Origin of the sequence: Nonlabens sp., assembly GCF_047636915.1 — a bacterium.
Lineage (GTDB): Bacteria > Bacteroidota > Bacteroidia > Flavobacteriales > Flavobacteriaceae > Nonlabens.
Window position 1 is genome coordinate 1 of sequence record NZ_JBLIGN010000001.1, and the last position, 57,671, is coordinate 57,671.

Below are 57,671 nucleotides of genomic sequence, written 5' to 3' on the forward strand. Positions count from 1 at the left end.
TCGAGTGCTCCATCCATTTCATTTTCCATAAACCAAAGACCTGTTATAGCTTTTTTTTGTAAATTTAAATTCCCATTATAGGTAACGTCAAATTCGTGTTCTAAGTTCTCTGTAGTGAATCCGTCTTTTAATATCACGTCGTTATTTGTATAATGAACAGTTAAGGAGACCATATTATGCTCCCAAAATCCACTGAACCTTACTGTTTTTCCAGTAGAGAAAGGCCCTTTTTCTTCCCTATGATGACCGGTTATTTCTCCATCCTTAAACTCTAACTCAGCAAATAATTTCACTTTCTCTCCAAAGAACGGAAGTTCATAGCCTAGTCCATATATAAAATAACCTTCCCAATAACCGCTCAGTTCTTCCATAGTTTATTGTTTCTTAAGAAGCCAAATACCCTCTAGTGGATCTGGCTCATAAAACTCGTTTTTTCTATCGTATGTTGCTCAATTGTACATAAGCCTTACATAGTCATATGTTCTCTATCTAGGCAGCCTGTATGATTAACTAGTTGCTAACCTTTAGGAATTTCAATAACATCATCATTACGAATAGTGTATTTAATAGGGTAAGTTTTCATAAATGTTATAAGATCATTTTCTATATAGCCATTTATTTTTCCTGTTGAACCAACTGAAGACTTGGATTTTTCTTCTTTAGACCTGCCTAAAAAGTCTTCATCTTTAAAACTGATTTCAATTTGATAGAGGATACGTTCTCCAAAAAAAACGCTAATCCATAACCCAATCCATATTCATAATAGCCTATCCATTTACCTAGTAAGTTTTTTATTATTTTTTCACCTTCTCAATCATTAAATAATCCAATTCTAACGTATTAAACTCTTCATTAAACTTCTTACTATCGGAATTCATTACTTCATCAAAAATAGAAAGTTGCTTTTCAATCTCCACAGTGAGTTCCTTTTTTACTTGGATGCTTTGAGATGTAGGAGCAAAATCTCCTACTTGTGCGAGGCTATTTAAATGAGCTAGTTTGTTTGTCAATCGTATCGGGAAGTTTAAGGGGTCTTGACCACTTTTGTTTTGCGTTTGGTATAATGCTTTTTCTACTTCATCAAATTTCTTTTTCATTTCCTTAGACATCGCAACCATATCCTTGATTCCTTGTTCTTCTCTGTCAGCGTATAAAGTTTCAAAAGCACGGAGCTTTTTATTAAAAGAGCGTATGTTTTTGATAGACTTGTGCGCTTTATCTACCGTAGCATTGATCTCAGTCACAAAGTCAAATTGTGCTTGCATATCAGCCTCGCTAGCTTCACTATTAGGAGTAGAGATAATGCTGATAGGTTGGGATTGCTTTTCGCCATTTACGATGAGTTCTACGCTATAAGTTCCGGGCACGGCTTGCGCACCAGAAAGATTGGCCCACCACAATATCATACCGGGTAGTTTTTCAGCACCATCATAAACCGTATCCCAATTGAAGGAATTGGCTCCCTTTTTAGGTTCTAGCTTATTCTTCTTATCATAAGTAGCGTAGGTTTTAATAAGCTTCTCTTTTGAATCGTAGAATGAAAGTGAGATACTGTCTTTATCGGTTACTTCAGGCAAGTAGTAATGTACTTGTACGCCAGCAGGATGATTTGCTCCAGCGGTAAGTGAGCCAGCTCTTCCGGTTCCTTCCATGCGATACGCTGTTTTAGGTTGAAAGAGTTGGTTGGTGTTTTGCTTTCGCGAAAGCGAGCTACTAAAAGCAGCTCTAACCAATCCTAAATCATCATGAATCCATAAACTTCTTCCTTGTGTGGCCACAATCAGGTTATTATCTTTTACAGCTAGATCGGTCACAGGAACAATCGGTAAATTCATTTGAAAGGATTTCCATGATTTTCCATCATTGGTAGAAATATACAATCCCGTTTCTGTTCCTGCATAAAGCATTCCTTGTACCTGGTCATCTTCACGTACGACTCTGGTAAAATGCTCTGATGGAATGCCATCGGTTATTTTTTTCCACGACTTTCCATAATCCGTCGTCTTGTATAAATAAGGAGTAAAATCACCTAATTTATATCGGGTTACAGCTACATAACAAGTTGCTGCATCATAACGGCTGGGTTCTATACTGTTGATCTGAGCCCATTCTGGCATTCCCTTAGGAGTGATGTTTACCCAGTTTTTTCCAGCATCTTTAGAAAGGTGTATCAGCCCATCATCACTTCCTACCCAAAGTTCGCCAGTGTTCAGCCTACTTTCTGCCGCAGCAAAAATGGTACAGTAGTACTCCACTCCTGTGTTGTCTTGGGTAATCGGTCCACCGCTAGAAACTAACTTTGTTGGGTCATTTCTAGTCAAGTCTGGTGAGATCGTTTCCCAGCTTTGACCTTCATTTGTGGTGACATGTACATTATTTGAAAAGGCGTATAACTTGTTTGGTTCGTGCTTAGAAAATAGAATAGGGAAGTTCCACTGGAAACGATATTTCATTCCTTCAGCACCGTGACCCATTGGGTTGTCTGGCCATACATTGATGGCACGCTGAGACTTGGTTTTGTGATTGTATCTGGACAAGTAACCGCCATAGCTACCACCATAAACGATGTCGTTATTTTTAGGATCTACCGCTATATGTGCGCTTTCACCTCCAGCTGTTTCTTCCCAGTCTGTCTCGCTTATACTATTTCCTGTGGTGCGGTGCGGGATTCTTATGGTTCCATTATCTTGTTGCGCCACGTATATTCTATAAGGGAAAGAATCATCTGTAGTGACACGATAATATTGTGCGGTAGGCTGGTTGTGATAGGTGCTCCAGGTCTCGCCACCATCATAAGTGATTTGTGCGCCACCATCATCTCCCATAATCATGCGATTGGGGTTTTCTGGTGCTATCCATAAATCGTGGTGATCGCCATGTGGAGCACGTGCACTTGTAAAGTTTTTGCCGCCATCGGTACTTTTATGGTATGAAACGTTCACTACATAAAGTTGATCTACATCTTCCGTGTCGGCATAAATACGTGTGTAATACCAAGCGCGTTGTCTTAAGCTTCTATCATCATTTGTTTTTTTCCAAGTGAATCCAGCATCGTCACTGCGGTACAACCCGCCTTCCTTTTTATTTTCTACGATCGCATAAAGTCGGTCAGAATCTACAGGAGAAACGGTAATCCCCATAATTCCTAGAGTCCCTTTTGCAAAGCCTTCATTATTTGAAATTTCTTTCCAAGTCTCCCCATAGTCCGTACTTTTCCATAGCGCACTACCGTCACCACCACTAGATAGGCTATAAGGAGTACGTTGCACACGCCAGGTAGTGGCATATAAATTACGTGCATTGCTAGGATCGATAATTAAATCTACCGCACCAGCCATATCATTTACAAATAATTTTTTACTCCAGGTGTTTCCACCATCGACGCTTTTATAAACACCACGTTCTGCTGTAGGGGTATAGATATTTCCTAAAACTGCTGCATAAACGATATGGTGGTCATTTGGGTCTATGGCGATACGCGGTACGTGACGGCTTTTAGGCAATCCGGCAAAGGTCCATGTTTTACCGGCATTTTCTGTTTTCCAGACTCCGTAGCCACTGGATACGTTACCACGCAAAGTTTTCTCTCCACCACCTACATAGATGACATTATGATCGCTAGGCGCAACGCTTACGGCACCTATAGAACCGCCAAAAAAACCATCTGATATATTGCTCCATGTTCGTCCTCCATCCATCGTTTTCCATACGCCACCGCCGGTACCGCCGAAGTAGAATAAGTTAGGTTTTCCAGGAACTCCAGTCACCGCAGCACTTCGTCCACCACGGAAGGGTCCTAGTAATCTAAATTCTTGTGATTCATAATATTTCTGCTCTTCTGGTGGTTCTGGAAGTGGTTGTGATTCCGCTTTCGCGAAAGCGAGTACAGTAAAAATAAACAGGAAGTAATAAAGCTTATTCATAGTTAGAAAATTTTTCTTAAAGATACTGGTTGAATTTGAATTAAAGAGAGAGTGAAAAGGAATTGCTCAAGTCCATTCTATTAAAAGCATTATTTGTTGGCAGGCACGATAGTTGATAACGAGACTATCTACCAACAAGATCTCATGAAAAAGCTATTGTTTACCTGTTTACTGATTCCAATAATTAGTTTTTCTCAAACAAAATTAAGTACTGCAAAGCAAAAATTATCTTCTAACTCTAGTTCTGCGTCAACAAGCAGTAGTTCAAGTTCTAGCAGCTCTAGTTCTAGTAGCGATCGTACTTTCGGAAATCTATTTGCAGATATTTTTGTTGAAGTTTTTTTAATCGCAGGCTATGAAGGGCTTTTTGGCCATCTAGAATATCGTCATTTTGCTCCTTATCCCTATTATTATGATAACGTAAATGGCGAATATGATTTTGGTGCCGTCGATGGCGATAAAAGAAGTTTGTTAAAGGCTAGAGTTAATTATTTTTCGGCCAATTCTATACAAGGTGTTCAGGCAAATGTGACGTACCGTTTTCTTCCTGTTTTAGGCTTGGAATTATCTCATAATAACTTTTTTGAAAACAATCTGGCCGGTAATAGTGATAACTGGAATACCACCTCATTCCTGCTCAATTACTATTGCATCAGAGAACGTTCTGTTACCGGATGGTGGGGAATCGGTGCCACTTATGTCGGCAATGAAGTAAATACTGCGGGATTTGCTTATGCGATAGGATTAGAAGTTTATCCTTGTAAACCTATCAGTTTACACGCCTCTTTCCAACAGTCTTTTATAAATGAAAGCAATATAAATGAACTTCGATTTCAACTAAAATACCACAGAAAGAAGGTGGCTTATTATACAGGATATCACGATTATTCCATAGCTGGAATAGGTATTTCCGGTTTTGTTTTGGGTGTTGAGGTTGGATTTTAGCATAATTTCTGATCAGTTAACTAGTCTTAAGTCTGCTTCCTAAAAGCAAGAGGAGAGATCCCTACTTGAGTCTTAAAAAACTTAGAAAAATGACTAGGTTCCTTATAGCCTAATTCGTAGGCGATTTCTTCAGCACTTTTATCGGAGTAGAGCAGCAATCTTCGAGCTTCGGCAGTAATGCGACCGTTGATGATTTTTAAAGGCGAGTTCACATTGTTTTTCTTAAAGAAATTAGAAAGTGTCTTAGGAGATTTAAAAAGCAAGGCGGCATAGTCTGCGACTTGATGTTTTTCTTTAAAATGCTGTTCTACGAGAATATTAAATTTTCTGATTAATTCCACCTGTTTCACAGATAGATCGGTCTGGTTGCTTTCTTGTTTTATCAATCTTGTTGAGGTGATGAGCATTCTTTTTAAAAGGGTGCGTAACATCTCTCCTTGGATATGGTCTTTGGTGTCAAATTCTTCTTGGAATAAAACCAGCATGGCATTAAAACTGCGCTGGTCTTTTTCATTTAATTCAAGTACAGGAGCACTGGAAGAACCATAGAAAAGCAGTCCCATACAGGATACTTCAGAGTCATTGTGCTGGATGCAATAGAACTCACGATTGAATACAAAAGCGATGAGTCCACGAGTATCTTTAGGAATCTCAACCACATTAGTAGGAGTGCAAAAAAGTATTTGATTTTTTTTAATAACCACTTCATAACCGTCTACTATCAGGCATTCTTCACCATCAGTGCACCACATGATCTTGTAAAGTCCTTTTTCCTTTAGGAGTTGCAACGATGAGCCACATTGAAAACGGGTAAGGGTAAATTTACTTTCGTCTTTTATATCGTGATAAGCTAACTTCATATTTCTGTAATTCAATTTATTTATACGCCACGTATACACTGAACTAGTAGTAAAAGTAGGAAGAATGTATAACTTATATCAATTTACAGACCATCTTTTGAAAGGAAGTTAATTTTCTGCTTCAAGGCTTAAGGTATTTTCTCATGGAGCCTATTCCAACAGCGTTGACTACTTTAAAACCTTTAGACTTCAATTTACTAGCGGCTATATTGCTTCTTCCTCCCATAGCACAATAAACAATTACGGGTTTGTTTTTATCGAGGCCATCTATTTTTTGATCGATTGCGTTAAAGGGTATATTTTTAGAACCTTCTATATGGCCGTTATTAAATTCAGATGCGGTACGTACGTCTAGCAATTGAGCATCTTCTTTGAGGTACTTTTGAATGATCTCTTTTTTGTTGTTTTTAAATATCCCGAACACAGTTTTTCTTTTTAAGACGGTTGTTTCTCTAATACTTACCTTTAAATTAGGATAAAGTGTGTGGTAAGTTTGCTTTCGCGAAAGCGGAATAAAATAAAGACTCGAATTTAAAATATTCATAAATAATACCCGAGTAGATCAAGTAATTTATCTTAGTGTAACATTACCCGTTGTATATTATAAAAGCAACTTTTAATGAATCAGTATTTTAGAATCATGGAAGAACTATTAGGTCATATATGCATAGGTATTCTAGTAGGGCTGGTAGTGATCTATTTTATGGCAGCATCAGATAGGAGAGAGCAACATCAGCGCAACAGAAGATCGCAAACTAAGACGGTACTTGAGCAACAAAAAAAGCAATATCAAAGAGACGAAATCTTAATCGAACTAGGCCAAAAGCAGCCAGAAAGTACAACGGTTAAAACAGAAGCTGTTTTCATAGTATATCAATTTGCAGCCAGTAGAAGTAGTTTTACTTTAAAAGATGTAGCAACAGCCACAAGAAACCTTCAAAATCATTATCAAAAAGCGATAAAAAATAAGGCGGTTTATAAAATGAATTTCCCCGATAAAGAGCTACTCAGTTTTGAGCCTTTAGAAATTTTGTACCTATTAACCATCATTAACGAAGGCTTACACAACGCGATTATTCATTCTGAAGCTAACTATATTTTTAGTATCGCGTCTGTAGAGGAGGGAAGACTTAATATCATAACACACGATAATGGAAAAGGGTATTCCCGTAAACTAATCGCAGATGGCAATGGAATAAAAACAATTGAGAATGCAGTTCAAAAACTCCATGCCGATTTAAAATTCACGAGCACTGCGGGGAATGGAACTGTGGTTAATGTGGAGATAGACATTGATTAAATAAGAGAACGCATAGTGGCGCTTCGGGTCTTTATTTTTCTTATACTATGTTGTGAGTGCGCCCCTTTAATTTCCTCTTATTAAAATTAGAAAGACGTTTTTGGTCCTGTTGATGAAGGATAAAATAAACTACAAACGGAAGGCTAAAAGCAATGATGACGTACTCGCTATTACTAAAATAGACAAAGTATAAGGGGATTATTTGTGTGGTTACAACAACTAAAGCTACCATCAAGTATTGCAGGTTGGAGCTTTGGGCACACAATTGATCTACGTGACATTCTGTGTTAGTTCCATACCTTTTACAGTTTATATTTTTTGTTTCCCGTCTTGTATTTCAAATTCTAAGCGTGTGTTTGTATCAGTTCAATAGGCTATTTCACTTCTACATTTTCCGTAAACTTTTATATAATTATTTTATATTTTGTGTTGCTCCATGTACCTATTTTATTCTATCAATTCGTCAATTTCCTCCATCAGTAGCCACTGCTCAGGATAATTATTTTCAACTTGAGCTTTTAATTTCTTGAGTAAGGGCTTGTTAATTTTATCTTCCTCCCGATAATGACGCACTTTTTCATATAAATCTTGTAGTGTTCTTTCTCTTTTAGAAAATACTGGTTTTACCGTTTTGGTATCACTTTCATGAAAGACGAGATCAAAGCTATAATGATCTGCTGGACCGGCATAAGCACTTGTAATTCCTTTTCCTACGGCTAGATTAAGCATACCATCTTCTGGGGAGAATAATATTTCATCTTTATAAGTCACGGTACAATCTATAAACTGAATCAACATCAATTTACCATTTACATTACGCTGTCCGGTAACATTCAATCCTTCTACTCTTATACCGCTCTCATAAGTGAATTCGATACGTTCGTTATCGTAAAAATTATAAGCTTGTAAATCTCGAGGTCCCATATCCTCAATAGCAAGATTAATCCCTTTTAATTTACCTAAGGGCGAGAGAAAACCTTCTTTATGAGTGGCTATTCCGTGACCTATCAGCTCTTTTTCTCTGTAAGCAAGAGCGCTATTTCCTGTGGTTTCAAAATAAACGACTTCATTATCGTCATTTTTAATCATGCGAGTAAAAACGCCACTCACTTGCAATCCGGTACTTATCTCTATAGTGCCTAATGATTTTGAATCAATTAATTTTTGTAGACCTCGATGCCCACCTTTACGGACGGCCATTGAGTTTGCAAACTCTTCTAAGACTTCACTAAGGTGCGCAAAATTAGGGGTCACATAAAGATGCGGTTGCTTGCGTGTTATGTCAAATTCCTGATAAGCTGCATCCATAGAATACGTCCTTTTTTCAACATCAGGTTGTAGACAACTTTTGCTTTCGCCCAGACTGGATAATAATCCAGCACCATATAATTTAGGGTTTTCAAGTGTCCCTACAAGACCATACTCTACAGTCCACCAGTGCAGGTTTCTTATCAGGGACATCTCGCTAGGGGTTACTTTTTTGTTTTGCAGGCGTTCAATCTCTGCTTCAGCAGCGGTAATTTCCTTATTTAGAGCGGTGTTTTCTTTTTCGCTGCGTGTTTCTTTAAGAATAGAAATTTTACGCACTGCTTCATAGACTTCTTGGTCGTGAGCACTAGAAATAGCTTTGCTACCTATTTCGCCAAAACGTCTTAAATATTCTGCATAATCAGGGCTTGCGATAATAGGAGCATGTCCAGCTGCTTCGTGAATAATATCTGGTGCAGGTGTGTATTCTATGTTATCCATTTGCCTAATATCGGCCGCAATGACGAGTATTTTGTAAGCTTGAAACTCCATAAATGCCGCGGGCGGTATAAACCCATCTACAGCAACAGCAGCCCAACCTATTTCTTTTAAAATGCGATTCATTCCGTACATAGATGGAATATTATCTATAGAAATCCCTGTTTTTTTCAGTCCGTCTAGGTAAGAGTCATGAGCCACTTGACTCAGAAAATCCACATTTTTTCGCATCACATGACGCCATACAGCTTGATCCTGATAAGTGTAAAGCTCATAATTTTGGGGCTTTATAAACTGTTTCAAATGTGGTGGCAATCGCTCTATAAGTGGATTAGTCTGTATACTCTCTAGCATTTTTGTAAGATAAAGTTCAAAGCTAGTGTAAAATGAATAAAATTAATTATTCCCTACCCAACTTTAACCATTTTTAAGATACTATACATGGATTATATTTGCAATTCATGACTCGTAAAAAGCAAATACTCAAAACCGCTGCACAACTTTTTAAAGAACGTGGATACAGCGCTGTCACCATGCGTGATCTAGCAGCTGCTATGGATATGAAAGCGGCCAGTTTGTACAACCATATTTCTGGAAAACAAGAAATTTTAGCCACACTCATACTGGAGGTAGCTCATGAATTTACTGCTGGAATGAATGCCGTGGAAAGGAATGATAAGTCCGCTTTTGAGAAAGCGGAACAACTTATTCTATTACACATAAAAATAGCTCTTGAATACACCAACGCATTGGCTGTATTGAATACCGACTGGATGCATCTAGAAGGACTAGAGTATCAGGAATATATAAGGCTGCGAAAGAATTATGAACTTGACTTTAAAAAAATTCTAGAAAGCGGTATCGCTACTGGTGATTTTAAATCTATGAATGTGGAAACCCTGCTTTTTAACCTGTTAAGCACATTGAGGTCTATATATTTATGGATACCAAAAAAGTCGGCTAGCGAAGTAGCCGACCTTAAAAAAGAGTTGCCTCAAATATTACTTACTGGAGTTCGCACTTAGCACATCTTCTAGGATAGGGTAGTCCGTATAACCTTCGCGTCCCTGAGAATAGAACGTATCTTGATTCCATGCGGAAGTTTTGGCTTTTAATTGAAAACGAATTGGCAAATCAGGATTAGATATAAACAGCTTTCCAAATGCTACTAAATCTGCATGTCCTTCTTCAATGATTTGATTGCCAGATTCCCGATCAAACGCGTTATTGATCATTAAATTCCCTTTATAAATAGGCCGGTAATGTTTTGCAATATTACTTTCTAGAAATTTGACATCACTTACATCTGTAAAAGGTTCTGATAAATGCATATAAGCTAAATCATGATCGTTTAAACGATGGATCAGGTAATCAAAAAACGGAATCGTATCTGGAGTTCCATGAATTCCAAAAACGCCATGTAAAGAAGGATTTAAACGACATCCTATTCTATTCACTGGAAAGGATTCTTTTACGGCCTCGAGGATTTCAAAAAAGAACCGCGCCTTGTTTTCATTACTTCCACCATATTGGTCGGTTCTTAGGTTGGATTCATTATTGAAAAATTGATGGATCAAGTAGCCGTTTGAACTGTGTATTTCTACACCGTCAAATCCTGCTGTTTTTGCATTTGCTGCTGCTTGACCAAATTCTTTAACCGTTTGCTGTATCTCTTCAATAGTCATAGCATGAGGTGTAACGGTTTGTTTCTTTTCACCATGAGCATTTCTCAATTCGATATTAGGATTCACCGCACTTGGTGCCCATGGCAGTTCTCCATCATGAAAGTCAGGTAAAGAAGTACGGCCCACGTGCCATAGTTGCATAAATATTTTACCACCTTTATGGTGCACACTATCCACTACTTTTTTCCAACCTTCTATCTGTGCGTCGTTAAATATTCCCGCTACAAAAGCATAGCCTCTTGCTTTTTTTGAAACCTCACTACCTTCTGAAATTATAAGTCCCGCGCCAGCTCGTTGTGTGTAGTAATCGATGTGTTTTTGATCTGGTGCTTGATGCTCGTTAGTAGCTCTACACCTTGTAAGTGGAGCCATAATAACTCTGTTCTTAAGTTGTACTGCTCCTAAAGTTATGGGTTGTAGAAGTGGTTGTATCTCGCTCATATTTTATTTTAAAGGTAATGCGGTAAGAACGGAATTGGGTTAAGGTCTCGTTAATTGGATTTTATTTATAGTAAAAGCGATCCTATTACATTTTAAAATAAGCTTTTCTTATAAAAAAAGCTATACCTCAATCCTATGGATAGAGTAAGGAAATGATCTTTATCATAAAACTCTTGTAATTGCGGACTGCTGTCAATATCATAATAGAGTTGACGGAATTCTACATCTATAAAACTGGAAATATGGTTGTTGAACTGATAGTTGATGCTAGCTCCAATAATAATCATAGCTGCATTTTCTTCAAACTCCTTATTTTGAAAAGCTGTTTTCTGATTTAACTTAATATCAGCATATTTTATATTTGGTGATACGGACCAGATCTTACCTAATGGAATTAAATAACCTATACCTATAAAACTTCCTTTCAAATTTGTTTGCTCCACTAGGCCGGAAACACTATTATCTAAGTTTTTATGATAGGTATTAAACATACCATAACCCAATTGAAAAGATTTATAAAATTGCCAATCGACCTGAATATTAAAACCCAATGCAGGCGAGTCTGCACTAGAAATATAACTTCCACCTAAACTAAAGTCGGTTTGAAAACCTGCTTTAAAATGAAACTGTTGTTTTATTTCTGATTCCTTCAACTTCGTATGAAGAGAGTCTACAACTTCTTGAGCTATAGCGTGGTAGCTGATTATAAAAAGACTAATAGTTAATAGTAAATACCGCATTTTCTTGATTGATTAAAAATAATTGCTCTTGTTCTATACTATCTATAGTATAGGAGACTCGTATTTGAGTATTTAGCAGCACCTCATTATTTGTGGTTATGCTGTTGATTCCATCCTCTTTAATTTGACCAAATTCTTGATGACATTCATTGGATCGTGTTCTGTTTTCATAATCCCGATAATACTCCAAACACTTAGAATTTGTGTAAAATAAGCTTACGTTTTCCAGAAGGTTGGTCGAGTTTTGATCTATGAAATTTACTGTAACAGCCACACCTCGCGTGATGACAACTTCAGGAAAGCTGTGGTCTTGGTTGTACTGATAGTCTACAAATGCAAATACGAAAGAGTGTCTGTAGCTAACGTCTTTAAGACGTACAAGAAATCCATTATCTCCACTTCTAGAATTTGCTGGAAATGGATCAAAACTTCTAAGTCCTGTTTCTAAGACTATAGCATCAAACTCACCATTGCTATCTGTGATTGAAGTGCCTAGTAAAAGGTTGTTTTGAACGGCTAGAATTTCTAGTTCTTCGTTCATAATCGGTTGGCCTGAGGTATTGATTATTTTACCCTGAACATAGGCTCGATTTTGAGCGCTGTAGGCTGCAGCAGGAGAAGAGCTTCCTGAACTACAGGAGGTTATAATGAATACAATCAGAACGAGTGTGTAACAAAAAGCATCTTTTTTCACAAGTCATTTATTTATAATAACGGAGCTCTCCTTCTGATATTGTTCTTATAAATGTCTGTTAGCCAATTCTTTCTCGATATCAGTTAGTGAGAATCCTTTTGCTTTTAATAAAACTAGGTAATGGTACATCAAGTCGCCAGCCTCATAGATAAAGTCCTCTTCTTTGCCGTTAATGGCGTCTATGACTGTTTCAACTGCTTCTTCGCCTACTTTTTGAGCGACTTTATTAATGCCTTTTTGAATCAAAGAATAGGTGTAAGAACCTGCTACTTTGTCGTCAATACGCTGGTGAATAATTTTTTCTAAATCATTAATAGTGAAAGCTTTTTCTGTTGCGCTTTCGTCAAAGCGAGTTTCATTAACACCATCAAAACAACTCAGCTCACCTGTATGGCAAGTAGGCCCATGAGCGTTTGCATGAATCAAAATCGCATCCTGATCACAATCAATTTTAATATCGACAACATCTAGAAAGTTGTTAGAGGATTCTCCTTTAGTCCAAAGTCGCTTTTTACTGCGTGAATAAAAAGTCACTCTCTTTTCAGCTTGGGTTTTTGCAAAAGCTTCTTTATTCATATAACCCAGCATCAAGACTTTTTTGTTCGTTGCATCTTGTACAATCGCTGGTAGTAATCCGTTCTCTGCTTTACTCCAATCTAATTTCATAGCTACAATTTTATCGCAGGTAGAAGTTTTAAATTCCACCTCAGTATTTTAATTTCGTTTTTCAGGCCGTCGCTGGACGGCTTCTAATAATGACATTCTGCTGGATAGCAGAATCGTTTTATACTCCTTTGAAAGCAAGTTGCCAACCTATTAGATTCCTACTTGCGCTGGAATTCTGATAGAGACACCAGCCTTCACCAACTGCTTTTTCAACTCAGGAACTGGCAATTCTCCAAAATGGAAAATACTTGCAGCAAGTCCGGCACTAGCTTGGGTATTCTTAAATAACTCTTCAAAATGAGCTGCTGTGCCACCACCTCCAGAGGCTATTACAGGGATGTTTAATTTCTTAGAAATCAATTCAGTCAATTCTAATGCAAATCCGTTTTTAGTGCCGTCATGGTCCATACTGGTTAATAAAATTTCACCAGCGCCTAGGCGTTCTATTTCTTCACACCAGGCCATGGTTTCTAGGTCTGTTTCCACACGCCCTCCAGCTACAAAAACTTTATTTATCCAGCTTTTGAGTGATGAATCATTTTGATTATTTGTCGGGATTCGTTTGGTATCAACCGCAACTACAACGCATTGACTACCTAACTCTGCCGCTAGTTCACTAATTAATTTAGGTCGCTTTACTGCGGCACTATTGATGGCGACTTTATCGGCTCCAGCTTTAATGATTTCCTTAGCTAGCCCCACATCATTAATGCCTCCTCCTACGGTAAAAGGAATGTTTAAAACAACGGCTATTTCTTTTACTAATGGTACGAGTGTATCTCGTTTTTCAATAGTTGCTGTAATGTCCAGGAAGCACAATTCATCAGCTCCTTGATCTGCATATTGCTTTGCCAGTTGCACGGGATCACCAGCATCTCGCAAACCAATAAAGTTAATTCCTTTTACAGTACGTCCATCCTTGATGTCAAGGCATGGTATGATTCTTTTTTTTAGCCCCATTGTCTCGCAAACATTTCCCCTAAAGGGAAACTTTTTTTAGTCATTCCGCTGAAGTGCGGAATTGGTTCATAGTATATTTAAAACCAGTTAGATTCCTGTTTTTAAGGTAATTGTTTATTCCATTCTTCCTCTAAAATTCCAAACTCATAATTATTACTCCATCCACTTTTTAAAGGCAAATTTTTCCTTTGGATTCCTTCTATTATAAAACCACATTTTTCTAGCACTCGTTTTGATGCGTGGTTTTCAACAGCACATCCCGCTTCAACTCTATGAAGTTGGTATTCTTTAAAACAGGCTTTTAAAAGTGTCTGAATAGTCTCTGTAGCATAACCATTATTCCAGAACTTAGGGTGAAATTTCATCCATAATTCTGCTTTAGCATATTTTTCAGAGCTCTTTATGATACCGCAAATACCAATAAAATCCTCCGTGTCTTTCAATTTGACGGAGTAGGTGAGTTTGTTGGCCTTTTTTTTATTTTGCTCTTTGATGGCCTCATCTAGTAATTGTCGAGTGACTTCTATACTTTCAGGTATGCCCATGGTATTGAACTTATCTACTTCAGGTATTATAATTAATTCATGAAATTCTTGTAGATCATTCACTTTTATAAGTTGATATGTCAAGCGGTCGCTATACAAACTCTCTTAATTCTTTAAAGGATATTCTACCTTCATAAAATGCTTTACCAACTATAGCTCCTTCACATCCCATATCTTGCAACCGATGTAAATCATCTGCGACAGCAACTCCACCAGAAGCTATTAACTTGATGTCATTCTGCACTTGATGGAGAACCTTCTTATCTTTATCTGAAGGCTTGTGAAGACTTAGTATTTCTTTATACAACTCATAACTAGGTCCTGAAAGCATTCCATCTTTAGCAATATCCGTACAAATGACGTATTCAATTCTTTTTTTGTTCCATTCTTTGATAAATGAAACCACTTCTAACTCGCTGCTTTCTAACCATCCGTGTGTTGCAATCCTGCCATCTTTTGCGTCTGCCCCTAGAATAATTTTATGACTTCCATAGTTTGAAATCCAGCCCTCAAAAGTTTCTGCGTCTTTTACAGCTATACTGCCGCCAGTAACCTGTTTTGCGCCACTTTCAAATACTATTTTAATATCTTCATCCGTCTTCACGCCTCCACCAAAATCTACTTGCAATCCTGTCTGCCCTGCAATACGCTCTAATACTTTCCAGTTCACTACATGAGCACTTTTTGCACCATCTAGATCTACAAGGTGCAAATGCCGTATGCCATTTGCTTCAAATTCTTTGGCTACTTCTAGAGGATCTTCATTATAAACCGTTTTCTGATTGTAATCTCCTTGTGACAGTCGCACACATTTCCCGTCTATAATATCTATGGCTGGTATAATGCGCATACTGCGCGATGGTAGACTGCTCGCTTCCCTTGTGGCTATCGACGATTGACTTTTACTCATGCTCCATATTTAAAAAATTATTCAATATCTGTTCTCCAATCCCAGCACTTTTCTCTGGATGAAACTGTGTTGCATAAAAGTTATCCTTTTGCAATACGCTGCTAAAAGGTAAGATGTAGTCACAAGCCGCGATGGTATTCTCACAAATCTCAGCATAATAAGAATGTACATAATAAACATCGGTATTGGGTTGAAGACGAGTTAAGAGTTCAGATTTTAGAGTTATGAGTTTTTCTGAATCCTTCGACAAGTTAAGGGTATCGCTCTGAAAACTGAATTCTGAACTTAAAATATTCCATCCTATATGCGGTACCTTTAGTTCAGAAGCTTTCCCTTCGTATATTTCTGGCCTCGGAAACCTCTTTACGTTCGTATCAAATATACCTAGACAATCTGTATCGCCTTCTTCACTGTGACGGCACATCAATTGCATGCCTAGGCATATGCCTAGAACGGGTTGAGTCAATTCTTTTAAAACTTGGTCCAGTCCGCGTTCCCGCAAGTAGTTCATAGCTGTTCCAGCTTCACCAACACCTGGAAAAATCACTTTACTTGCCGCCTTAAGTTCTTCAGGATGATCAGTTACTTTGTTTTGTATTCCCAGTCTGTTAAGTGCATTAGTGACACTACCTATATTTCCAGCATTATATTTTACAATCGCTATCATAAGGTTCCTTTTGTGCTGGGCAACTTCCCGTCGCCAGTTTGTTTTACTGCCATTTTTATAGCCTTTGCAAATGCTTTGAAAAGTGACTCGATTTTGTGGTGTTCATTATCGCCTTCTACTTTCATATTTAGGTTGCATCGTGCGGCATCGCTGAATGATTTAAAGAAGTGAAAGAATAATTCTGTAGGCATGTCCCCCACATATTCCCGCTTAAATTCTGCGTTCCAAACGATCCATGGTCGTCCACCAAAGTCTATTCCCACTTGTGCTAGCGAGTCGTCCATAGGCAGTAAAAAGCCATATCTATTGATTCCTTTTTTTGAGGATAAGGCTTTCGCGAAAGCGGTACCTAAAGCAATCGCCGTATCTTCAATAGTGTGATGTTCATCAATTTCAAGATCGCCATTCACCTTAATATCCAGATCTAAAGAACCATGACGTTGCAATTGTTCTAGCATGTGATCATAGAACTTCAATCCCGTATCAATAGTTCCATTTCCAGAGCCATCGAGATTTAAAACAATGTTGATATCGGTTTCATTGGTTTTGCGGCTTATTGTTACTTTACGAGGTTGCCCACGTAGAAAAAGAAAAATTTCTTTCCAACTAGAGGTAGATAATGCGATAGTTTCAGAGAGTTCTCCTTCGGCAAGTGGAATATCCGTAATAGAAGGAAGCTGAATACCTTTACAACCTAGATTTTTTGCCAGTTGCATATCACTGTTGCGGTCGCCGATGACATAACTATTTTGTAGGTCATAATTGCCTTTGATATAATGGGTCATTAAACCAGTTTGCGGCTTGCGCGTAGGTGCATTTTGTTCAGGAAAAGAACGGTCTATCAATACCTCGCTGAAGTGGACACCTTCATTTTCCAACACCTTCATCATTAAATTATGAACTGGCCAGAACGTGTTTTCGGGAAAACTATTTGTTCCCAAACCATCTTGATTAGTTACCATTACGAGTTCATAATCCAGCTCTCTAGCGATGCGGTGCAATTGTGTAATCGCCATAGGTAAAAACTCCAGCTTCTCATAACTATCCAGTTGATAATCTACTGGTGGTTCTTTTACAATCGTACCGTCTCGGTCTATAAATAATACTTTTTTCATAGTTCAGGCCGTTGTGGAACGGCTTCGGTTTTAATTATTCTAATTCGTTTTAAACGCGCTCAACGCCTGTATCACTTCTTTACATTCTTTTCTAGTCCCAACAGTAAATCGCAAGGTATCCTTAATCTGACTGCTGCGATTACGTATAATCACTCCATTATCACGTAAGTAATTATACACCTCATTAGCATTTTCTACTTGAGCTAATAAGAAATTTGCTTCACTAGGATATACTTCATTGATGAAGTCAAAACTTTTTAAATGTTCAGCAAGAAAATCTCTGTTAGTGATTATCTCTTTTATTTCTCGCTCTTTTTTTTCTGTTTGTAATAAGGCTGTGAGAACTGCTTTTTGAGACAGTTCATTCACATTATAAGGTGGTTTTGTCCTATTGAATAATTCAATAATTTCTGGAGAGGCAAATGCAAAACCAACTCTTGCACCAGCAAGTCCATGTGCTTTAGACATGGTTTGCAAAACTACCAGATTGGGATAATCCTCTAGCCGGTTGATAAAACTGGTGTTCTCTGTAAAGTCTTGATAGGCTTCATCAACGACTATGATGCCATTAAAAGCACCAAATAATTTGTCTAAATTACGCTGATTGTCTAGCATTTCAGCTTCAAATGCTGGTGCAAACGGCATGTCCATCATACCACCATGAGTGTAGTTTTGAGCTTGCCAGTCGTGTTTTAAATCGGCTTTCAGAGGTGCGTTGCCAGTTGGGTTATTAGGAGAACAAATCCATAATAATTTAGGTTGTTCATTTTCTGCGCAGTTCGAAATCTTTTCAAGTATGGCATCTATATTCAATTCAAAACGCTCTGTCAAATCAATTTTTAACACTTCCACATCGTTGATGGCTGCACTTACTGCATACATACCGTAAGTAGGTGGACACAGAATAACTTTATCCTTACCTGGTTCACAAAAAATGCGGTAGAGTAAATCTATCGCTTCATCACTTCCATTACCCACAAAAATCTGATCTTTAGAGATCTCTTTTTGCTTTGCAAGTTCTTGCTTAATCGGAGACTGCATTGGGTCTGGATACCTATTCAAATCTCCTTTAGGATTCTCATTTGCATCTAATAAAGTCAACTCCTTTTTTCCACTACCATAGAGGTCAAATTCGCTACGTGCACTAGAATACGGCTGCAGATTCCATATGTTTTTACGGACTATGTGTTCTAAGTTAAATTCCATTTTATTGTGTCATTTCGCATTTGATGCAGTATCTGTTAATTGTTATTTTCAATGCTCTTTAATCGTATAGACACCGCATTTTTATGTGCCTCAAGACCTTCTGCAGCAGCCATTTGCTCAACAGCCGGGCCTAAGTTTTTAATACCTTGAGCGGTCGCTTTTTGATAGGTTACCTTATTTACAAAGCTATCAACCGACACACCACTGTAATTACGGGCATATCCATAAGTAGGCAGGGTATGGTTGGTTCCGCTGGCATAATCTCCTAAACTTTCACAGGTATAGGAGCCTATAAAAATCGAGCCAGCTACTTGAATTTGTTCGGCTATTTCGTCAGCATTTATAGTGTTTATAATCAAGTGCTCTGGGGCATAGGCATCGGACCAATTGATGCATTCTTTCATGTTTTTTAAAACTATAGTTTTGCTGTTCTCTATAGCTTTTTCTGCAGTTTGCTTTCGCGAAAGCGTGCTTAATTGTATTTCTATTGCGTTATTCACAGCCTCGCTTAAGCTCAAAGAGTCCGTTAATAGGATGACCTGAGAATCTGGTCCATGTTCTGCCTGAGAAAGAAGGTCTGAAGCTACAAATTCTGGATTTGCATCCTTGTCAGCGATGATCAACACTTCTGACGGTCCTGCGGGCATATCTATCGCAACCCCTTGTTGTTGAGCGAGTTCTTTTGCTTTAGTGACGAAGGCATTTCCAGGTCCGAAAATTTTATCTACTGCGGGAATACTCTCTGTTCCATGGGTCATTGCAGCTACGGCTTGTGCGCCACCAGCTTTGTATATTTCGGTAACACCACATAAGTTTGCCGTGTACAAAACTGCTGGATGAATGTTTCCGTCAGCATCTGTGGGACTGCAAAGAACTACTTTTTTGTTGCCGGCTATTTTTGCGGGAATAGCGAGCATTAATACCGTTGAAAAAAGAGGAGCAGAGCCGCCAGGAATGTACAATCCTACCTTTTGAATAGGGAGAGATTTTCTCCAGCAAGTCACTCCGGGCATGGTTTCTATAACCGGATACTCCTTGGTGTAGTTAGCTTCGTGAAATTTGTAAATATTTTGATAAGCCGTTTGAATCGCGGCTTTTAGTTCTGGAGCAATTTGGTTGCCTGCTTGTTCAATTTCTTCTTCAGTTACCTGGAGGACAGTAAGTGTTGCCTTGTCAAATTTTTCTGCAAAAGCAACTAAGGCTTGGTCGCCGTTATCTCTAACTAATTGAATGATGTCTTTTACAGCAGTTTCCACCTGAGCGCGTTTTTGTTGCGGACGTTCTAATAATAGCTGTTGTTGCGATTGGTTTGGGTTAGAAATAATTTTCATTAGGCTATTAATTTTTCAATTGGGTTTACTAATATTCCTTGGGCACCAGCAGCTTTAAGCTGATCGATCACATTCCAAAAGTCATTTTCTTCAATTACGGAGTGTAAACTTGACCAGCCTTCTTCGGCTAGTGGTAAAACTGTTGGACTTTTCATTCCAGGAAGTAATGCAGAGATTTCTTCAATCTTATTGTTTGGCGCGTTGAGTAGAATGTACTTGTTTCTTTGCGCATTTTGTACGGCATCCATTCTAAAGGTTAACTTGTCAAGTAATCCTTTCTTCTCAACGTTTAAATTGGGATTAGAGATTAATACAGCTTCACTATTCATGACTGTCTCTACCTCTTTTAGACCATTCATGATAAGAGTTGAGCCTGTTGAAACGATATCGCATATTCCTTCTGCAAGACCTATTCCGGGCGCTATTTCTACAGACCCGCCTATTTCTTCGGTGGTGGCATTGATGCCTTTCTCAGCAAAAAACTTTTTAACGATAGTGGTGTAGCTGCTGGCTACTTTCTTACCATTAAACCATTCTAGCCCTGTATAATCCACATCTTTTTGAACAGCAAGACTTAGTCTACACCCAGCAAATCCTAGTTGCTTGATCACATCTACTTTTTGGTCTTTTTCTTCTACCTCGTTCAATCCTAATATTCCAAGATCGGCAACTCCATTTGCCACATATTGTGGAATATCGTCGTCTCGCAGGAAAAGGATTTCCAGAGGAAAGTTTTTTGCTTGAGTGGCTAACTTGCGACCACCGTTGTCAAATTTGATTCCGCAATCCTTTAAGAGCTGCAAAGATTTATCGGATAGTCTTCCTGATTTTTGTACTGCTATTCTGATCATAATTTTTATTGTCATTCTTTTGATAAGAATGTTGTTTAAGCTGCTCACAGACATTTTATAGTTTTCAAAAGATAGAAAACGAAAAAAACCGCCTGGAACAGACGGTTTTTAAAATATGTTTGAGTTATATCAATACACTTTTATCTCGCCTGATGGGAAGTTAAAAAATGATGATGATGTAAATTTTGTATTTTCATTTCGTTGTAAAGGTAAGGGGTGAATTGCTTTTACGAAAGCTAATCCTCAAAAATCACATTTAATTAACTTTTAATAGACTGTATATATTTTTTTGCGGCTTTGGAGATATCTTCTACGTCAGTAATTTGTCTTATAAATTCACTTCCTATAATAGCCCCATGCACATAGCTACAAGCGTCTTGAAAATTTTGTTTGTTTTTTATGTTGAACCCAGTAAGAATAGGCGTGTGGAGGTTCATTTCCCGAAGCTTACCTAGATAGTCTGTTGCAGCCGAAAATTCAGTTTTAGAACCAGTTGTACTAGCAGAACTTACAGCATAAATAAATCCAGTAGAATTGGTATCTATCTCCCTAATACGTCTTTCAGAGGTATGAGGAGTGACTAAGAAAATGTTGCTAATGTTATATTTTTCAAATACTTCTTTGAATTCTGCTTGGTATATGTGCATTGGTAAGTCTGGAATAATGATGCCGTCCACACCAACTTCTTTACATTTCTTACAAAAAGCTTCAAATCCATATTGCATCACTGGATTTAAATAGCCCATTAATAAGAGGGGTGTTTTAGGAGTGTGATTTTCCAATTGAAGGAACAACTTTTCAATAGACATGCCGTTTTCAAGTGCTATTTTACTGCTATCTTGAATGGTGGGACCGTCTGCTAACGGATCACTAAAGGGAATGCCAATTTCTATTAAATCTACCTTAGAGTTTTCTAATGCATCAAGAAGCGTATGGGTATCCTCTAATTGTGGATATCCAGCCGTAAAGAATATGTTTAATAGATTTTTAGGCTTGTTTTTAAAAAGTTCCGTAAGCTTGTTGGTCATAATAATTGTTTATTAAGTGGGGTACTCTATTTATTTGTTGCTGCGAGCTAGGTTTTCCTCGGGATATTATTTCTACTTCTCGTTCCATTTTTGAACTGCAAGTAGAGAAAATTATAGTGTCCCGTTCCACTGGTTGTTTTAATGCCTTCTCTTATGAGTTCAACTGAGATGTTTTTTTATAAGAAAAGGTATCTCTTATTCAGCGTAAGCTCAACTTCATTTATAAATCCAACTCTTCGATATAGGTGTTCATGTCCTTGTCACCGCGTCCAGACAAATTGATGACTACACGATCGGTAGGTTTTAAATTCAAGTCTTTTAGAACAGAAAAGGCATGCGCTGTTTCTAAAGCTGGAATAATCCCTTCTAATCTACTGACTTCAACCGCAGCTATTAATGCGTCTGCATCAGTAACTGCCATGTATTGTGCACGATCAGATACTTTTAACCAGGCATGTGCAGGTCCGATACCTGGATAGTCCAATCCTGCCGATATACTGTGCGGTTCCACAACTTGACCATCTTTATCTTGCATCATGATGGAGCGACTGGCATGTAAAACTCCTGGAGTACCAAGAGTTAATGTTGCGGCCGTTTTATTCGTGTGGATTCCTAATCCAGCAGCTTCCACTCCTATGAGCTTAACGCTTGGGTCATCTAGAAAATGGTAAAAAGCACCCATAGCATTAGAGCCGCCACCTACACACGCGATTACGTAATCTGGTAAGCCATCCATTTGTTTCTTTATCTCTTCAGAAATCACGGATTGGTAACGAGCTACCATATCTGGATACGGATGCGGCCCCACTACAGAGCCGATGATGTAATGCGTATCTTCTGGATTATTGATCCAGTCGCGCATAGCTTCGTTAGTAGCATCCTTAAGAGTTTTAGAACCACTAGTTGCAGGTATTATTGTGGCACCCAGCATTTTCATGCGAGCTACGTTAGGAGCCTGGCGTTTAATGTCCTTTTCACCCATATAAACGATGCATTCCAGACCTTTTAAAGCACAAACTGTAGCTGTTGCTACACCGTGCTGACCGGCGCCAGTCTCTGCAATGATCCTTTTTTTACCTAGTTTCCCAGCAAGTATAATTTGACCTATGGTATTATTGATTTTATGGGCTCCTGTATGGCATAAGTCCTCTCTTTTGAGCCATATTTCACCACCGTACTTTGCTGACAACCGTTTGGCTAAAAATAAAGGAGTAGGTCTTCCCACGTAATCTCTAAGTAACTGATGAAACTCTGCTTGAAACTCAGGAGATTTTTCAATCTTTAGGTAGTTTTCTTGAAGTTCTTCAATATTAGGATAGAGTAATTCTGGAATGAATGCACCACCAAATTCTCCATAAAATCCTTTTTCATCTACTAGATAGCTCATTTTCTTAATTTTTCTATTAAACTTTTTATTTCTGTTATGTTTTTAAGTCCTGGTTCTGATTCAAATTTTGAATTTAAATCTATGCCCAAAAACATCTTGTGTTTTATCTCTTTAATCGCGTTTGCATCTTCCTTTGAAATACCACCGCTCAATAGAAAAGGAACATCTCCTTTATATGAGTCGAGAATAGACCATTTAAATTTCTTGCCACTACCACCATAATCTGGTGTTGCTGTATCAAATAGGAAGAACAATTTTCCAACGTATTGTTGTGCAAGTTCTTCCCATTCTTTCAATTTATTAAAATCAAAGTCGGCCGTGATTTGAAAAGCTTTAAACACTTTAATATCTATTTCTAGTATTGCTTTTGCGAAAGCGGAATTTTCATCTCCATGTAATTGAATAACGTCTAGTTGTAATGGAATGACGTCTTGTAATATATTTTCAAAAGTTTCATTCACATAAACACCAACGGTTCCTTTATTCATGATTTGTTGAGCTATTTTCTCCTTTAGCAGGTTAGAAACAAATCGCTTGGACTTGGGGTAACGTATAATCCCCATGAAATCGATGTCCAGTTTTTGTAACTGGTTGATATTTTCTATGTCGCGCATACCACACACTTTGATCATCATGATTGTATTGATTTTATGAATTGCTTACAACTTGTCCCTGGATTCTCGGTTTTCATAAAATTTTCACCAATTAAAAACCCTTGAAAACCTAAATTATTAAGCTCTTTTACAACTTCAGGATTTGAAATACCGCTTTCTGATATGGCAAGAACACCTTGTGGAAAGTGAGGCAATAGATCCTTACTGTTTTGGATATCTGTTTGGAACCTTTTTAGATCACGGTTGTTTACTCCAATAATATACTTTGAAGTATCGAATGAAGCAGTGATTTCTTTAATTCGATTGAGTTCTTCTAGATCGTGCACTTCAAAAAGAATTTCTAAGCCAATGTCCCATGCCTCCAAAGACATGGATTTTAACTCTTCATTATTGAGACATGCCGCAATGAGTAGAATAGCGTCTGCACCATATGCTTTGGATTCATGAATTTGATAGGAGTCTATCATAAAATCTTTGCGTAAAACAGGAATATTTATTTGCTTCCTAGTGGCTATTAAGTCTTCAAGAGAACCACCAAAAAAAGGATGGTCTGTAAGACAGCTTATCGCACTTGCACCAGCTTTTTCATATCCTTGCATTACTTCCTGCACGGTCATTAGACATCCAAAAGACCCTTTACTTGGGCTTTGTCTTTTGTGCTCTGCAATGATACCGCTGCCGTTTTTTATACCTTCATACAAGGATATAGTTTGTCTACTATAATGCGTCATCGCCATCAAATTAGAAAGAGGTGTATTTTTCTTTCTAGTGTTTAGATCTTTAGCCGTCTGAATTGTTATTTTATTGAGTATATTTTCCATTTTTCTAGTTGAAACGCCTTGTATGCGCTCTGTGTTGCGGCGCATTGTATGCGCCCTGTGTTGTGGCGCATTGTGCGCCCTGTGTTGCGTAGCGTTTTATACGTCCTTTTACGCTCTTTGCGTACTCTGTGGGCGGGTTCGATTTGCCCTTGAGCAATTGAGCTCTATTAGTTTACGGAAGCTCTCTAGGGCTTTTCCAGTTTCAAGAGATATTCTTGCTAGATCTATAGCCTCCAATATATTTATGTCTTTTGCTACTGATATGGCAGTTGCCGCATTTGCAAGCACCACATTTTTCTGAGCTTTTGTTGCTTTATTCTCCAATACTTTTATGAAAATTTGTGCGGCATCTTTAACGGTTTCTCCACCATATAGATCTGCTTGCTTCAAAGTCTCCATCCCAAAGTCACTAGCAGACAAGTCACTGACTCCATTGTTTTTAGCCAACCGTACCTTACCGGTAAGACTAACTTCATCATAGCCGTCATGGGCATGTAGAATAGCATATTTCTTGTCTGTTTCAGATTGAAAAAGATATTCATAATTACGTGCAAGTTGTAAATTGAAAACGCCCACGCTTTGTAATTTCGGCTTTGCTGGATTTACTAAGGGTCCTAACATGTTGAAAAAAGTCTTTATCCCTAATTGCTTTCTAATAGGAGCGACGGCTTTCATGGCTGGGTGAAACAGTGGTGCGTGTAAAAAGGTGATGTTTGTTTTTGTAATTTGTTCTCTGATAACCTCAGGATCATTGGTAAATACAAAACCTAGATGTTCCATAACATTACTAGAACCACTGACAGAACTCACTCCATAATTACCGTGTTTTGCAACTGGGATGCCGGCACCGGCGGTCACAAAACTGGCTAGTGTGCTGATATTAAAAGTGTCTTTTCCATCACCACCCGTTCCACATAAATCTATAGGATTAAAATCTGATAAATCGATAATAGTTGCTTGTTCTAGCATGGCGTCTCTAAAACCAGCAAGTTCTTCAACAGTAATACTTCGCATTCCATAAACAGTTAGAAATGCAGCAGTTTGGGCATCATTAATGGTACCGCTAGTTATTGCTGTCAGAATATCGCAAGCTGCTTTGCGCGAAAGGGTCCCGTGATTAAATAATTCGTTTAATATATCCTTCATTATAAAGTGTCTATAAAGTTTTTGAGCATGATTTTTCCATCTGGTGTCATGATGCTTTCTGGATGAAACTGAACGCCGTAAATAGGTAGTGTTCTATGTTTTAATGCCATAATCTGACCATTTTCATCAGTAGCAGTAATTTCCAATATTTCTGGAAAGCTGAGGTTCTCTGCCACCCAAGAGTGGTATCGGCCAGCATCAAATTTTGAAGAGACACCCTTGAATAGTTCATTTTCAGTGTGTGTCATCTGAGTAGAAAGTCCGTGATACACTTTCTCGAGATTGATTATTTTACCACCAAACACTTCCGTAATAGCCTGGTGACCCAAACAAATTCCCAACAGCGGTTTCTTATCTTTCATATAATGAATGATAGGAATAAGATTTCCAGCTTCACTAGGAATACCAGGACCAGGAGAAAGCACCACAGCATCATACGGTTCACATTCTTGAGGTGTTATTTTATCGTTGCGTATGACGGTCACATTTGCCCCTAAATCTTCTAAATAATGGACGAGATTGAAGGTGAAAGAGTCATAGTTATCTATTAATAAAAGGTTCTTACTCATTTTTTAAAGTATTTATCGATCCATCTTTTTCGATTTGTGCTATTGTCTGCCCTCCATCGGGACAGCTTGTAATAATTCTAAGATCAGAGGTCACCCTTCCTTCACAGCTCAAATCGCCAAAAGTAGAAGCTAGAACCTTTTCATCTTTAATCTTCCCGTCTTTGCTATACGTTCTAATGAGAAAGCCATGCTCGTATTTAGTTTTAACAAATATGCTTCTGGTAAAAACCCGAACCTTAATGATATCATTTTGAAAAATAGGTGGTGCGACTTTTATTTCACTTATTAAAATCCTTTGATAATCTTTCTCATTGAACAAGTAACGGGCACTATCTATGACTTCTTCAAAGTCAAGATTAGGAAGGTAGGTCATGTTTTCAAGTCCGTCTTTCTTTACAATTTTTACGTCAATAAGGTCTTTTTTATCTGGTTGACATGAAAAAAGTAATGTGGAGATGAATAAAATTGCCCCTGTAATTTTAATTGTTTTCATAATATTAATTTGCTTGTTTTATAGCACTTCTCAGCGCGTTTGTTTTATGATAGACTTCTTGAGTTTCATTTTCTAAATTACTTTCTACTACTACACCAGCACCAGCTCTAAACAACAGCTTGTTCTCTCGTGAAAGAATACTTCTAATGATAATGGCATGATTAAAATTACCGTCAAAGCCTAGGTAGCCTATAGCACCACCATAAAACTCTCTTGAAGATTTTTCATATTCATCAATTAATTGCATGGCTCTGTATTTAGGAGCGCCACTCAAAGTCCCAGCAGGGAAAGTATCGCCTATGAGTTGGATTTTATCTTTTTCATTTATGGTGCCAGTTACTTTGCTCACCATGTGAATAACGTGGGAGTAAAAGTGAATATTTTGATAATCTTCTACCGTTACATTGCGCGCATGACGGCTCAAATCATTTCTAGCTAAATCTACCAGCATCATATGCTCTGCAGTTTCTTTAGGGTCCTTTTTCAATTCTTCTGCAGCCTTCAAGTCTGCAATGTCATTGCCAGTTCTTTTATAAGTTCCAGCAATAGGTTGAATACTTGCTTTTTTTCCAGAAATGAGTAGTTGGGCTTCTGGAGAGGATCCAAAAATTCTAAAGCTGCCATAATCGAAGTAGAACAAATAAGGACTGGGGTTTATTGCTCTCAATTGTCGGTACACATTAAAATCGTCTCCTTGGAAAGGCTGTTCAAATTTTCTTGATAGGACAATTTGAAATACATCACCTCTACGACAGTGTTCTTTACCTTTTTCTACAAGCTCTTTGAAGTCGCCATCTGTCATTTCTGAAGTTTCTTCTTCGGTGCATTGAAAACTATAATTTGCTACATCTCGATGATTAATGATAGTAATTATCTCCTCTAGTTTACTGTCATTATTGGCATATTGATTATCGAAAACGTACAGTTGGTTGTGATAATGATCAAATACCAATACGTTTTGAAAGACTTGATAATGCGCAAGAGGTATGTTGTTGGTTTCGCTTTCGCGAAAGCGGAATTCTAAATCTTCAAATAATTGCACGGCATCATAACTGAGGTAGCCAAAAAGTCCGTTAGTTGGAAAAGGGAAACCATTTTCTGCCTGTGCAAATTCGTTTTTGAAATTATTCAACGCAGAGGTAAGATCAAAGGCAGAAGAGAATTCTTGAGATGTTGATCGGTGATCCGGAAAGTTTGTTGTAATTTCTCTATTATTGACTTCAAAAGTGGCTACCGGATTACAACAAATAAAGGAATAACTATTACCGCGCTGCCCGTATTCATTACTTTCTAAAAGAATGCTATTAGGGTAGCGATCTCTTAATCTCATGTAGATGGCTACAGGTGTGAGCGTATCTGCAAGGATAATTTTATGGGTGGTATTAGATGTATATTGATCTTGAATTTGATTCATTCCTTTAGGGATTTCAAAAATAATTAAATGAAAAAAGGCCTACCGTTAAGTAGACCTTTTTCGTTTATTTAAAACATGCGGGTAACTTTACGGCTGTTGAGCTATATTATTCCACCACCATGTATGATTTGTTCTTTGCATGTTGCAAATGTAATTACGCTTTGTCAAAGGCGCAACTATTTTTAGATTATTTTAATAACCTTCTTCATGAACACCGCTTACCGCTCTACCAGATGGATCATTCAAGTTCTTAAATGCCTCATCCCATTCTAGAGCTATAGGTGTTGAGCAAGCCACTGATTTTAAAGAAGGAACACAACTTGCGGCTGTATCGCTAGGATAATGTTCGGAGAAAATACTGCGGTAGTAGTATTCTTCTTTATTTTGCGGCGGATTGATTTTGAATTTAAAAGCAGCTGCTGCCATCATTTCATCTGTAATAACACCTTCAACAACTTCTTTCAGGGTGTCGATCCAACTGTATCCAACACCATCGCTAAACTGTTCTTTTTGCCTCCATGCTACACTTTTAGGAAGGTAATCCTCAAAGGCTTCTCTTAAGATGTGTTTTTCCATTTTACCGTTTCCACACATTTTATCTTTAGGATTCAATCGCATCGCGATATCCATAAATTCTTTATCTAAGAAAGGTACACGACCTTCAATTCCCCATGCAGCTAAAGATTTATTTGCTCTTAGGTTATCATATAGATGTAACGTATCTAGTTTACGCACTGTTTCCTTATGGAATTCTTCGGCATTAGGCGCTTTGTGAAAGTACAAATAACCACCGAAAATCTCATCAGCTCCTTCTCCAGAAAGCACCATTTTAATACCCATTGATTTAATCACACGAGCTAGTAAATACATAGGTGTCGATGCTCTAATAGTAGTAACATCGTAAGTTTCTAAGAAGTAGATAACGTCTTTAAGCGCGTCAAGTCCTTCTTGAATGGTAAAGTTAACACTGTGGTGCACGGTTCCTATATGGTCTGCAACGACTTTTGCAGCGGCTAGGTCTGGACTGCCCTCTAGGCCTATGGCAAAGGAATGTAGCTGTGGCCACCAGGCTTCTGCATGATCTCCAGATTCCACTCTTCTAGAAGCATATTTTTTTGCAACAGCACTTACTATAGAACTATCCAACCCACCAGATAGGAGCACACCATAGGGGACATCACTCATCAAGTGTCTGTGAACAGAATCTTCCATTGCTTTTTTTAAAGCTGCTACAGAGCTGGTGTTGTCTTTAACGGCATGGTAATCTTTCCATTCTCGGTCGTACCATTTAGTAAATTTACCAGTTTTACTATAATAGTAATGTCCTGGAGGAAATGGAGCGATATCATTACAGGTTCCTTCTAGTGCTTTAAGTTCGCTTGCGACGTAAAACTGTCCCAATTCATCATAACCGTAATATAGAGGTATCATTCCTTGATGATCTCTTGCGCACAAGAATACATCTTTTTCACTATCATAAAGAGCAAAACCGTACATGCCGGTAAGCTCGTCCATGAAATCAACACCTTTATCTTGGTATAGGGCTAGTATTACTTCGCAGTCACTTTTAGTTTTAAACTCGTAATTATTATAGTTTTCACGGATTTCTTGGTGGTTATAAATCTCCCCATTTACAGCTAAAATTACTTTGCCATCTGGGCTATAAAGTGGTTGTCCCCCGGATTGCGGATCTACAATTGTTAATCTCTCATGAGCTAAAATGGCATTGTCACCACAATAGATTCCAGACCAGTCTGGCCCTCTATGCCTTAATTTCTTAGAAAGTTCTAAGATTCTTTCACGTTGTTCTTGACTGTTTTTTTTGAGCTGGAACACTCCTACGATACCACACATGTTTTTGAATTTTAAATGAAAAAAGGCCTACTTAAGAAGTAGACCTTTTGAATATTTTAAATATCAGAGGCTACCCTACGTTTGCGAAGGATTATTATTAGTTCTGAAATCATTATTTTTTAACATAACAGAGCAAACATAATTAAAAATCATTTACAATCAAATGAATTGTTAATTAAAAACTCTTGTAAATAACTACTACAACCCTTTTGCACTCATACGAATTTAGCAGAGACTTCGTTTTGCATTGAAAGAGTTTAATAAAACCTTTGTTTGCCCACTAGAACGAGTTCCGTATAAACTTCGCTTTTGCGAAAGAGGAGTTTTAAAGTACGGTTCAGATTATTTTACAATACCTATGTGAATAATGCTTTCAGGTATTAGGGTCAAGTTCGATGTTGCCATTGCTGTAATTGGAGTAAGTCAACTAGTTCAAAGCATGCGATGAAGCATGGTCTGCAGATTTAGATTTTCAACAGCGATAATAAGTGTTAGTATTAGAAAGGATCTATCTTTTAGATATGGCACATGATATGGAGCTTGAATTTAAAAATGCCTTATGGGGTGTTTACATAAAATGATGGAACGAGCTACATTATTTTGTTTTTGTCCTGCTTATCGATTTCTTTTTTGTGAGTGCAGCTGTTCTCAAATAACGGTTGTCTCTATGGTAGCGCTATTCCTGTTACAGCCATCAGTCCCTACCTTCTTAGCCTTATTTATGGTGGTGGGATTTTATTTTTAATTCGTGACATTGCCAAGTATAATTCTCTCGATGATTGTCTTAAAGTAGATGGAATGATCATGATTCTCTTTGGGTTGATTTCTTTTTTTGTAGTAATTTATAAAGGAGGTAACATTCGATCAGATCTATTTAATGCTCTATGTTTCTTATAGTTGATCACGATTCCTATTGCAATAGCATTAATGTGACGGATGCCTTGAGCTGTAGACCTTAGTGCATGGAATAGTCGGTGGATTCTTGAGGGACAGAAAACATCTATTTACCCGTCAACCGGTAAGGAAGCTGCAAAAGAATTTGCATTAGGCTATTGGAACAGTGCTGTCTTTGCTGTATTATTTTTGACTCTTGGGTCTTGTTTAGGATAAGGAGCAGCTATATAAAGTATTATTGAAAGTGATGGTTTTACAAATCATTTGATTTGGTTATTTACTAGTGCGAAGGTCCATGGGTCTTATTATATCATTGACTTCACCGCAGTTTTGCACCGTGTATGAGACAAGTTAAGTACTTTTTGACGGGTATTTAAAAGCGCTGAAAAGGACTAGTGAAGTTTTGTTTAATTAAGGATTATTAACTAATCAGAAGTGTCATATAGAAGTGTTAAGTGATACTTCATCAGGAGGATTTGCTCCTTGGTATGCCCCTAGTGCTGCTCCTAGAGGGTTTCTATTATTGATAAATAGTACTGTTATTTGATCATTTTTATTTGTGTCCGTTGTTGCCATTCCAAATTAGAGACAAGTCATAAGAATAAAATTCCAGAAGAGCACAGGCCTAAAGTTACATAAAGGCTATTTTTATTTGGAGTGCTTTATTACTCCTCTATAGCTTTTATTATTTTGGTTCTTTTAACTAATGCGGAGCACTTTCCTTGATGATATTGGGCATTTTTGAAGCGAAATTTTTAAATCGGGGTATGGAAACTCCTCTTATATATCCTTGTGTAGGATGTAATTTTGCATAATCTTGATGATAGTCTTCAGCAATCCAAAATTTTTGAAAAGGTTTCACTTCAGCGGCTACTTTATATCCTTCTTTTGTTAAATCAGCTATTTTATCCTCGATAATCTTTTTTTCTATATCATTTTGATAAAATAGAATGCTCCTGTATTGAGACCCATTATCAGGACCCTGACCATTTACTTGACCAATATTTTGCGACGCAAAATAAACGTTTACTAATGTCTTAAAAGAAACTATTTTTGGGTTATAAATTATCTCATTAGCCTCAGCATGTCCAGTTCTTCCTGTATTGCTGTCCTCATAAGTAGGGTTTTCTGTGTGACCACCAGAATAGCCTGAGATAGACTCTTTTACTCCTTTTACACCTTCATATATTTCTTCTACACACCAAAAACAACCACTGGCAAAATAAGCTCTCTTCATTCCGTTTTCAGAAGCAACTTGGATAGCGTCTGTATCAATGGCCTGCTTAGACTTTGTTTCAGTAGTGTTGCATGTTGAGGCAAGAAGCATCATCACGGAGTAAATAAGTAGTTTCATATCACATAATTTATTAAACATAAATGTATGCTTAGTGACTTGACAAGAGTATTAAAAAAGGGTTAAATAAAAAATCCCTTTACCGATGTTGATAAAGAGATTTTAAAAGAAAAGTTAAAGAGTATCTCTATAACTTAGTAAAAACTTTTTTCATTTTTTCTACTTGTTCAAAAGCTAATGCTGCATCTACTAGAATTCTTCCTGAATGTTCATCCGTGATGATTTTCTTGCGACTTGCAATTTCTACTTGAACTTGTGGTGGGATAGTAAAATAAGAACCACCGGAGGCACCTCTTTCAATAGGTACTACGGCCAGTCCGTTCTTTACATTAGTTCGTATACGAATATATGCTTTGATCAATCTTTCTTCGATAGACTTTGCATAATCATCGCTCATTTTCATAAGTGTTTCTTCTTCTTTTTGAGTTTCTTTTAGAATCTCTGCAAGTTCAGATTTTTTATGTTTCAAGTGATCAGCTCTATCAGCGACGCGCTGCTTACTTTTATCGATTACTTCTTTTTGTTGCTCTATTTGTGCATAGAATTCACGAATGTGTTTCTCTGCAAGTTCCATTTCAAGCTCTTGAAATTCAATTTCTTTAGAAAGGGAATTGAATTCACGATTGTTACGTACGTTTTTTTGTTGATCTGTATATTTTGTAATAAGAGTTTTAGACTCCTCGATCAAATTCTTCTTATCCTTAACTTTTTGAGTAAGTTCTTCAGAATGAGCGTCTAATTTAGACATTCGAGTTTTTAATCCTTCTACTTCATCTTCAAGATCTTGTACTTCTAAAGGTAGTTCACCACGCACATTGCGTATCTCATCTACTCTAGAATCGATTAATTGCAGATTGTAAAGCTCTCTTAACTTATCTTCTACAGTAGCCTCGGTCTTTTTTGCCATCTTTTAAAAATAATTAACTGGGTTTGTTCGCGCTTGTGCACAAAGGACTGCAAAATTACTGAATTTTTCTCTAAGATATTCATGTAAAAGGTTTTTTGTAAACTGCTCGCTTTCATAATGTCCTACATCGCATAACAAAATGTCTTGACCTTGAAAGAAATCATGGTATTTTAAATCAGCTGTGATGAATGCATCAGCTCCTGATTGTAATGCATTTTTAATAGCAAATGATCCTGAGCCACCTAATAGAGCGACTTTTTTAATATTTTGCTTTTGCGAAAGCGAGCTTCTTACTACACCTGTTTTAAATACAGACTTTGTTTTCTTTAAAAAATCTTCTACTTTTAATGCTTCTGGTAATTCACCGATAACACCCATTCCTATATTTTGATAAGTGTTTTCTAGGGTAGAAACCTCATAAGAAACCTCTTCATATGGATGAGAATTGAATAAAGCAGCTTTTATAGCGATTTCTAAATGAGGCAAAAACGTCATAGAAAGCGCTTTTTCTTCTAGAGTTTTTCTTTTTAATTTTTCTCCTATTTTAGGATTACTGTGTTTATTACCTTTAAACGTTCCTGTTCCTTCATTTGAAAAGCTACATTCTGAATAATTGCCCAAAGCCCCAGCACCGGCACTAAATAAGGCTTCTTTTACTTTTTCTACATCATTAATCGGAATGTAAGTTATTATTTTTTTAATAATTTGTGATTTAGGAATTAATGTAACTGTGTTAGTGACACCCATTTCTTTTGCCATTCTATAGCTTACCCCGCCTTTTGCTGCATCTAGGGCTGTGTGCGTCACATAAATGGCGATATCATTCTTAATGGCTTTAATAACAGCTTTACGCACATAATCGATAGGCTGTAGATGTTTAAGTCCAGAAAATATAATTGGATGGAAGCTCACGATAAGGTTGCAATTGTTCTCAATAGCCTCATCTACTACATTTTCTAAACAGTCTAAGGTGACTAGTATCCCTTTAAGCTCGGTGAATTTCTCTCCAGTAAGTAGCCCTGTATTATCAAAATCCTCTGCATAATATCGAGGAGCAAGTATTTCTAGATGTGAAATAACATCGTTAATCTTCATAATGGGAATGTTTATGTCTGTTGTAAAATTAACCTACTTTTGACCACATGCAAGATTTGAGACTTATATTATATCCTTTTTCTATCCTTTATGATGGAATTACGTCCCTACGCAATTGGGCCTTTGATACAGGAATTCTTGATCAAAGGGAGTTTGATATTCCAATTATCGTTGTGGGCAACTTAAGCACAGGCGGTACCGGGAAAACTCCTATGATCGAATATTTAATTGACCATCTTGTCGGAAAAAGAATAGGGGTTTTAAGTCGAGGTTACGGTAGGAAAACCCATGGATACATAGAAGTCTCTAAAGGAGACTTGCCAGATAAAGTAGGAGATGAACCGCTACAAATAAAGAGAAAGTTTCAAGATTTAATTGTAAGTGCGGTATGTGAAAGACGAGTGGAAGGCATAGAACATTTGCTTAAGGATCACAACTTAGATGTCATATTACTAGACGATGCATACCAGCATAGACATGTAAAAGCCAGTCATTATATTTTATTGACCAGCTATGATCAATTATATGTGAACGATTATTTGTTGCCATCCGGCAATTTAAGAGAGTCTCGCAAAGGCGCTCGTCGCGCTAAGACTATTGTTGTAACTAAATGTCCTTCTAGCATTACTAAAGTCGAAAGGCATAATATCAAGACGCGATTAAATTTATTGCCGCAACAAAAACTTTATTTCTCGGTTATAAGTTATCAGAAAATACTTCTTGGTATAGATAGTAAAATTGATTTAAATGAATTAAAAGGTAAACAAGTAAGTGTTGTCACTGGAATTGCAAATCCAAAACCCTATGTAGAGTATCTAGAGGGCACAGTAAAAGTGGTGCATATAAAATACAACGATCATCATATCTTTACGAATGACGAAATAGAAATGATAAGAAAAGAGAAAATAGTCATTACAACAGAGAAGGATTTTATGCGATTAAAAGAATACCATCTTTTAAATGTCTTTTATGTACCCATTAAAACTATATTTTTGGATAACGACCTTGTGTTATAAAATCTCGTAATTGGTAAAGGCATTTTGAATTTTTTCAAAAAACTCTTCCATTTTAAATGGCTTAGGGATGATGTCATCAAAGCCTATTTCATAGAAATCTTTTTCAGATTCACTCAAGGTGACCGCTGTAAGAGCTATAATTGGTATTTCCCTGTCAAACTTTCTGATTTCCTTAGTAGCTTCTTTACCATCTGTAATGGGCATGTGTATGTCCATTAAGATAAGATCATACTTTTTAGACTTTGCAGCTTGTATTGCTTCATCACCATTGTTAGCCACTTCACAGGTGAAATGCTTTGCTTCAAGAATCTTTCTGGTGATCATTTGATTGATTTTATTATCTTCAACAATAAGGATCAATTTGTTAGATAATTCAGAAGGAGTTGCTGGTTTAGAACTTATAACGTCCTCTTTTGAAATTTCTTGTTTCCTTGTTTTTTTGTCACTTACGACAGGTGAAGTAATTATAATCTCCGGCTCTGGATCTTTGGTTACATCAGAGGTATCCGTTATCGTGTTAGTTTTAGATCTTTTATTCGGTATCGAAGGAAAATGATTTTCATTAAAAAATTTATTAGAATCTGGAAGTTCAAACCATATTTCAAAGGAAAATCTACTACCTCGGCCTATTTTACTGTCTAGCTTTACATCTCCACCCATCAAATTAACTAAATTTTTCACAATAGCAAGTCCTAGTCCTGTACCTCCGTATTCTCTTGTAGTACTGCTTCCTTCTTGTGTGAAGTTTTCAAAAATAGCTTGTTGTTTTTCATGAGAAATTCCTTTGCCATTATCTTCTACTTCAAAATGCACTAAACATTTATTTGAAGTGTTATCGACCTTATTGGCTCTTACGTAAATATCTCCATCGCTAGTAAACTTTATAGCATTGCCGATAAGGTTGATTAGAATCTGAGAAACCTTTACTGGATCTCCTTGTAGTCGAGTAGGTATATCGTTGTCATATTGGATGTGAAGTTTATTATTTTGGTCCTTGGACTGTCCTTTTAGAGATAAACAAATGTCATTTATTCTTTTATTTAGGTCAAAGGGAATGGCTTCTAATTCAACTTTATTAGCTTCCAATTTATTAAAGTCAAGAATATTATCAATAAGGGAAAGAAGGTATTCTCCTGAAGACTGCAGTGTTTCTAAATGCTCTTTCTGGTCATTTCTAGGTTTAGTGTCTAATAATAGATGAGTAAGACCTGTAACCGCATACAAAGGTGTTCTTAATTCATGGGTAATGGTAGAAAGAAAATCGGCCTTTATTTTAGCTGCATCCTGAGCTCTATCTCTTTCCTCAATAAGTGCTGAGTTTTTGTCTTCTAGAACTTGATTGCTTTTTGCTCTTAGTTTGTTGTTTTTAAATAATGATAAGGTTAGTAAAGAAAGTAAAGTGATAAAGACACAAAGTAAAATATAACTCGTATCACGTCCTTTTAGTTCTTCTGTTTTCAACAAATTGGAAACCTCTAAAGCTTCATTGCTTTTTTTTAATTTATCTAATTCTAAGGCGATAGCTGTTATTTGTAGAGAAGAGTCTTTAGTCTCATTGAGTGCTGTAAATTTCTCTAAGTAGGTAATGCTATTCTCAAAATCACCTTCTTTTTTTAGTAATTGTGAGTATGTTAAATAACTATTTTTAAGTAAAAAGTTGAAGTTATACTTTTCTGAAAGCATTATGCTCTGGGTAAGAAAATCTCGGGAAGCAGGAAGTTCCTTATTAATAAATAATATGTTTGACAGGTCTAATTGAGCTTTTGCTGCAGAGTAAAATTGTCTGTTATTTAAAAGTGTTGGCAACAAGTCCAGTAAAGATTTTTGCGCGGAGTCATAATTTTTAATTTTGACATCTAACTCCGCACGTCTTAGTTTCTGCGTTAAACTGAGGGAGCTATTTGGTTTTTGTATAAGAATGACTTGAGCCATTGAAAGAGCAGTCTCTGCCTCCACGATAAGATCCGAATGAATGAAAAGTTGTGTCTCTAAGAGTAATAATTCAGCGTAATCAATAGAAGTTTTTTGTAGGTAAGGTGTTACCATTTCTATAGCTTCTCTGGCAGTTTGGAGTTGTTTGGTATTGATGTAATAAGAAATCCTAACCATTTGAGCTTTCGCGTGTATGGTGGAGTCTTTTGCTATTTCTGTAGCGCTATTAATTAGACGATTGGCTTCATCATAATTAGCGTTTTGAACAGCTTTTTCAGCTTTTTCTAGTAAAACATCTACTGCAATTTTTTGACTAGACTTTGACAAAGAAATTTCCTGACCATGAGTCATGTTTAATGACCCTAGCAATAAAAGTGCGATTAGAAATTTATGTAAAAGTTGTAAAGACAATTCAGTTCGTTATGTCGCAAATATATCTTTTGTAAGTTGTAATAGTCTTTTTAGGGGTAACATTCGCTCTAAATAAGTCGTTAGTCGATGTTTGTAGGGTATAATTTAGTTTTTATTTAACGACTCGGCGTAAACGACCAAGTCTCTTAATCTGTGAGAATACCCACTTTCGTTGTCGTACCAACCGATGATTTTGACCATTCTGCCTATGACACTTGTCATTTTTGAGTCATAAATACAAGAGTAAGGACTTCCTGATATATCTATGGACACCAGTGGTATATCGGTATAGGAGAACGTTGCTGGATTTGATTTTGCAAAATGGTAAAAAGCATCATTCACTTCTTGAACGCTTACGTCTCTTTTAACATTTATGGTTAAGTCTGTCAGACTTCCGTTAGGTACGGGAACCCTAATTCCACATCCACCGATTACATTACTCAAGTCTGGGAATATTCTAGTTAACGCTTTTGCGGCTCCTGTGGTCGTAGGTACTATAGACTGACCAGCAGCGCGAGCTCTACGCAAGTCTTTATGAGGCTGATCATGTAGGCTTTGATCTGTTGTGTAACTGTGAATTGTTGTTATATAAGCCTGTTCTATACCACAAAGCTCTTTTATCACTTTAATAAGGGGTGCGGCGTTATTTGTCGTGCAACTGGCATTAGAGAAAATAATATCTTCATTAGTGAGAATATGTTCGTTCACTCCTATCACTACAGTCTTTATATCCTCTTCAATAGGTGGTGCGCTTAATATGACTTTTTTTGCCCCAGCATTGAGATGCTTCTGTAAGTCAATCTTAGTTTTATATTTTCCTGTAGATTCTATAACTATATCTACATTCTCCCATTGCAAATCTTCCAAATTACGGTGATGTGTAAAGGTGATATGATGTTCATTTACAATTATCGAATGTTCATCAAAGGTAACGACAGCATTTAGGATGCCATGAATAGAATCGTATTTAAAAAGATGCGACATGACTTCGTTTGCCGCTAAATCATTTATGGCAACCACCTCAATCCTTGGGTCATTATAAACCGTTCTTAAAAAAGTACGACCTATACGGCCGAATCCGTTGATAGCTACTTTTATCATATTGTATAAGTGTGCGTCAAAGTATAAAACATTTTAAGTTTTGATTGAAAAGCATCATCGTTTCTTCATGTTGTGACTTTTGCAATTCTAATAAAAAATCATAGTAGCGTAAAACTAAAATATGTACAAACTAAAATTAGGCTCTTTAGAATGAGATAGTGCTCAGCTCAAAAACAGCACAAAAACTGTGTTTAAAGCGATGAGTCTAATATTAAATGATCGAAGCGAAAAACATTTATGATTTCAAAGTCTTATTATTTTCAATCGATTTGTAAGCTATAAATAAAATACAGCTTACACAGATTGCAGTAATCTCTATAAGCCGTAACTAATTATCAAACGTAGCGTTAATGATTAAAAGACAATACATGCAATGACCAAATCTAATGAATGGATCACAGACGTCCTAATTAAAAACTTCATGTATATTACAATAGGTGCTTATGCGCCTTATAAGAACTTCTTACAAGAGCACCACTTTCCACATGTCTAAAGCCCATTTCTAGACCTATAGTTTCATATTTCTTGAATTGTTCAGGAGTGATGAATTCTTTTACAGGCAAGTGCTTTTTAGACGGTTGTAGGTATTGGCCTATAGTCACAATGTCCACGTTATTGGCACGTAAATCTTTCATGGTCTCTATCACTTCCTCTTCTAGCTCTCCTAATCCGAGCATGATACCAGATTTAGTACGTTTAATACCTTGTTGTTTTAAGTATCTAAGTACTTCTAAACTGATGTCATATTTAGCTTGAATGCGTACCTCACGAGTAAGACGGCGTACCGTTTCCATATTATGGGAAACTACTTCTGGGTTTGCCTCAATAATACGGTCTATGTTTCTAGTATTTCCTTGAAAATCTGGTATTAGTGTTTCTAAGGTAGTTTCTGGATTCATACGCCTGATAGCTGCAACGGTTTCTTTCCATATGATAGAACCCATGTCTTTTAAGTCGTCGCGATCCACACTGGTAATCACACCATGTTTTATTCCCATTAATTTGATACTACGCGCTACTTTTTCAGGTTCTGCCCAATCCACTGTATCTGGACGTCCAGTTTTCACACCGCAAAAACCGCAAGAACGTGTACAAGTGTTTCCCAAAATCATAAAAGTAGCTGTTCCTTCTGTCCAGCACTCACCCATATTAGGACAGCTGCCTGAAGTACAAATAGTATGAAGATCATACTTTTCTACTGTCGCCCTGAGCTCTTTATATTTTTTACCTACGGGTAGTTTAACACGCAACCATTTTGGTTTTTTCTGAGGTGGTGCTACTGAAGTTGTTACTGATTCCATAATACAAAGTTAGTGAATTTGTAGTCGTATGAACAACGATTACTAACGCTGTTAAGTTAAATTTGGGAAGTTGTATGAGGAAGAATTATATTTTTTGGTAGCTCTAGGTAAATAAATGACAGAGGAGTGGTACTTGCTGTATTATAGATAATGAAGCATACCAAAAAAAGGCACTGATTATTATTGCTGAATCTTAAATTAAAGCCACCTTATTTCCATTGTTTTGGTGGGTGTAGTATATTTTCAATAAAAAGTGCAAACTGTGTTCCTACTAATAGAATCTCTAGAAAAGGAATAATAATGATAATATCGCTTTCGCGAAAACGAGCTAAACCTTTACCTACGACTATCCAAAAAACCAGGTATCTCAAAATAATAATCACTGATAGGATCATCCAATTGTTGTCAAAAACCAATGCCAAAACGGAAGAGATTAAAAATCCTATTTGGGTTAAATAGAAAAAACCAAGTAACAACTTATGTGATTTTTTATAATGATTTGCAGTGTTGACATGTCGCTTTTTCTGGTTCCACCATGCGGGCCAACTTGTTTTGGGCATGCTGTATGTGAAGGAAGCCTCGTTTAAAGATACCGCAGTGTTTTCATAAGTAGCCACTTGGTTCACAAATAAATCATCATCGCCACCTAATACTTTCATGTGGCTTATAAAACCGCCCACTTTATAAAATTGAGTTGCGGTATATGCCAGGTTGCGACCGACACCCATGTACGGATTGCCGCGCATTGCATAGCTAAAATATTGAATTGCCGTAAACCCAGTTTCAAATCTAATCAGTGCATTGAGAAGAGACTTTTTTACATTTTGATATCCCCCATATCCTAAAACAATACTTTTTTCTATAGTAAGATGCCTTGTCATTATCGCTAACCATTCATTACTGTTGGGGACACAATCGGCATCTATAAAAATCAAAGAGTCGTTTACTGCTTTTTTAATTCCTAAAGTAAGTGCATATTTTTTGTTTCCCCAGAAATTTTCATTATTCACTACATGAACCATTTTTATCCGCTTATCTTGAGTCATAAATTCCTCGATAACGTATCTTGTGTCGTCATGACTAGCATCATTAATGAGGATCAATTCAAAGTTAGAATGGTTCTGTTTTAAAAGTTTAGGGATTAAAATTTTTAAATTTTCTTGCTCGTTTTTTGAACAAATAATAACAGAAACTGCTTTATGAGAATCGCCTAGTGGCTCGTCGATTTGGGAAAAACCAACTTTTGATAGAAATATATAATAAGCGATGTTGATAGCGGCAAAGCCTATCAAGATAAAAAAGAATACACCTACTTCCATAAAGAATAATTAGGCTTTTACTGGATCGTTTTTACAATCTTGCTCTTCAGGTAACTTCCCGCACATACCGCACGCATCACCATTTTTATTGAGATACGGGTTCTGACTGGCACAAGTTCCAGCAAATTTACCATCCTTTTTACCCCAAATTTTAATAGCGATTCCCGCAAAGGCAATTCCTAGCAATACAAAAGATATGAATATGAGTTTTAATTCCATAATGTAAATATAAGGCTTGAGAAACCTTGTCTGTGTTTAGAATATATAAAATTAGTACAGTCGTATGGCACTGTATCTATTCATCAATCAAATTGACCTCCGTATCTATTCTAATTCCATAACGATGGTACACTGCTTTTTGAACATGTTGAGCTACTTCTAATATTTCTTTACCAGTGGCACTGCCATAATTTACTAAAACGAGCGCCTGTTTATCATGGACACCAGCATCACCAAAGCGCTTTCCTTTAAAACCGGATTGATCAATCAACCATCCCGCAGGTATTTTCACATGACCTTCATCCACTTTATAAAAAGGCATGTCTGGGTGTGTTTTTATAAGATTTTCATATTGAGTCCTTTCAATCACGGGATTTTTGAAGAAACTACCGCTATTTCCTATTTTTTTAGGATCTGGCAATTTGCTTTCTCGTATGTGAATAACCGCTTGTGATATTTTTTGAATGGTAAAATCACCTTGTAGTCGATGCAATTCCTCCTTTATCGCTCCATAACTAGTTTTGAATTGATAGTCATTATTTTTATTCAGGTTTTGGAGCTTAAAAGTGACTGAGGTAATAACGTACTTACCTAAAGCTTCATTTTTAAAAATAGAATCTCGATATCCAAATTCACAATCGGCTAGAGAAAGTGTCTTTTCTTCAAGTGTTTTAAGATCGATTACGTCGCAGCTATAAAAAGTGTCTTTAAGTTCTACTCCGTAAGCGCCTATATTTTGAATAGGTGACGTCCCTACGTTTCCTGGTATTAGAGATAGATTTTCTACACCAGCAAGGTTATTGTCCATACAATAAAGAACAAATTCATGCCAGTCCTCCCCAGCCATGACTTGAATCAATACCAGATCACCTTTGGTTTCTGTAATAGTTATTCCCTTTAATAGAACATGAATTACTGGTTTTTCAATATCGTTTAAAAGCAACATATTACTTCCTCCACCTAAGAGAAAAACATCTTGATTATAATAATAGCCCAATGCTTCTTTTAACTGTTGTAACGAGGAAGGTGCTGTATATGCTTTCGCTAAAGCAGCTATACCAAAAGTATTGTGCTCCTTTAAAGAAAAATGATGTTTTATTTCAATCATGCATTATAGGCTTTCAATGCTTCATCTAAAATACGAACGGCCTTTTTAAGGGATTCTTTTTCAAGAACATAAGCAATTCTAATTTGGTTTTTACCTTTTCCAGGTGTGCTGTAAAATCCTGCTGCTGGCGCCACCATGATCGTTTCTCTGTCAAGCTCAAAATTTTCTAACATCCACTGGGCAAAAATGTCAGTGTCGTCTACAGGCAGTTGAGCGACACAATAAAATGCGCCTCCAGGATTTGCGACTTCAACACCTTTTATCTTTTTAAGAGCTGCAATAAGAACGTCGCGACGTTCTATATACTCACTTATTACTTCATCAAAATATTCTTGCGGAGTGTCCAATGCAGCCTCTGCTGCAATTTGGGCAAAAGTAGGCGGACTTAGTCTAGCTTGTGCAAATTTCATAGCGGTGGCAAGGACTTCTTTGTTTTTAGAGATAAGACATCCAATGCGGGCACCACACATGCTGTAGCGCTTGGAAACAGAGTCTATCATTATGGCGTGCTCTTCAAGACCAGCTATATTCATGATAGATAAGTGTTTGCGACCATCGTAAGCAAACTCTCTATACACTTCATCAGATAATAAAAATAAATCGTGCTTCTTTACAAGAGCAGTTAACTGGTCCATCTCATCCTGAGTGTATAAATAACCAGTTGGATTGCCGGGGTTACATATCAGTATGGCTTTTGTTCGATCGGTAATTAGCTTTTCGAATTCGCTAATTGCAGGTAAGGCAAAGTTGTTTTCTATGCTGGTAGAAATAGGTTTTACAGTAACACCACTGGCCGTCGCAAAACCGTTATAATTTGCGTAGAAAGGCTCAGGAATAATCACCTCATCACCATAGTCACAGATACTTCCCATAGCAAAAAGTAGTGCTTCACTGCCACCAGTAGAAACAATGATATCTTCAGAAGTGAGGTTCATATTGATTTTGTTGTAATAGACGGCAAGTTTATCCCTATAAGACTGATTACCCGCACTATGACTATAGGATAGAACCTCCATGTCGGTGTTTTTCACCGCATTTATTGCCTGCTCTGGAGTTTTTATATCTGGTTGACCTATGTTCAATTGATATATATGGATTCCGCGTGCTTTGGCAGCTTCTGCAAAGGGAACTAATTTTCTAACAGGTGAGGAAGGCATTTGAAGCCCTTTTTCAGAAATTTGTGGCATGATAAAATTTTGAAATGCAAAGGTAAGTCTTGATGGAGCATGTGCAAAATACTTTTACAAAACCTTATAGTTGATAGGTATGAAATACTGGACGTTTTGTGAATCGTTGTTGTGCAGTATGTCGTGTCTTAAAGCACAGGAAGGTTTTGTGTCAGATTCTGATGTTGTGGAGGAAAAAATTTCATTTGAACTGCTCTCAAATTTGATCATAGTGCCAGTTAAAGTTACTGACTTAGATCTTAATTTTATTCTGGCCACTGTTGTTACAAAGACAATTATTTTTAGCTTCAAAGGCGTGGATTGATTGCGTATTATAGGAGGTAGATATAGTTAAGTAAATGGTTATGATAAAAAACAATTAATTAAGGTGTAGCATAAGTAAGGTAATGAAATTCAAATAGGTAAGTATATTTAAAATAACACTACTGAAGTGCTTTTTCTCGTAGAGACAGAGATAGACATGCCACCTAAGCTTGATGTTCAAGTTCATTTAGCAGTACGGTAACGGTATGTAGTGTCTAAAGGCCTACTTATCCATACATGCTGAACATATTTTATACGAAGTGCTTGTTGGTTCTTCTATCGATAATGCTAGCATTGAAGTAGGTTATTAAGGCGTATATAAATAAATACGAAAAAAAACAGCGCACAAGGAGTAAATGCAGTGAGCTGTTTTATACGGACCCCTTTGAGAAATTAAAGATCAAATTGAAAAGAGTTGATCAAGGATTTAAGGTTTAAATTATTAATACCCCTTGGGTATGCTACATATAAATTAATAGTTGTTGGGTAAGATTTCACCTTTCAATCGGAGAGGAATCATCTTTTTAGCAATATTTGCATAGACGGTGATGGTTTTTACAATAGGACCTACTTTCTTAGTGTCATACGTTACTTTAATTTCTCCAATTGCCCCTGGAGCGATAGGTGCTTCTGGTTTTGAATGAATGTTACAATTACAGGAAGAATAGATTTTATAGATCTTTAATGGGTAATTTCCTGTGTTTTTAAATGTAAATGTTCTAATGCCATTACTCCCTTTTTCTATTTTACCGTAATCCATGGTGGTAGATTCAAACTCTACTGTCGTAGTAGGATCATTACCAATAGCCTCCTGAGCTTGCGCACCGGTAAAAAAGAGTCCAGTAAACAAGATAATAAGCAGTAAATTTTTCATCATCATTTGTTTAGATTATTAAAAGTAAACTATCGTGCTTAAAATCACTGTTAATGCTGTGTAATTTTTAAGTTAATAGTACTTTTGTATTAGAAATTCAAAAACTAAGCCAAACATGTCCTTATCATCAAAATACGATTCTAAAACTACCGAAGATAAGTGGTACAACTACTGGATGGAGAATGATTTTTTCAGGTCTGTACCAGATGAAAGAGAAAGTTATACGATTGTAATCCCACCACCTAACGTAACCGGAGTGTTACATATGGGTCACATGTTAAACAACACCATACAAGATGTATTAATACGTCGCGCGCGTTTAAAAGGATACAATGCTTGTTGGGTTCCTGGGACCGATCATGCCTCCATAGCAACGGAAGCTAAAGTTGTAGCTAAATTGAAAGATCAAGGCATTGATAAAAACGATCTGACTCGTGAAGAGTTTTTAAAACACGCTTGGGACTGGACAGATGAATACGGAGGTGTTATTCTCGAACAATTGAAGAAATTAGGTGCTAGTTGCGACTGGTCTCGTACTAAGTTTACTCTTGATGAAGACATGTCTGCTTCTGTTATTAAAGTCTTTATTGATCTTTATAATAAAGGATTAATTTATCGCGGTTACCGCATGGTGAATTGGGATCCAGAAGCAAAGACCACACTTAGTGATGAAGAGGTTATTTATGAAGAGCGCAAGGGAATTCTATACCATTTAAAATATCAAATTAAGGGAACTGAAGATTTTATAAGTATCGCAACAACACGTCCAGAAACTATTCTTGGAGACACTGCTATTTGTGTTCATCCTGAAGATAAACGTTATACGGACCTAATAGGTAAAACAGTAGTGGTGCCTATTGTAAATCGGGAAATCCCTGTAATTGCAGATGCTTATGTAGACATGGAATTCGGTACAGGAGCCTTGAAAATCACTCCTGCCCATGATGAGAATGATAAGAAAATAGGAGAGACACATAACCTTGAGGTAATCGATATCTTTAATGAAGATGCTACATTGAATAGCTTCGGATTGCATTATCAAGGTAAAGATCGTTTTGTAGTACGTAAGGAAATCGCTAGGGAACTAGAAGAAAAAGGCAGCTTGGTAAAAAAGGAAGACTACGTGCATAAAGTAGGAACGAGTGAGCGTACAAAAGCAGTTATTGAGCCCAGACTTTCTGACCAGTGGTTTTTGAAAATGGAAGAACTAGCACAACCAGCGATCAAAGCCGTTAAGGAAGATATCGTTGAGTTGTTACCGCCTAAATTTAAGAGCACGTATTTCCATTGGATGGAAAATGTGCGCGACTGGAATATTTCTCGACAATTAATGTGGGGACAGCGCATTCCTGCTTACTACTATGGAGATGGGAAAGATGATTTTGTTGTAGCAAATAGTCTGGAAGAGGCTGTTACGCTTTCGCGAAAGCAAACTAATAACGACAATTTACAATCAAAAGATCTGCGTCAAGAAAGCGATGTTCTAGATACTTGGTTTTCTAGTTGGTTATGGCCGATAAGTGTTTTTAATGGAGTTTTGGAACCAGAAAATGAGGAAATCAATTACTATTATCCTACTCGTGATCTAGTTACTGGGCCGGATATTTTGTTCTTTTGGGTGGCGCGTATGATTGTCGCGGGATTTGAATTGCGTGATGAAAAGCCTTTTGATAAAGTTTATTTAACAGGACTGGTAAGAGATAAGCAAGGTCGTAAAATGTCAAAATCTTTAGGGAATTCTCCAGATGCTTTGAAATTGCTAGAACGATATGGAGCTGATGGAGTACGTGTAGGATTGCTTTTAAGTGCTGCTGCAGGTAATGATATCATGTTTGATGAAGACCTATGTCAGCAAGGTAAAGGCTTTGTAAATAAAATGTGGAATGCCTTTAGACTGACTAAAGGCTGGGAAGTGGATAAGTCGCTAGAACAACCTCAACATTCTGCTCAAGGAATAGCTTGGTATAGAAGTCGTTTTAATCAAGTACTTGCAGAAATTGAAGATCACTATAGTAAATATAGGATAAGCGATGTGCTGATGACATCTTATAAACTGATCTATGACGATTTTTGTGGATGGTTGCTAGAAATCATCAAGCCTGAATATCAGCATCCCATAGATGCTCAAACACTAGCGGAGGTTATGGAGCTTTTTGAAGATAACCTAAGGTTGATGCATCCATTCACCCCTTTTATCACGGAAGAAATATGGCAAACAATCGCAAATCGCAGAGTAAAAGAAGCATTATGCATCAATACATGGCCAGAATGTGGCGCTGTAGATGAAGAGCTGTTATCAGATTTTGTATTGGTGCAAGAGGTGATTTCTGGAATAAGGACGGTGCGAAAAGACAAGCAAATAGCTTTTAAAAACCAGATCGAACTAAAAACAATTAATAATGAAAATTTGGATACCAGCTATAATCCGTTGATTCAAAAAATGGGGAATGTTTCTAGTGTTGAAGTTATTCTGGATCAAATGGCAGGAGCAGCTAGTTATCGGGTAAGATCTAATGAATACTTTATACCTTTAGAAGGAAATGTAGACGTAGCGGCAGAATTGGTTAAACTAGATGCAGAGCTTAAAAGAGCTAAAGGTTTTCTAATAGGTGTGCAGAAGAAATTAAGTAATGAACGTTTTGTAAGTAGTGCTCCAGAAACAGTAGTAGCTATTGAAAAGAAAAAAGAAGCTGATGCAATTGCAAAAATTGTTACAATCGAGGCAAGTGTAAAGGCACTAAAATAAATTAGAAGCAATTATGGAAGAACTCTTAAAGTAAGGTCGCTATTTTAATTGTTATCCTTTGGTTGGTAAGACTCATTTTTCCGGAGAGTGTACCATAAAATCTAAGTATTGGGTTGAATTTAAAATTAAGTATAGCTAAAAAAGAATAAATTATGAATCCATTTGTAACTATTGTAGTTGTCTTAGGCGCTGCTGTTCTATGTTTGGCAGCTCTAGCTATATATATTCTCACAAAAAAAGATTGAGATATTAACTAACTCGTTCCGAATTTACCAAGGCCTAGGGTATAATTTCTCAATTATAGATATGTATTTCCGTTTTGCTTCAGATTTAGTGATGGACTGTACTTGAATAAGGGCATTCATCTTAAAAGCATTTCTTAAATCATTTGATTCAAAGCTGCTATTGCTCACATAGGGTTCGTCTATAGCACGTTTGTAGCAGGCATATAAATGAAGCTGCAAGTCTGGTGCAACCAAAGATTGTTCTTCGGAGGACGCTTTTGCAAAAGCATTCTTAAAATCAATATCAAGTTCTTTTTCTGTCATCTAGAAAGTGGCAAGTACGGTTTCCCCTCCTTTTACCTTTTCATTCAGTGTTACACAAACATTAGTGTCGACGGGAAGATAAACGTCTACACGGCTTCCAAATTTAATAAAACCGCTGTCATTTCCTTGCATAATTACTTCACTTTCTTTAGCGTAGTTCATAATACGCCTTGCAAGTGCACCGGCAATCTGTCGATACATTACTTGTTTTTCATTTTTATGATTGATCACAACAGTTGTACGTTCGTTTTCTTCACTAGACTTTGGATGCCATGCAACTAGGTATTTACCTGGATGATATTTACTGTAAGTAATCTTACCAGAAATGGGATATCTAGTAACATGCACATTGATAGGAGACATAAAGACAGAAATCATTAATCGTTCTCCGTTAAAATACTCAGTATCTGTAACCTTTTCAATGACCACCACTTTCCCATCAACAGGAGAAACAATGGAAGAGTCACTTTGATTTGTAATTCTCTTAGGGTTTCTAAAGAACTGTAAAATAATGAACAAAAGCCCTATGCTAATTATAGATAAACTGATTTGTAGCCATTCTGGTATCAAGACCAACCAGATAGCGCTCATCAATACAACAGTGAGTATAAATGCAATTAAAATGGATTGTTTTCCTTCTTTATGAAACATAATTGATAATTAAAAAAGTTACGTAGGCAAATGGAGCAGCAAAAATAATACTGTCCATGCGATCAAAAATACCACCATGACCTGGCATGATACTGCCGCTGTCCTTAACTTCTGCTTGTCGTTTTATTTTACTTTGAATTAAATCTCCTATCGTACCAAAAAAAGCAACAACAAATGCTACAATCATCCATTCCCACACACTATAGTTAATGATGTCTATGGATTCCAGATAATAGAAAAGGCCTGCCCCAACGGCAATTGACATTACTAATCCTCCCGCAAAACCTTCAATAGTTTTTTTGGGCGAGATGCGCTTCATCAATTTATGCTTTCCAAAATTTTTCCCAAAAATATAAGCAAAACTGTCATTGGTCCATATAATCGCAAAGATACCAATAAGTAGTTCTGGTTGATAGTTGGGTGTAACGAGGTCCATCTGTAAGAAAACATCTGGGATGAGGGCTAAGAATAGACTGCTGCCTATAAGGTATAACAAGGCTATGATGTGTTTTTTAGTATTGAATAATGCGATGCGGTTAGCAAGCACTAAGTCTCTTATCAAATAGACGTTCACTAATAAAGTGGCAATTAACAATACATATATAAACTCCACTGATACACTTTTCCAAACTATAAAATAGTAAGCAATAGGTAAGATGGGATAGATAAGCCATTGCTTTAATCTTATCATGGGCATTAACTCAAGAAGACAAATAAAAGCAAATACACAAAATAAAACTATAAAAACATCTCTTGAAAAAAGTGCGCTTAATACTACTAGAGATACATAAACAATTCCAGATATGGAACGAGTTATTAATTCTCTCATTTAAAGATCTTCAAGTAGTAATAGATAAAGTCTTTTATGAGGAGCTCCGTAATGCATAAGATCTTTTTCTTGTTTAGCAGTTGCTTCTTTAAAATTCTTAAGAGTCGTTATATTAGTAGGAATATGTCCTTTACTTTGATGTTTAATACCTCTTAATCCTTCACCTATAGATTCCACTATTTGACTAGTGCTCGCCAAAATGACATATGTTTCAGGTAATTCTGAAGGTTTAGTTTCCTTAACTTGTCTAGAGGAGAAAAGTAAAGCTCCGTTATTTGCAATGATAAATTCGCATGTCGATAAGAAGAAATCTGCCTTTAAATTAGACGAAGTATAGTTTAAGTTAAAATCATCAAAACGTTTGGAAAGTCCTTCGTCATAACACAATATATCTTTTTCAAAATAATCGTGTTCTACCAGAATATCTTCAAAATGCTGTTGAATTTCCTTTTCATCAATTGCATATAAAAATCTTCCACCTTGATGCTGAAAATTATGAATAAACTCCTCGTCAAGGGGCGGCTTTTCATCAGGCATATATTTAGATCGTTCGTTCCCTGTACCTGCAATTAGGTCAGTATCAGATGATTTCTTAAAGAAATTTTTAAATATGCTCATTGCCTTTTAACAGCATTTTATTAGGGTGTTTGTAAAGATAGTTACTTATATCATTGTTGGCAAGTTATTCTTCTTCATCAGTAGGTTTAGAGCCGTTTAAAATAGGTCTAGTGGATGATTTTAAAGAAACAGCTTCTTCCTTAACGAAAGTCCTTTTTCCGAAAATTCTTTCTAGATCGTCCTTGAAAATCACTTCTTTTTCTAAAAGAATATCAGCTAACTGTGTAAGCTTATCTTTATTTTCAGAAAGGATCTTTATCGCACGATGATATTGTTCTTCAATAATTTTAGAAATTTCCTCATCTATAATTACCGCAGTCTTCTCGCTATAAGGTTTTGTCATGGAATATTCTTGCTGGCCGCTAGAGTCGTAGTAAGTTATGTTTCCCACTTTTTCATTCAGCCCATATATGGTTACCATAGCACGTGCTTGTTTAGTCACCTTTTCAAGATCGCTTAAGGCACCAGTAGAAATTTTATTGAAAATAACCTTTTCTGCCGCACGACCACCCATAGTAGCGCACATTTCATCCAGCATTTGTTCTGGACGTACAATTTGTCTTTCTTCTGGTAAATACCAGGCCGCGCCTAACGACTGGCCTCTAGGTACGATGGTCACCTTGATTAAAGGTGCAGCGTGTTCCGTCATCCAGCTCACCGTAGCGTGTCCCGCCTCATGGTAAGCAATTGTTTTCTTTTCTGAAGGTGTGATCAATTTATTTTTCTTCTCTAAGCCACCTACAATGCGATCCACTGCATCTAAAAAGTCTTGTTTACCAACAGCTTTTTTTCCATTTCTCGCTGCAATAAGCGCAGCTTCATTACAAACATTAGCGATATCGGCTCCAGAAAATCCAGGAGTTTGTTTTGCAAGAAAGGCTGTGTCTAACTCATTCTCCATCTTTTTAAGAGGTCTTAAATGTACCTCAAAGATCTCTTCACGTTCTCTAACATCTGGCAGATCCACATATATTTGTCTATCAAATCGTCCCGCACGCATCAATGCTTTATCAAGTATATCTGCACGGTTTGTTGCCGCTAAAACGATGACGTTTGTATTCGTCCCAAATCCGTCCATTTCTGTAAGAAGCTGGTTCAATGTGTTTTCTCTCTCATCGTTAGAACCAGACATATTTGATTTTCCACGGGCACGTCCTATAGCATCAATTTCATCAATGAATATGATTGCAGGAGATTTTTCTTTAGCTTGTTTGAATAAATCACGTACACGGCTCGCACCTACTCCTACAAACATTTCAACAAAATCTGAACCACTTAATGAAAAGAAAGGCACTTTTGCTTCACCAGCAACTGCTTTTGCAAGTAGGGTTTTACCCGTTCCTGGGGAGCCTACTAGTAAAGCACCTTTTGGAATTTTCCCTCCTAATGAAGTGTATTTTTCAGGATTTTTAAGGAAGTCTACAATTTCTTGTACTTCTTCTTTTGCTCCTTCTAGTCCAGCCACATCCTTGAATGTTGTTTTTACATCTGTCTTTTCGTCAAATAATTTTGCTTTTGATTTTCCAATATTGAAAATTTGACCGCCACCTCCGCCAGCGCCGCCTCCACTCATGCGTTTCATTAAAAACAACCAGATACCTATAATGAGAACAAACGGCAGTATGGAAAGCAGTAAGTCCATAAATCCTTCATCCTGTCTGTCAAACACCAGTTTAGTTTGAGGACTATTGCTAGTTATAGCAGTTTTTAATTGTTCTTCAAAAGCTTTTGGGTCTCCAAATTCTACGGTATAGTTGGGGAGCTTGACACCACCAAAAGAGGGTGTTTTTCTGCTAGCTTTGTGTTTTTCAATGCTCAGTGCATCTTTAGTCATATAAACTTGTGCAACTCCTCTGTTGCTTACTACAACGATACTGTCCACTTCTTTATCTTCTACCGCTTCAAAGAAGGCTAGATAATTGAGCTTTTTAGTCTGATTTAAGGAGTTATTTAATAGATAATAACCTACAAATAATAGCGCTAGGGGAGCTACAACCCACCAAATATTAAATTTAGGTTTTCCTTGTCCAGGCATTAAGTTTGGACGTTTTTTGTTTTGATTTTTATTTGAATTTTCTGACATTGTGCGTGTGTGATCTTATTAATAAGTACTTTCTATGACGGTAGATTTTGCATCACCCCATAGCTCTTCTAGGTCGTAATATTCTCTAATTTGTTTCTGGAAAACATGAACAACTACATTAACGTAATCCATAAGTACCCATTCTCCTTGACCTGTTCCTTCTATATGCCATGCGTTTTCTCTGAGTTCTTTACTTACCTTTCTTTGAACTGCATTGACAATTGCGTTTACTTGAGTATTTGAAGAACCATTACATATAATAAAATAACTAGTGACGGTGTTTTCTAGTTCTCTTAGGTCGAGTATAGTGATGTTATTTCCCTTTACGTCTTCTATTCCAGCGACGATTTGCGTAATAAGTGAGTCGGTAGAAACTTTTTCTTTAGTCATTAAATCATTTTTGTTTTACAAATTTATTCTTTTTTAAGTCGATGTTTATTAAATTACCCACAAACTCGTGAATAAATTTATATTTTGAACATAGTCAAATTACATGCCACTACATCTACAAATGATGAGTTGAAATTTCGCTTTCGCGAAAGCGCACTACCTCACCTCACAACGATCTATTCTATGGAGCAAACGCAAGGTAAAGGTCAGCAGGGGGCAAGCTGGGCTTCAGAAAAAGGTAAAAACTTGACATTTAGTGTTTTAATACGTGATATACAATTGGAAATGACTCCTTTTCAAATTAATAAGGTGGTTTCCGTTTCTATAGTCGAGTGGTTGAAAGAGGAATTACAAATACAAGCCAAAATCAAATGGCCTAACGACATCCTGTCAGTCCAACACAAACTTGCCGGTATATTAATAGAAAACAGCTTTTCTGGAAGTGTTTTTTCCCATTCTGTCGTGGGAATAGGACTTAATGTAAATCAAGAAATTTTTGAAGGATTACCCAAGGCCATTTCTTTAAAAAATATTACAGGAAAGGATTTTAATCTTGAGGAATTGTTATGTAGCTTTTTAAAAGTTCTTAAAAACAATTTGTGCGACCCGTTGAGAGTCGCGCAGTATTATAATAAACACCTTTTTAAGTACAATCAACTCACTTGGTTTACCTCTTTACATAACGACTTTGAAGCAGTTGTAAAAGGGACGGATAAAGAGGGGAAACTTTTACTTCAGGTACAAAATGAATTACTCGCTTTTTCTCTTAAAGAATTGAAATGGAAGTATTAGATCAGTTCTAAGCCTTTTATAAGTTGGTCTAAAAATTTATTGATGGGGCCTTTTATCATCATCGCCATCATTGCATTAAATTCACCTTTAAATATTAATTGAGCTTCTGATCCATCTTCTTTTTCACTGATATTACAAGTTAGATCAAAAGAAAGTTTATCGCTAGTAGAGCTTAATATTACCTGAGAGTTTGGAGTTTTATCCTTAAGCTCTAATGCAATTTCTGGCATTCCTTTAAGACCAAAAAGAAACTTGTTTTCCCCTTTAAGTTCAAACTTAGTGTCTTCCGGCATCAATGTTCTGAAATTTTCTACTTGAGTAAGAAAATTGTAGAGGTCTTCGGGATTTTTTTTTGTTTTGGCTATTGGACTTTCTAGATTCATGTTAATTAATTATACGTTCCAGGTGCTAGGATCTTTTCTCCAGCTTTTTAATAATTCTATTTCTTCTACCTTAAAGTGTCCGGATTGTCTTGCCTGTTCTATAAGGTGGTCATAATCACTTAATGTTGTTAATTCGAGATCATGTGTTTTGAAATTCTCTATTGCAAAACTAAAGCCATAAGAGAACAAAGCAAGCATTCCTTTGACCTCTGCTCCAGATTCTTTGAGTGCATCTACTGCATTGAGGCTGCTTTTACCTGTACTGATTAGATCTTCAATGACCACGACAGTTTGTCCTTCTTCTAGATGTCCTTCTATCTGATTTTGACGTCCGTGTTTTTTTGCTTCGGGTCTTACATAGATAAAAGGTAGGCTCAAATAGTCTGCAACTAGCATCCCTATTCCTATAGCTCCAGTGGCAACTCCAGCGATGACATCTGGCTTGCCATAAAGCGCTTCTATTTGAACTGCGAGCTGTTCTTTTAAGAAATTCCTAATCACTGGATGCGAGAGTGTTACTCTGTTGTCGCAGTAAATAGGAGATTTCCATCCACTTGCCCATGTAAAAGGTTCTTGTGGTTGTAATTTAATTGCTTTAATTTGCAGTAATAACTCAGCAGTTTTTATTGCTATATTCTTATCTCTAACCATGTGGCAAATGTATAAAGTTTTTGTGAAAGAGGTGGCCATAATCGTTACCTCTGATAAAAGCTCTTTTAAAGATCACCATATCTTTAATATTAAAAAGGTAAACTTTGAAGAACTTGTAAAACAAATTGAAAATAAAGAAATCACTGACGTGGTTTTATATTCAAAAAATGAATCTAAGCTTTTAAAAAGACTTCATAAATTGTTGCCTATAGTCATTGCTGCAGGTGGACTGGTATTGAATCAAGATAACGACTTTTTATTTATACACCGCAATGGAAAATGGGATTTGCCCAAAGGAAAAGCTGAAGACGGCGAGACCATAGAGCAAACTTCTATACGGGAGGTGGAGGAAGAAACAGGTGTCAGAAATCTTCAAATCAACAATTACTTAGGGCATACTTACCATACCTTTTCTAGAAAAGGAAAGCTTAAATTAAAATTGACACACTGGTTCATCATGGAAACAGACTTTAATAAAAAGTTAAAGCCACAGAAGAAAGAAGGGATTGACAAAGCGGTATGGTTCAACAAAAAGGAGGCGATCCTTGCGCTAAAGGAATCTTACGCTAACATAAGAGAGCTTTTTCCAGAAGATATGTTAGTGGATGATCGGAGGTAAGCCCGAATAATGACATAATTAAGACCCATTAATTTCTATGAAAACTATAGTATTAAGGAATCCAAAATCTCTAGCTAAGTTTACATTTTATGAAAGGCGTAGTTTTTTTGATACATCGCTGTAGAATTAAAAGGACAGACCATAAGTTTTAAAATCCTTAGCATTAAATTGAAATGCCGCATGGCCTAGACCTTCTATAAACTGATTTCGTAAATCCCTTAGAGGCATTCCATTTATCAGATTTGCTGCAGAATGTTGCAGGTTTTAATTAAAGATTAGTTTACTATCAAATTTTTTTCCTTCTGGACTGATATCGCTTGAGTAGATTTTTTTAATTCAGGTTTCAAAAATATTTTTAAAAGCCTTCCTTTTATACATTGCGACTGTGCTCTATTTTGCAGCTCGTAACTATTTATGGTCAGAAATGAAAATGGTGCTTACATTTTGTAAACCTTCACGTTTTTGTTATTTGCATAGAATGCGTTCCTTTCGGGTTGTAAAAATTTCAAATAACGACCTTGATGGTTTCCTTTGCCTATAAGTCACCTCTATAAAATTTTTTGTAATCCATCTATTGATGCTCTGATGGAGAACTTCATCTCCATTTGTGTTAGAGTTAAAATTAGGAACAGAGAAATGGGAACTGTTTCCATCACAAGTTATTTATGTTTTCAACACCTCATGTGAAATAGGACCTGCAACATCTCTGGCTTGTTTTTTTTTGATTTATATACTTTTAAATCATTGTAAGTTATCAACGCTCAACTAAGACTGTTTTTTTATTACTTGTTCCATTTGTAAATAGGGTATGTTAAATGTGCCTTCTCATAATTAGGACTGCGTTTATGAATCCATTCTAACTGCTGGTAGTTGCTCTCTCTGAAATTCTTATTTGACATTTTGATAGAATCAAACTCCCTTTTTAAGGCCTCATTTTTAGTTAGAAATTCCTTAGCTGTAGATTCAAATACATAGCTAGAAAACCCTTCTTTTTGTTGTAGAATGCTGTCAAAATAGTTCCACTTAAAAAAAGAATCTTGACCAGCTGGCTCCAGTGTTTCCATTATATATTTGATACCAGGTTGATGAGTTGGGATCATAATATCGCTTTTGCGAAAGCGCAACTCTTCCACTTTTTCTTCTACTTCAATAGCATGATGAGGATAATGACCTTCATACGCATTGGTAGACGTTTGATAGCTTGCAATGCGATATTTAGTTACCGCAAGTGTGGTGTCTTTCGTTAGAAATTCCATCTGAATATGATTGTGACGCAGCAACTCTATTATTTTCCACTGACTTTGAGGAAGGATGTAATAATCGGGTATTAAAACACTATCAGTAGCTTTGAAATAATTTTGAAAAACAGTTTTTTTACTAAAGGGTTGATGGCGATCATAAGTCATCAAATCATTTCCCGTCAGCTCGTTTTTATGAATTACGGCTTTATAACCGAGAAAGTTCAACGTGTCTGCTTTTGAATAATCCAACTCATAATTAAGCGCATATTGACTAGCATTTCTAAAGGCTTTAAAAGAATCGGTTCTTGCTTGTTTAATTTCTAATCGGCTTTCAGAACCTATTATGATTATTTCTTCCATAATAGCTTTGGTGCCTAGTACACGATCTTTATAAGGTTTCAACATGTGTGTTTCTACCATCATTCCAAGTGTATTCCATAAACTGGTATATCCAGTGGAGTATCTTGGATAATCCATAAATTGAGAAAACCCTTTCTCTGGAGAAGAATTGTAAACATTTACATATGGTGTTATAGGGAGGTCTCTTTTTGCCAGTCTCGCTTCCAGTTCAGGTTGTAATTTAGTGTGGAGATAATTTCCTGCTGCGCTACCTAATTTGTTGTGTTGGGTGAATAAATGGGTAATTGTGTATTGATAGTCTGCTCCATTGCTTACATGATTGTCGATAAAAATATCTGGATTTATTTTGTGATAGATGCTATAAAATGCTAGGGCATTGCGAGAGTCTGCTTTTATAAAATCTCGATTCAAATCATAATTGCGCGCATTACCTCTAAATCCATAAGATTCTGGACCATTTTGATTGGTTCGAGTAGACGTATTTCGATTTAAAGAACCTCCTACGTTATAGACGGCAATTGCGCTGAAGATTAAATTATCTGGCGCGTTTACTTTTCCCGTCGCAAGATCTCTCAGGAGCATCATGGTAGCGTCTATACCGTCACTTTCTCCGGGATGAATTCCATTATTAATTAAGATTTTGATTTTATCTTCATTGGTACTTTCCCAGTTGATCCTGTCCTTTGAAAAACTAATTAAATGTAAAGGTTTGCCGCTGTCAGTGAGTCCTATTTTTTCAATTTCTATATGGGGAAAATCAGCAGCGAGTTCTTCATAGAATCCAATGATCTCTTCATAGGTGGCCGTTTGATTACCATTGCCATTTTC

The 57,671-nt window shown here is 36.8% G+C and carries 54 protein-coding genes (1 of these 54 running past the window's edge); 7 read left to right on the top strand and 47 right to left on the bottom strand.

The genetic code is table 11. The features are described from left to right. Together ACJAT0_RS00005 and ACJAT0_RS00010 are read right to left on the bottom strand one after the other, a co-directional pair. Positions 1 to 371, bottom strand: a 371-nt coding sequence (locus ACJAT0_RS00005; RefSeq protein WP_415179993.1) for a hypothetical protein, incomplete at its 3' end; no start/stop codon positions are given. A 423-nt stretch (positions 372 to 794) separates the two neighbouring features. Next, entirely contained in the window at positions 795 to 3,923 is a 3,129-nt protein-coding gene (locus ACJAT0_RS00010; RefSeq protein WP_415179994.1) for a WD40/YVTN/BNR-like repeat-containing protein, read from the bottom strand. A gap of 144 nt (positions 3,924 to 4,067) precedes the next feature. Here ACJAT0_RS00010 and ACJAT0_RS00015 point away from each other — a divergent pair, with 144 nt between their 5' ends. After that, positions 4,068 to 4,868 carry a hypothetical protein gene (locus ACJAT0_RS00015; RefSeq protein WP_415179995.1) on the top strand — a complete coding sequence of 267 codons (801 nt, stop codon included), beginning with the start codon at positions 4,068 to 4,070 and terminating at the stop codon, positions 4,866 to 4,868. Between the two features lie 26 nt (positions 4,869 to 4,894). Here ACJAT0_RS00015 and ACJAT0_RS00020 read toward each other — a convergent pair whose 3' ends face one another. Further along, positions 4,895 to 5,728 carry a helix-turn-helix domain-containing protein gene (locus tag ACJAT0_RS00020; RefSeq protein ID WP_415179996.1) on the bottom strand — a complete coding sequence of 278 codons (834 nt, stop codon included), beginning with the start codon at positions 5,726 to 5,728 and terminating at the stop codon, positions 4,895 to 4,897. Positions 5,729 to 5,849: 121 nt separating this feature from the next. Next, positions 5,850 to 6,272 (bottom strand): rhodanese-like domain-containing protein, encoded by a 423-nt coding sequence (locus ACJAT0_RS00025; RefSeq protein WP_374003740.1) that lies wholly within the window; start codon positions 6,270 to 6,272, stop codon positions 5,850 to 5,852. A 75-nt stretch (positions 6,273 to 6,347) separates the two neighbouring features. On the opposite strand from ACJAT0_RS00025, the gene ACJAT0_RS00030 reads away from it, so the two are divergent. Further along, entirely contained in the window at positions 6,348 to 7,028 is a 681-nt protein-coding gene (locus tag ACJAT0_RS00030) for a histidine kinase (protein WP_415179997.1), read from the top strand. A gap of 447 nt (positions 7,029 to 7,475) precedes the next feature. On the opposite strand, the gene ACJAT0_RS00035 is transcribed toward ACJAT0_RS00030, so the two are convergent. Beyond that, complete coding sequence (locus ACJAT0_RS00035; RefSeq protein ID WP_415179998.1) at positions 7,476 to 9,128, bottom strand: aromatic amino acid hydroxylase; 1,653 nt, start codon at positions 9,126 to 9,128, stop codon at positions 7,476 to 7,478. Between the two features lie 107 nt (positions 9,129 to 9,235). On the opposite strand from ACJAT0_RS00035, the gene ACJAT0_RS00040 reads away from it, so the two are divergent. Continuing rightward, on the top strand, positions 9,236 to 9,799 hold the full coding sequence (locus ACJAT0_RS00040) for a TetR/AcrR family transcriptional regulator (protein WP_374003737.1): 564 nt from the start codon (positions 9,236 to 9,238) through the stop codon (positions 9,797 to 9,799). On the opposite strand, the gene ACJAT0_RS00045 is transcribed toward ACJAT0_RS00040, so the two are convergent. From ACJAT0_RS00045 to ACJAT0_RS00165, 25 genes are all read right to left on the bottom strand, one after another. After that, positions 9,776 to 10,900 (bottom strand): alkene reductase, encoded by a 1,125-nt coding sequence (locus ACJAT0_RS00045; RefSeq protein ID WP_415179999.1) that lies wholly within the window; start codon positions 10,898 to 10,900, stop codon positions 9,776 to 9,778. The two genes, ACJAT0_RS00040 and ACJAT0_RS00045, sit on opposite strands and share 24 nt — an antisense overlap. A gap of 92 nt (positions 10,901 to 10,992) precedes the next feature. Next, positions 10,993 to 11,640 carry a hypothetical protein gene (locus ACJAT0_RS00050; protein WP_415180000.1) on the bottom strand — a complete coding sequence of 216 codons (648 nt, stop codon included), beginning with the start codon at positions 11,638 to 11,640 and terminating at the stop codon, positions 10,993 to 10,995. Further along, a complete protein-coding gene (locus tag ACJAT0_RS00055) occupies positions 11,615 to 12,334 on the bottom strand; it encodes a hypothetical protein (RefSeq protein WP_415180001.1) in 720 nt (239 codons plus the stop codon). The genes ACJAT0_RS00050 and ACJAT0_RS00055 overlap by 26 nt, the downstream gene beginning before the upstream one ends. 45 nt (positions 12,335 to 12,379) lie before the next feature. After that, the gene (gene hisIE, locus ACJAT0_RS00060; RefSeq protein ID WP_415180002.1) at positions 12,380 to 13,039 is read right to left on the bottom strand and encodes a bifunctional phosphoribosyl-AMP cyclohydrolase/phosphoribosyl-ATP diphosphatase HisIE; all 660 of its coding nucleotides are present in this window, start codon (positions 13,037 to 13,039) and stop codon (positions 12,380 to 12,382) included. A gap of 111 nt (positions 13,040 to 13,150) precedes the next feature. Then, positions 13,151 to 13,960, bottom strand: a complete 810-nt coding sequence (gene hisF, locus ACJAT0_RS00065) for an imidazole glycerol phosphate synthase subunit HisF (RefSeq protein ID WP_415180003.1) — start codon at positions 13,958 to 13,960, stop codon at positions 13,151 to 13,153. Positions 13,961 to 14,061: 101 nt separating this feature from the next. Continuing rightward, complete coding sequence (locus ACJAT0_RS00070) at positions 14,062 to 14,604, bottom strand: GNAT family N-acetyltransferase (RefSeq protein ID WP_415180004.1); 543 nt, start codon at positions 14,602 to 14,604, stop codon at positions 14,062 to 14,064. Continuing rightward, on the bottom strand, positions 14,597 to 15,355 hold the full coding sequence (hisA, locus tag ACJAT0_RS00075; RefSeq protein ID WP_415180065.1) for a 1-(5-phosphoribosyl)-5-[(5-phosphoribosylamino)methylideneamino]imidazole-4-carboxamide isomerase: 759 nt from the start codon (positions 15,353 to 15,355) through the stop codon (positions 14,597 to 14,599). The genes ACJAT0_RS00070 and hisA overlap by 8 nt, the downstream gene beginning before the upstream one ends. Positions 15,356 to 15,407: 52 nt before the next feature. Then, on the bottom strand, positions 15,408 to 16,082 hold the full coding sequence (hisH, locus tag ACJAT0_RS00080; protein WP_415180005.1) for an imidazole glycerol phosphate synthase subunit HisH: 675 nt from the start codon (positions 16,080 to 16,082) through the stop codon (positions 15,408 to 15,410). Continuing rightward, positions 16,079 to 17,197 (bottom strand): bifunctional histidinol-phosphatase/imidazoleglycerol-phosphate dehydratase HisB, encoded by a 1,119-nt coding sequence (gene hisB / locus ACJAT0_RS00085; protein ID WP_415180006.1) that lies wholly within the window; start codon positions 17,195 to 17,197, stop codon positions 16,079 to 16,081. Before hisB ends, hisH begins: the two co-directional genes overlap by 4 nt. Before the next feature lie 39 nt (positions 17,198 to 17,236). After that, positions 17,237 to 18,403, bottom strand: a complete 1,167-nt coding sequence (locus ACJAT0_RS00090; RefSeq protein WP_415180007.1) for a pyridoxal phosphate-dependent aminotransferase — start codon at positions 18,401 to 18,403, stop codon at positions 17,237 to 17,239. Positions 18,404 to 18,438: 35 nt separating this feature from the next. Beyond that, complete coding sequence (hisD, locus tag ACJAT0_RS00095; RefSeq protein WP_415180008.1) at positions 18,439 to 19,734, bottom strand: histidinol dehydrogenase; 1,296 nt, start codon at positions 19,732 to 19,734, stop codon at positions 18,439 to 18,441. Then, a complete protein-coding gene (gene hisG, locus ACJAT0_RS00100; protein ID WP_374001966.1) occupies positions 19,734 to 20,585 on the bottom strand; it encodes an ATP phosphoribosyltransferase in 852 nt (283 codons plus the stop codon). The genes hisD and hisG overlap by 1 nt, the downstream gene beginning before the upstream one ends. A gap of 260 nt (positions 20,586 to 20,845) precedes the next feature. Further along, on the bottom strand, positions 20,846 to 21,613 hold the full coding sequence (trpA, locus tag ACJAT0_RS00105) for a tryptophan synthase subunit alpha (protein WP_374001967.1): 768 nt from the start codon (positions 21,611 to 21,613) through the stop codon (positions 20,846 to 20,848). A 220-nt stretch (positions 21,614 to 21,833) separates the two neighbouring features. Then, entirely contained in the window at positions 21,834 to 23,000 is a 1,167-nt protein-coding gene (trpB, locus tag ACJAT0_RS00110) for a tryptophan synthase subunit beta (RefSeq protein ID WP_374001968.1), read from the bottom strand. Further along, positions 22,997 to 23,614 carry a phosphoribosylanthranilate isomerase gene (locus ACJAT0_RS00115; protein ID WP_374001969.1) on the bottom strand — a complete coding sequence of 206 codons (618 nt, stop codon included), beginning with the start codon at positions 23,612 to 23,614 and terminating at the stop codon, positions 22,997 to 22,999. Before ACJAT0_RS00115 ends, trpB begins: the two co-directional genes overlap by 4 nt. Before the next feature lie 17 nt (positions 23,615 to 23,631). Further along, complete coding sequence (gene trpC, locus ACJAT0_RS00120; RefSeq protein ID WP_415180009.1) at positions 23,632 to 24,435, bottom strand: indole-3-glycerol phosphate synthase TrpC; 804 nt, start codon at positions 24,433 to 24,435, stop codon at positions 23,632 to 23,634. Positions 24,436 to 24,543: 108 nt separating this feature from the next. Further along, positions 24,544 to 25,581 carry an anthranilate phosphoribosyltransferase gene (trpD, locus tag ACJAT0_RS00125; RefSeq protein ID WP_415180010.1) on the bottom strand — a complete coding sequence of 346 codons (1,038 nt, stop codon included), beginning with the start codon at positions 25,579 to 25,581 and terminating at the stop codon, positions 24,544 to 24,546. Continuing rightward, positions 25,581 to 26,150 (bottom strand): anthranilate synthase component II, encoded by a 570-nt coding sequence (locus ACJAT0_RS00130; protein WP_374001972.1) that lies wholly within the window; start codon positions 26,148 to 26,150, stop codon positions 25,581 to 25,583. Before ACJAT0_RS00130 ends, trpD begins: the two co-directional genes overlap by 1 nt. Continuing rightward, a complete protein-coding gene (locus ACJAT0_RS00135; RefSeq protein WP_374001973.1) occupies positions 26,143 to 26,643 on the bottom strand; it encodes a hypothetical protein in 501 nt (166 codons plus the stop codon). Before ACJAT0_RS00135 ends, ACJAT0_RS00130 begins: the two co-directional genes overlap by 8 nt. Before the next feature lie 4 nt (positions 26,644 to 26,647). Continuing rightward, positions 26,648 to 28,057, bottom strand: a complete 1,410-nt coding sequence (locus ACJAT0_RS00140) for an anthranilate synthase component I family protein (RefSeq protein ID WP_415180011.1) — start codon at positions 28,055 to 28,057, stop codon at positions 26,648 to 26,650. Positions 28,058 to 28,249: 192 nt separating this feature from the next. Next, complete coding sequence (gene asnB / locus ACJAT0_RS00145; RefSeq protein ID WP_415180012.1) at positions 28,250 to 29,911, bottom strand: asparagine synthase B; 1,662 nt, start codon at positions 29,909 to 29,911, stop codon at positions 28,250 to 28,252. 1,332 nt (positions 29,912 to 31,243) lie between these two features. After that, entirely contained in the window at positions 31,244 to 31,381 is a 138-nt protein-coding gene (locus ACJAT0_RS00150; RefSeq protein ID WP_415180013.1) for a hypothetical protein, read from the bottom strand. A 127-nt stretch (positions 31,382 to 31,508) separates the two neighbouring features. After that, complete coding sequence (gene msrA, locus ACJAT0_RS00155; RefSeq protein WP_415180014.1) at positions 31,509 to 32,159, bottom strand: peptide-methionine (S)-S-oxide reductase MsrA; 651 nt, start codon at positions 32,157 to 32,159, stop codon at positions 31,509 to 31,511. 127 nt (positions 32,160 to 32,286) lie between these two features. Then, on the bottom strand, positions 32,287 to 33,066 hold the full coding sequence (locus ACJAT0_RS00160) for a zinc ribbon domain-containing protein (RefSeq protein ID WP_415180015.1): 780 nt from the start codon (positions 33,064 to 33,066) through the stop codon (positions 32,287 to 32,289). A gap of 3 nt (positions 33,067 to 33,069) precedes the next feature. Then, a complete protein-coding gene (locus ACJAT0_RS00165) occupies positions 33,070 to 34,161 on the bottom strand; it encodes a Nif3-like dinuclear metal center hexameric protein (protein WP_415180016.1) in 1,092 nt (363 codons plus the stop codon). Positions 34,162 to 34,208: 47 nt separating this feature from the next. On the opposite strand from ACJAT0_RS00165, the gene lpxK reads away from it, so the two are divergent. Continuing rightward, positions 34,209 to 35,177, top strand: a complete 969-nt coding sequence (gene lpxK, locus ACJAT0_RS00170; protein WP_415180017.1) for a tetraacyldisaccharide 4'-kinase — start codon at positions 34,209 to 34,211, stop codon at positions 35,175 to 35,177. On the opposite strand, the gene ACJAT0_RS00175 is transcribed toward lpxK, so the two are convergent. From ACJAT0_RS00175 to ACJAT0_RS00210, 8 genes are all read right to left on the bottom strand, one after another. Then, positions 35,172 to 37,520, bottom strand: coding sequence for an ATP-binding protein (locus tag ACJAT0_RS00175; RefSeq protein WP_415180018.1), 2,349 nt, complete (start codon positions 37,518 to 37,520; stop codon positions 35,172 to 35,174). The genes lpxK and ACJAT0_RS00175 overlap by 6 nt on opposite strands. Before the next feature lie 105 nt (positions 37,521 to 37,625). Then, positions 37,626 to 38,621 carry a type I glyceraldehyde-3-phosphate dehydrogenase gene (gap, locus tag ACJAT0_RS00180; protein WP_415180019.1) on the bottom strand — a complete coding sequence of 332 codons (996 nt, stop codon included), beginning with the start codon at positions 38,619 to 38,621 and terminating at the stop codon, positions 37,626 to 37,628. 428 nt (positions 38,622 to 39,049) lie between these two features. After that, entirely contained in the window at positions 39,050 to 39,922 is an 873-nt protein-coding gene (gene lipA, locus ACJAT0_RS00185) for a lipoyl synthase (RefSeq protein WP_415180020.1), read from the bottom strand. A 209-nt stretch (positions 39,923 to 40,131) separates the two neighbouring features. Further along, the gene (locus tag ACJAT0_RS00190) at positions 40,132 to 41,241 is read right to left on the bottom strand and encodes a glycosyltransferase (RefSeq protein ID WP_415180021.1); all 1,110 of its coding nucleotides are present in this window, start codon (positions 41,239 to 41,241) and stop codon (positions 40,132 to 40,134) included. A 9-nt stretch (positions 41,242 to 41,250) separates the two neighbouring features. Further along, a complete protein-coding gene (locus ACJAT0_RS00195) occupies positions 41,251 to 41,460 on the bottom strand; it encodes a membrane or secreted protein (protein WP_374004303.1) in 210 nt (69 codons plus the stop codon). A gap of 76 nt (positions 41,461 to 41,536) precedes the next feature. After that, on the bottom strand, positions 41,537 to 42,565 hold the full coding sequence (gene murB, locus ACJAT0_RS00200; RefSeq protein ID WP_415180066.1) for a UDP-N-acetylmuramate dehydrogenase: 1,029 nt from the start codon (positions 42,563 to 42,565) through the stop codon (positions 41,537 to 41,539). After that, entirely contained in the window at positions 42,565 to 43,755 is a 1,191-nt protein-coding gene (locus ACJAT0_RS00205; RefSeq protein WP_415180022.1) for a pyridoxal phosphate-dependent aminotransferase, read from the bottom strand. Before ACJAT0_RS00205 ends, murB begins: the two co-directional genes overlap by 1 nt. A gap of 775 nt (positions 43,756 to 44,530) precedes the next feature. Beyond that, positions 44,531 to 44,932 carry a DUF1573 domain-containing protein gene (locus tag ACJAT0_RS00210; RefSeq protein ID WP_415180023.1) on the bottom strand — a complete coding sequence of 134 codons (402 nt, stop codon included), beginning with the start codon at positions 44,930 to 44,932 and terminating at the stop codon, positions 44,531 to 44,533. Between the two features lie 115 nt (positions 44,933 to 45,047). Between ACJAT0_RS00210 and ACJAT0_RS00215 the strand changes: the two genes are divergently transcribed. Continuing rightward, positions 45,048 to 47,678 (top strand): valine--tRNA ligase, encoded by a 2,631-nt coding sequence (locus ACJAT0_RS00215; protein WP_415180024.1) that lies wholly within the window; start codon positions 45,048 to 45,050, stop codon positions 47,676 to 47,678. Between the two features lie 269 nt (positions 47,679 to 47,947). On the opposite strand, the gene ACJAT0_RS00220 is transcribed toward ACJAT0_RS00215, so the two are convergent. The 6 genes from ACJAT0_RS00220 to rsfS form a co-directional block, all read right to left on the bottom strand. Next, on the bottom strand, positions 47,948 to 48,226 hold the full coding sequence (locus tag ACJAT0_RS00220; protein ID WP_374004308.1) for an acyl-CoA-binding protein: 279 nt from the start codon (positions 48,224 to 48,226) through the stop codon (positions 47,948 to 47,950). Next, positions 48,227 to 48,877, bottom strand: coding sequence for a phosphatidylserine decarboxylase family protein (locus ACJAT0_RS00225; protein WP_415180025.1), 651 nt, complete (start codon positions 48,875 to 48,877; stop codon positions 48,227 to 48,229). It lies immediately after the preceding gene. Beyond that, a complete protein-coding gene (locus tag ACJAT0_RS00230; protein ID WP_374004310.1) occupies positions 48,867 to 49,706 on the bottom strand; it encodes a phosphatidate cytidylyltransferase in 840 nt (279 codons plus the stop codon). The genes ACJAT0_RS00225 and ACJAT0_RS00230 overlap by 11 nt, the downstream gene beginning before the upstream one ends. Next, complete coding sequence (locus ACJAT0_RS00235; RefSeq protein ID WP_374004312.1) at positions 49,707 to 50,324, bottom strand: LUD domain-containing protein; 618 nt, start codon at positions 50,322 to 50,324, stop codon at positions 49,707 to 49,709. Positions 50,325 to 50,388: 64 nt separating this feature from the next. Then, a complete protein-coding gene (gene ftsH / locus ACJAT0_RS00240; protein ID WP_415180026.1) occupies positions 50,389 to 52,407 on the bottom strand; it encodes an ATP-dependent zinc metalloprotease FtsH in 2,019 nt (672 codons plus the stop codon). Positions 52,408 to 52,425: 18 nt separating this feature from the next. After that, positions 52,426 to 52,797, bottom strand: coding sequence for a ribosome silencing factor (gene rsfS, locus ACJAT0_RS00245; RefSeq protein ID WP_374004314.1), 372 nt, complete (start codon positions 52,795 to 52,797; stop codon positions 52,426 to 52,428). Positions 52,798 to 52,881: 84 nt separating this feature from the next. Here rsfS and ACJAT0_RS00250 point away from each other — a divergent pair, with 84 nt between their 5' ends. After that, positions 52,882 to 53,589 carry a biotin--[acetyl-CoA-carboxylase] ligase gene (locus tag ACJAT0_RS00250; protein WP_415180027.1) on the top strand — a complete coding sequence of 236 codons (708 nt, stop codon included), beginning with the start codon at positions 52,882 to 52,884 and terminating at the stop codon, positions 53,587 to 53,589. On the opposite strand, the gene ACJAT0_RS00255 is transcribed toward ACJAT0_RS00250, so the two are convergent. Together ACJAT0_RS00255 and pyrE are read right to left on the bottom strand one after the other, a co-directional pair. After that, on the bottom strand, positions 53,586 to 53,972 hold the full coding sequence (locus ACJAT0_RS00255) for an SRPBCC family protein (RefSeq protein ID WP_374004316.1): 387 nt from the start codon (positions 53,970 to 53,972) through the stop codon (positions 53,586 to 53,588). The genes ACJAT0_RS00250 and ACJAT0_RS00255 overlap by 4 nt on opposite strands. A gap of 9 nt (positions 53,973 to 53,981) precedes the next feature. Beyond that, positions 53,982 to 54,623 carry an orotate phosphoribosyltransferase gene (gene pyrE, locus ACJAT0_RS00260; protein WP_415180028.1) on the bottom strand — a complete coding sequence of 214 codons (642 nt, stop codon included), beginning with the start codon at positions 54,621 to 54,623 and terminating at the stop codon, positions 53,982 to 53,984. A gap of 7 nt (positions 54,624 to 54,630) precedes the next feature. On the opposite strand from pyrE, the gene ACJAT0_RS00265 reads away from it, so the two are divergent. Continuing rightward, positions 54,631 to 55,242 (top strand): NUDIX hydrolase, encoded by a 612-nt coding sequence (locus tag ACJAT0_RS00265; protein ID WP_374004318.1) that lies wholly within the window; start codon positions 54,631 to 54,633, stop codon positions 55,240 to 55,242. A gap of 782 nt (positions 55,243 to 56,024) precedes the next feature. Here the strand turns inward: ACJAT0_RS00265 and ACJAT0_RS00270 are convergent. Continuing rightward, positions 56,025 to 57,671 carry the 3' portion of a M14 family metallopeptidase gene (locus ACJAT0_RS00270; RefSeq protein WP_415180029.1) on the bottom strand. Its footprint extends 108 nt past the window's final position, so the window shows 1,647 of its 1,755 coding nt (coding positions 109-1,755); its start codon lies beyond the right edge, outside the window — the gene reads right to left on this strand; the stop codon is at positions 56,025 to 56,027.

Coding starts and splice junctions, on each gene's coding strand:
- ACJAT0_RS00090 (WP_415180007.1), bottom strand. CDS start 18,403: ATGGAATTTAACTTAGAACACATAGTCCGTAAAAACATATGGAATCTG.
- ACJAT0_RS00040 (WP_374003737.1), top strand. CDS start 9,236: ATGACTCGTAAAAAGCAAATACTCAAAACCGCTGCACAACTTTTTAAA.
- asnB (WP_415180012.1), bottom strand. CDS start 29,911: ATGTGTGGTATCGTAGGAGTGTTCCAGCTCAAAAAAAACAGTCAAGAA.
- ACJAT0_RS00210 (WP_415180023.1), bottom strand. CDS start 44,932: ATGAAAAATTTACTGCTTATTATCTTGTTTACTGGACTCTTTTTTACC.
- trpC (WP_415180009.1), bottom strand. CDS start 24,435: ATGGAAAATATACTCAATAAAATAACAATTCAGACGGCTAAAGATCTA.
- ACJAT0_RS00010 (WP_415179994.1), bottom strand. CDS start 3,923: ATGAATAAGCTTTATTACTTCCTGTTTATTTTTACTGTACTCGCTTTC.
- hisF (WP_415180003.1), bottom strand. CDS start 13,960: ATGGGGCTAAAAAAAAGAATCATACCATGCCTTGACATCAAGGATGGA.
- ACJAT0_RS00115 (WP_374001969.1), bottom strand. CDS start 23,614: ATGCGCGACATAGAAAATATCAACCAGTTACAAAAACTGGACATCGAT.
- ACJAT0_RS00030 (WP_415179997.1), top strand. CDS start 6,348: ATGAATCAGTATTTTAGAATCATGGAAGAACTATTAGGTCATATATGC.
- hisD (WP_415180008.1), bottom strand. CDS start 19,734: ATGAAAATTATTTCTAACCCAAACCAATCGCAACAACAGCTATTATTA.
- lpxK (WP_415180017.1), top strand. CDS start 34,209: ATGCAAGATTTGAGACTTATATTATATCCTTTTTCTATCCTTTATGAT.
- ACJAT0_RS00140 (WP_415180011.1), bottom strand. CDS start 28,057: ATGAATCAAATTCAAGATCAATATACATCTAATACCACCCATAAAATT.
- trpD (WP_415180010.1), bottom strand. CDS start 25,581: ATGAAGGATATATTAAACGAATTATTTAATCACGGGACCCTTTCGCGC.
- ACJAT0_RS00160 (WP_415180015.1), bottom strand. CDS start 33,066: ATGGCAAAAAAGACCGAGGCTACTGTAGAAGATAAGTTAAGAGAGCTT.
- ACJAT0_RS00130 (WP_374001972.1), bottom strand. CDS start 26,150: ATGAGTAAGAACCTTTTATTAATAGATAACTATGACTCTTTCACCTTC.
- ACJAT0_RS00020 (WP_415179996.1), bottom strand. CDS start 5,728: ATGAAGTTAGCTTATCACGATATAAAAGACGAAAGTAAATTTACCCTT.
- ACJAT0_RS00235 (WP_374004312.1), bottom strand. CDS start 50,324: ATGAGCATATTTAAAAATTTCTTTAAGAAATCATCTGATACTGACCTA.
- ACJAT0_RS00215 (WP_415180024.1), top strand. CDS start 45,048: ATGTCCTTATCATCAAAATACGATTCTAAAACTACCGAAGATAAGTGG.
- ACJAT0_RS00265 (WP_374004318.1), top strand. CDS start 54,631: ATGTATAAAGTTTTTGTGAAAGAGGTGGCCATAATCGTTACCTCTGAT.
- ACJAT0_RS00035 (WP_415179998.1), bottom strand. CDS start 9,128: ATGCTAGAGAGTATACAGACTAATCCACTTATAGAGCGATTGCCACCA.
- hisG (WP_374001966.1), bottom strand. CDS start 20,585: ATGATCAGAATAGCAGTACAAAAATCAGGAAGACTATCCGATAAATCT.
- trpB (WP_374001968.1), bottom strand. CDS start 23,000: ATGAGCTATCTAGTAGATGAAAAAGGATTTTATGGAGAATTTGGTGGT.
- ACJAT0_RS00225 (WP_415180025.1), bottom strand. CDS start 48,877: ATGTTTCATAAAGAAGGAAAACAATCCATTTTAATTGCATTTATACTC.
- ACJAT0_RS00050 (WP_415180000.1), bottom strand. CDS start 11,640: ATGCGGTATTTACTATTAACTATTAGTCTTTTTATAATCAGCTACCAC.
- msrA (WP_415180014.1), bottom strand. CDS start 32,159: ATGAAACTACTTATTTACTCCGTGATGATGCTTCTTGCCTCAACATGC.
- ACJAT0_RS00025 (WP_374003740.1), bottom strand. CDS start 6,272: ATGAATATTTTAAATTCGAGTCTTTATTTTATTCCGCTTTCGCGAAAG.
- ACJAT0_RS00045 (WP_415179999.1), bottom strand. CDS start 10,900: ATGAGCGAGATACAACCACTTCTACAACCCATAACTTTAGGAGCAGTA.
- ACJAT0_RS00165 (WP_415180016.1), bottom strand. CDS start 34,161: ATGAAGATTAACGATGTTATTTCACATCTAGAAATACTTGCTCCTCGA.
- ACJAT0_RS00205 (WP_415180022.1), bottom strand. CDS start 43,755: ATGCCACAAATTTCTGAAAAAGGGCTTCAAATGCCTTCCTCACCTGTT.
- ACJAT0_RS00220 (WP_374004308.1), bottom strand. CDS start 48,226: ATGACAGAAAAAGAACTTGATATTGATTTTAAGAATGCTTTTGCAAAA.
- ACJAT0_RS00255 (WP_374004316.1), bottom strand. CDS start 53,972: ATGAATCTAGAAAGTCCAATAGCCAAAACAAAAAAAAATCCCGAAGAC.
- lipA (WP_415180020.1), bottom strand. CDS start 39,922: ATGGAATCAGTAACAACTTCAGTAGCACCACCTCAGAAAAAACCAAAA.
- ftsH (WP_415180026.1), bottom strand. CDS start 52,407: ATGTCAGAAAATTCAAATAAAAATCAAAACAAAAAACGTCCAAACTTA.
- rsfS (WP_374004314.1), bottom strand. CDS start 52,797: ATGACTAAAGAAAAAGTTTCTACCGACTCACTTATTACGCAAATCGTC.
- ACJAT0_RS00230 (WP_374004310.1), bottom strand. CDS start 49,706: ATGAGAGAATTAATAACTCGTTCCATATCTGGAATTGTTTATGTATCT.
- ACJAT0_RS00195 (WP_374004303.1), bottom strand. CDS start 41,460: ATGGAATTAAAACTCATATTCATATCTTTTGTATTGCTAGGAATTGCC.
- trpA (WP_374001967.1), bottom strand. CDS start 21,613: ATGACCAACAAGCTTACGGAACTTTTTAAAAACAAGCCTAAAAATCTA.
- hisB (WP_415180006.1), bottom strand. CDS start 17,197: ATGAAAAAAGTATTATTTATAGACCGAGACGGTACGATTGTAAAAGAA.
- ACJAT0_RS00190 (WP_415180021.1), bottom strand. CDS start 41,241: ATGGAAGTAGGTGTATTCTTTTTTATCTTGATAGGCTTTGCCGCTATC.
- ACJAT0_RS00150 (WP_415180013.1), bottom strand. CDS start 31,381: ATGGCAACAACGGACACAAATAAAAATGATCAAATAACAGTACTATTT.
- ACJAT0_RS00015 (WP_415179995.1), top strand. CDS start 4,068: ATGAAAAAGCTATTGTTTACCTGTTTACTGATTCCAATAATTAGTTTT.
- ACJAT0_RS00135 (WP_374001973.1), bottom strand. CDS start 26,643: ATGAAAACAATTAAAATTACAGGGGCAATTTTATTCATCTCCACATTA.
- gap (WP_415180019.1), bottom strand. CDS start 38,621: ATGATAAAAGTAGCTATCAACGGATTCGGCCGTATAGGTCGTACTTTT.
- pyrE (WP_415180028.1), bottom strand. CDS start 54,623: ATGGTTAGAGATAAGAATATAGCAATAAAAACTGCTGAGTTATTACTG.
- hisA (WP_415180065.1), bottom strand. CDS start 15,355: ATGCGCATTATACCAGCCATAGATATTATAGACGGGAAATGTGTGCGA.
- hisH (WP_415180005.1), bottom strand. CDS start 16,082: ATGATAGCGATTGTAAAATATAATGCTGGAAATATAGGTAGTGTCACT.